The sequence below is a fragment of the Paenibacillus donghaensis genome (genome assembly GCF_002192415.1).
Lineage (GTDB): Bacteria > Bacillota > Bacilli > Paenibacillales > Paenibacillaceae > Paenibacillus_AQ > Paenibacillus_AQ donghaensis.
In genome coordinates this window covers 8,069,587-8,127,257 of the sequence record NZ_CP021780.1, presented here as the reverse complement: position 1 = coordinate 8,127,257, position 57,671 = coordinate 8,069,587, and the positions used below count along the sequence as shown (strand labels likewise).

Genomic DNA, 57,671 nt, shown 5'->3' with positions numbered 1-57,671 from the left:
TCAATCCGCTGCCGCTTCCCGATTCCGAAGGCGAAATAACCGGCAATAACAATGGCGATAAACGTCATGCCCACCAGCAGCGACGTATGCGTATCCGGGTTAAACCACATGCCCACCAGCACCAGCGATAAGAAAATAATTACGATATAATTGCTGGCTGGGAAGAACAACGATTTGAACGGGTGGTCCTTCATCTCATCCTTCCACCGGTCCCTGAATCTGAACTGGCTGAATGCCAGCGCGAACCATGGCACCATACCCGGCAGAATACTGGCACTGTAAATATACAGGAACAGCTTGGAGTCCGGCATCAGGTAATTAAACAGCACTCCGATTAACAGCAGCGAGATGGTAGTAAGAATACTGTTTCTGGGAACGCCGCTCTTCGAGATTTTGCCAAAAAACTTCGGGGCTTGTCCATTCTTCGCCAGTGTATACAGCATCCGTCCCGCACTATAGATTCCGCTGTTGCAGCCGGACATAGCCGCCGTAAGCACAACGAAATTAATAATCCCTGCTGCCGCAACGATACCAACCTTGGCAAAGGTCATGACGAATGGACTGCCGCTCTCGCCAACTTCATTCCAAGGGTAAATCGTAACAATCACAAAGATCGCGCCTACGTAGAAGACCAGGATACGCCAGATGATGTTTTTGATCGCCTTGCGCAGCGTATGTCTGGGATTCTCGGCTTCCCCGGCTGTAATACCCACCAGCTCAATCCCTTGATAGGCCGCCGTTACAATACAGAGTGCGAACAGGAAGCCCTTCAGTCCCCCGGCAAAAAAACCGCCATGGCTGTACAGGTTCGACAGACCAATCGGCTCACCGCCATTGCCCAGTCCGAAGAAAATCATCCCCGTGCCGACCACCAGCATCACACCGATGGCAACCACCTTAATCATGGCGAACCAGAATTCGAACTCTCCATAGAACTTCACCGCCGCCAGATTCGCCGCCGCAATAATACCTACCCCTATAAGGGCGGGCAGCCACTGCGGAATGTCGGGGAACCAATACCCCATATAGATGCCAATGGCCGTAACTTCCGCCATCCCTACGGTTACCCACAGAAACCAATAACTCCAGGCAGTCAGGAATCCCGCCAAGGGATGAATGTACTTATGGGCAAAAGTAGCAAAAGAGCCGGTTACCGGCTCCAGAATCAGCATCTCCCCCATCATCCGCATCACAAAAAACATAATGATTCCTGCCAGCAAATACGCCAGCAGCACGGAGGGTCCTGCCCATTTGATCGTGCTTGCCGAACCCATAAACAGCCCGACGCCAATGGTGCCACCGAGTGCAATCAGTTCGATATGCCGTGTCTTAAGTCCTCTAGTCAATTGCTTCGTTTCCAAAAGAACGCTCCCCTTTGTTTATGTATCTCTTTCTTTGTTGCATAGCTATCATAATATGTGAGTATCCCGCCCTGCTGTGACATTCATTAACGCATTGCAGAATTACTCCACAAAATTGTAAGCGAATGATTTAGGAAACACAATAGCCGGGGATTAGACAATTTTAGACATAGCGGGCACGTAAAAGCCGCCTCATGAGGCGGCTTTCGTTGATCATGATTGAATTATTGTTACACTTAGATCCCAGCGACGATTTAGAAGGTTGCCCTGGCACGTTCGGAGCAAATAGATGCGAAAGTGCAACTAATTTCAGCTGAAACCACTGTCAGGAGGCGATTAAGTGCGATATTGCAACTAATTTCAAGTAAATCAAGTCTTCTACGCTCAAACGCCGGAATTAAGTGCCTTTTTGCAACTATTTGCTCCAAAACGGAAAAAATCGGCTAATTAGATGCACTTTTGCAACTAATATCATACGGAGGCCTAAACAGTAACAGTTAATATTTCTATACAAGCGGGTTGATCCGCCTAAATCTGCACTGGTTACTTCCCACCATACTAGCGTAGTTTCGCTTCAAGTTTAGCTCTAGATATCTCATTATCAGCAAATACGCTGCAAATCGCAAGCAATTCATCCCGGTAATCCTTCCAGTCAAAGAACACCGGACTGTCGCTTTGCTCCAATAATTTGTCGAGCATTTGTGCTTGCTGCGATTCATCCAGCTCAGATTTCCTTGTCAATCCCTTCTCACCTCGTCTTTATTCTCTTCGGTTCCATTAAGGCGGTGTATGGGCGTTATTCCACTGATTGCAGCATTGTCTTCATCCCATCCGAGCGATTCAGGTAGAAGAAAGCAATAAATCTATCTGCTGAAGGATCGCCACTTCCCGCTTTCTTGATTAGTTTCTTGCTGCGCTGGAGGAGATATTCTCTATGGTTCTCCCTAAAAACAAAAGCGATACCGGAGGTCATACTGAAGTTCTCCAAGTGCGTGAGCCGCGCGAATATTAATTTGCCTGGCTCCAGCATCTGGCTTAAAGAAAGATCCATCAGCTGAATGCTTTTGTCAGAGTCAGAGATTGCCTTCAGTTTAATGATATAGTTCTCCTTGTCGGTATCGACTACTTCGTATAGACCGCTCTCTGAATCAGCCATAGCCCGCAGCAATCTTTCGGTTTCCGCCTCATCACTATAACCATGTTTACGGATATATTTAGACAACCCACTTTCGCCTTCATCCCATTTCTCATACACGTTAAAATCATAAAGGGAATCTTGTTCCGGCTCTTCCTCTAATACCACTCTATTATTCTTGAGGATCCCCATAACCTTGCAGGATTTAAACAGCTTGTCCTCATCAAGAAATTCATCCAGAATCTCCATGTGTATCCCCACTTGCTTTTTTCTCATTGCTTTATATTCTTCTACTAAACTCATATCTTCAATCCTTTCCAATGAATAATATAATTATAAGAATACTATATAAGTTGAACTTTAGATTCTCATATTGGGTCAGGTCGTAATTGCGGGGAATGTTTGGACTTCCGGCCGCTGTTGTCTGCAGATTTCTTGATGCCTCCGCACTTCTACCCTTTTATTTGATCTAATCCCATACTGCGCTGCAGCGCGAACCAGCGCACAATACTGTCCGGCAGCTCGGGAATCGGCATCTTGCTAATCTCCTCTTCCGCTTGCTGCCTGTAGAACGTAAGATCCACCAGCTTGATGGTCTCGATATCATCCATCACCTGCTCCAGCTGGATTCTCTCAGGGCCGGCATAAATGTCGTAACCTGTAAGCACTTGAACCTCATCCCAGACCTTTGGCTCCAACCGGTATAGCTTGGTGTAGTTCAGGGTCAGATTGCTCTCAAGCTTCGTTTCCGGATGAAGGTGATACAATCTCAGCTCCTCTACGGTATTATCACTGTCCGTGATGGAGAACTTCGCGTCACAGTAATCACAAGTATGATTTCCCACGAACCCGTAGCGGGAGCCTCCGTGCAGATACAAGCCCTCCAGCGGGCGTCTGCAGGCCGGACAGACCAGCGGCATAATTTTGATATCAGGATAAACGGTTTTGTTTCTGGCATATACAAACAACTCAGCCACACTTCGCCCGTCTTGGGAAGGAAATCTGCCAACTCTAATCATCTTATCACCTCATCTGGGATTTGGAATATCCTTGATGTTCATTACCCTTATTCTGGCTACTATACACGTTCCGTGGTACGGGTATTCGACTTGCCTGCCAGTCTCCATCCAGCATTGCTCCTATCTGAACTTGTGGTAAAATTACCCTATCCTACTATTTGAAAGGTGATCTGATGAACCGCAATGTAGAGACAACGGAGAACGAATGAAGATTGGGGGATTGAACGCTGTGGATACTGGTAAAATAGAGCCAATCTTGTTAACCATTCCTGAGCAATTTGAAAGTAAACGGCTGCTGATCCGCGCGCCACTGTGGGGAGATGGAGCTGCTGTAAATGAGGCGGTACAAGAAAGTATCGAGCAATTGCGTCCATGGATGCCGTGGGCAAGCAGCGTTCCTACACAGGAAGCCTCCGAAATCAGCATCCGCCGCTCCCGGCTGCAGTTCCTGGAACGCTCCGACCTTAGACTGCTGCTGATTCGCAAAGAAACTGGCAAGCTAGTGGGCAGCAGCGGGTTGCACCGGATCGATTGGCCTACCCGCAAGTTTGAGATTGGCTATTGGGTCCGCAGCTCTTGCGCTGGACAAGGCTACATCACAGAGGCGGTTGAGGCGATTACGAAGTATGCCATCCGTGAGCTGCAGGCCAACCGGATTGAAATCCGCTGTGATTCCCGCAACCACCCAAGCGCCCGGGTCGCGTTAGCGTCGGGGTTCTCGCTGGAAGGTGTGCACCGGGGTGATAAGCTGGATGTGGACGACTGCTTAAGATCAACGATGATTTACTCTAAGGTTCGGGGCGTGGAGTTCTAAGGAGCATTTATGCTCCTTACTCTCCATTGCTAATCCCATATTTTCCCTCCTCATTAATGAAGGTTTCTTTAGGTACTAATTCATATTGATCAAACAGAAGCAGACTCTTCCTCCCTGATTTCTCAAGCGCATAGGGGAAGTCGCCGCTCTCCCGCCGTTCTTTCACAGCATCAGATACATTGGAATCCTCACTATTCAGCAACTCTTCTTCTCATTAACCAATCCTTTGAGTTCTTACCCTAATTTCCCAGTTTGCCGTTCAGAGCTTAGCTATTTCTTGACACAGCAGGTTTACCGTAGTAAACTCAACATCAATTAGAGGTTTATTGCGATAAACTTTCATTAGGAGGCGAGTTCATGGAATCTTATAAACTATTTGATGCGGAACATAAATTTGTGTCTTTGATCTGGGATCACGAACCTGTCAATTCAACCGAGCTGGTTAAGCTGTCTCTGGAGAAATTGGGCTGGAAGAAATCAACGACTTACACTGTACTGAGGAAACTCTGTGCCCGTGGTATTCTGCAGAATCAGAATGCGGTGGTGACTGCTCTTATTAAACGTGAGGAAGCACAGAAGTATGAGAGCGCAGCATTGATCGATAAGGCTTTTGACGGATCATTGCCGCAATTTCTAACCGCTTTCCTGGGCACAAACAAAATTTCCGCCAAAGAAGCCGAACAGCTGAAACGCATCATTGAGGAGGCAACCCAATGACGGCGGGATTCACCGCCATCCTGAACATGACCATCACCGCCAGTTATGTAGCTGCTGCCGTGATGGTTATCCGGCTGTTTCTGAACAAAGCACCCAAGATATTCTCCTATGTCTTGTGGCTGGCGGTGCTGATCCGGCTTGTGCTGCCCTTCAGCTTCCCCTCTGCGTTCAGCTTCTTGAGCTTTCTCACGCCCACCAGCCGTACCGGCACCGGAGCGCTGGAGTTTGTTCCCTCTACCCTTGGCCTGATGCTGCAGCCTGCGGTTGATACTGGCGTTGGCTTAGTGAATCAAGCTGTGAACACCTCCCTGCCAGCGGGAACACCTACTGCCAGCGTCAATCCGATGACGATCATTATGGAGATTGCGGGCATGGTGTGGGTGATTGGCATGGTTGTTCTGCTTCTATACTTCGTGGTCTCTTATTTCAAAATAACAAGCAATCTGAAAACAGCCACTCTAGTCAGCGGCAATATATATGAAACCGACCGGATCACCACACCGCTGGTCTGCGGCTTCATCAAGCCCAAGATTTATGTTCCGCTAGGCTTAAGCGATCATGAGCTTTCTTATATTGTGGCGCATGAGCAGGTTCACATCCGTCGTCTGGATTATTTGGTTAAACCGTTCGCTTGGCTGCTGCTCAGTGTATACTGGTTCAATCCGCTGATGTGGGTGTCCTTCAACTTGATGAGCAAGGATATGGAAATGTCTTGCGATGAGAAGGTGATTGCCTCTATGGGACAGGAGGTTAAGCTCAGCTACTCGAAGTCGCTTCTGTCTCTTTCCGTCCGCAGCAGCGGGTTCAGCTTAGGCCGTCCGCTCGCCTTCGGTGAGAGCCATATTCAGGCCAGAATCCGAAATGTGCTGAGCTATAGGAAGCCACGTGCTCCAGTAACCGCAGCTGCCTGTGTATTTTCGTTAATTTGCATTCTGGGTTTCACAGCCAATCCGCAAGGGACTCCGGGAATCCCGCTGAAGACGATGGAGAATCATGCCGCAGTCTGGGCCAATGCGCTAATCATCCGTGACGGAGAACCCCGCTACGAGATGATGTCGGAGACGATGAGGGAGAAATTCAAGCAAGAACAAATCGCCCGCAGCGGTGAGGACTGGAACTACAATATCGGCGTGTCCAGCCCGTGGGTGGTTACATTCGAAGTTAAGATCGAGGATCACACGGCGCACATTACTTATTTCACACAAACCAGTGAACCCGCCTCCTATCTGAGCGAAGAGGCTGTGACCTTTGGGCGGGTAGAGGGTGAGGTAGTAGTGGTGGGGTATGAGAGTGTTTATGAGGACGTAAAAGTAGAGGACGGAATGTGAGAGAGTTACTGTGGGCGCAGCCTTGCTTCTGTTTTGTCAGAATGGGCTGTGCCCTTTATTTCATTAAATGCTGATATGAATCGACAGTTGCTGCGTATGGTTCGACTGAAATTTTAACTGTATTTCGTACATCTATATTAGCCAATTTGGCTGCTGGAAGGCATATAACTGCATTCCGTAATCTATATTTTCCAATACAGGCCTTTAACGGTGATTTCACAGAAAATAACTGTACGCAATACAGCTAAAGTCGGTTTAATGCGATTTTCAGCCGATATAAATGTACAGAATACAGTTAGTTTGATGATCCATATGAGGATACTCACAAGCATATTGATCTCATCTCTTTCAAACGCGTGTCTGGCTTACTATGCCATTCCCAAGTTCCCATTCTTACTAATTCATTCCACAAAAAACCCGCACAATGGAGCAATCCATCATACGGGTTCTCTTTACTTCACTCAGCAAATTCCTGTTCAGATGCTTAAGGCTTCTTCACTACGGTAACGTAATCGAAGTCAGGCAGCAAGGAGCCTCCGCCATCCGAGATTTGTGAATTATGGTCTCCATTTACCTTCGTATATTTAATCTGCACATCAGTTCCCTTGTCGACAGCCTGCTTGAATTTCCAGGAATACTGATCATTCAATCTAATATCCAGTGTATTAGCAGTGGTCTGGCCATTCTGCGTATAGGTATGTCTGGAAAGAATATACCCTCTGAGCGCATATTCCACTCCATCTACCTTCAGCACAAGCCCCGCAGCTAAGCTGGCATAATCCAAGCTGAAGTCTGGGGCAAAGCTCAGGTTAAGCACACCGGTCTTCTCATTGTACTTAGCCGAAGGTGTACCCGGAGCCTCAATCTGTGTGATCGACTCTGATATCAGCTTAGCAGGATACAAATCCTTGGCCCAGTTCACGATACCCGTGGTGTCAAAGGTAAGTGTCGTATTGCCCTCCGGGAGCGGCGTATCAAATTTAAGCGTAAATTCAAGATAGTTGCCTGCATAGCTGTATGTGGAAAAAGATGGAGAATAGCTTCCTTGACCAGTGATTGCCACAGCAAAACGCGATTTAACCTCTTCACTATTGTAGAGTTCCAACTGCTCGTTAACATAGGGTTCCCAGCCCGGTACAATCTCGGCAATCAGTGATTTACGGTCTGAACTGACCACCACTTTGCTGAAATGTTCGCTGATCGTCCACACGGGTTGTTTGGTATAAGGCAATGCCTGGTTACCTGCATCGGAGAGATCCCGAATCGCACTGCCATTGTAGCTTAGCATAAGTCCGGCAGCATCCGCCTCGGTGATTCCGCTCACGCTCAATTTGGCGTAACCAGGCGCAATTCCCCATTTACCATCCTCATTAAATAAGGTTACCGCATCTACTTGGCCTGCACTTAATGTATAATCACTCTTACTTGGAGCACTACTTAAATCAAGTTTCTCGTGATAATACACGTAAATGGTATCCAAAGCACGGTTAATATACTTCATGTCCGATCTTGGAGGATACGTGTCCAGCGCACTGACTACCTTAGAATCAAACAAGATCGTAGTGACTGCAGATGAGAAGTAATTCTTCCCCGGATCGACAATTACAAATTCAACCCGTGCTTCTTGTCCGTTGGTGTCGGAAAGCTTAATCCCGGTGTCGAATTCCTGCACCTGGTTAATCGCATTCTCTTTCACTTCAAAGTATGGCCATTGATTGGCATAGACCGGTCTGTTGTCTATTCCAGCATGGCCTTCCAGCACAGCCTTCACATCGGACTTATGCATGCCATTGATCGTGTTCACAACCATATAGACCTCGGCAGGCGCCTTCAGCGCATATCTCACATGAACCGTTCCATCCTTGATAAAGGCCTGAGGGTAATTCGCAGTGAAATAAGGATCAATGAATCCTTCGATACCGACATTTTCAGTTCCTGCGGCTCTAACGGTTAATTCATAAGTTCTCGATCCGGCGGCTTGTCCGCCCAGAGTGACTGTCAGGTTTACGAACTGATCATCCCGTTCACCTCTGGTAACTTTACCAGCAGCATCGATCACTTGCAGATTGCTGGATGACCAAACCATGGTCACACCAGGATAAGCAGGCAAGGATGTCGGCAGAGTTAAACTTGTGGTAACGTTGCTCTTATCCTTATTGCTTCCTAGGTAAGCAGCTTCAATGGCCGCAAAAACCTCCTCCGCATTCACAGCCGGCTGTACCGGCCCAAAGGCCTCACTTACTACCGCACCACTGACCTTAATCTCATCGGCCGAAGCCCATACTCGGAGGTAGTGATTACCATCTTCTGGTGTCAGTACATAAGTTGATGTATTGGCTCCCGAAATCGCAGTATACTTGCCTTGCTCTGAATCTGCCCGGTACCATTGGTATGCAAGCTCTTGATTAGCCGGAGTTCCCTCATAGCTTACCACCCCTGCCTTCAATTCGCTGCCAATGTCCGTGCTTCCACTAATAGCACCTATAGCCTTCACAATAGGGGTTCCAGCCGGACGATAAGTAACTGTCAAGGAAGTCTGAACATACCCAGCCTGTGTAAACTCCAGCTTATATTGACGGATGCTCTCCGGCTGCCCGGCATTCAGCGGCAATACGAAGCTGCCGGCCTTGAAGCCTTCAGCCAGTGCTCTACCAAAATAATCAGCACCATATGTAGCACCATTAACCGTAATTCCAACTCCAGTGGTATCTGTAAGTGGCTTACCGTTCAAGTCTTGCAGCGTAATGACCGCATACACTGCATGACCTACCGTAGTTTGCTTCATTGGGGCCAACGCTGTAACCGAAGTATCATAATGATGGGCTTGGATCAGAGATCTGCCTGCCTCTACAATGGTCACATTAGCGCTATTTGCTATAACAGTTTCTTCGATTACTGCTGCTCTGTCTACTGCAACGCCTTCGTATTTGGACACCTTCACACCCAGTGCAGGCTGTTCAACCTTCACAACTGTCTCAGCTGTGAATCCTCCATCCTCAGAGGTCGCGATCACCTTCGCTGTTCCCGGACTCTTGGCCGAAATGACTCCATCTCCGTTCACTTCAAGTACAGTCATGCCGCCGCCAGCTATTGTCCACAGCACTTTCTGGTTTGTTGCATTGACAGGTGCGATCGTCGCTTTCAGCGTTTTGCTCTCACCGACAACCATGGAAAGCGCAGATACATCCAGAGAGATACCCTTGACCGATACGGTCTGGCTTCCTCCATCCGTTGAACCGCCGCCACCGGCCGAACCGCCACCTGAACCACCACTGTTATTAACAGGTGTGGCCGTGCTGCTTGGTTGAGGAGTGTTATTCTCTAGAGTAACCTCTGCATTGCCGGTTTTAGTGATTTTGTCTATAGTGACAGTGCCCGCAATATGTGTAGTCACATCGGCCACCAGCTCCTTAATCGTACCGGTACCAGTGATCTTAACCTGAGCCGACTTATTCACAACCTTGTTGAAATTGCCGTCCAGTTTCACCTCTTGTCCGGCCAGCACGTCGGCCGAGATTTCAACCGTTTCGAATCCGCCGCCCGTAAGTTCCTTAGTCACCAGCATGGCGCCGCTCTCCAATAGGGTTATGGATACGGAAGTGCTGCCGGTAGCCAGAACACGAACCTTGCCATTATATTTATTAACAATGAGTGCGCCTTTCACGTCCACATTATTAAAGAGGATGGAGTTCTCCCCGCCCCCCTGGACGTGCACATTGCCAGTAATCTTCACGTTATCCAGGGTTACTTCCCCTTCGCCAACCCCTTGCGCGACATATAGATCACCTGTGATCTTCATATTCTTGAGGGTTGCCCCTGAAGTGTTGACGACCACATTCCCTACCACATCCTGAGAGTATTCCCCCGGCGCCGTGATTAACGTTTGAATCAGCTTATCAAACATCGTAACCGCTTCAGCCCGTGTAAGCGGAGCCGCTGGTCTGAACGTGCCGTCAGGCATGCCACTGATTACGGACTTAGATACCAGACTCTGCACAGCTTCATCGGCCCAGTCTGCAATTTGTGCATGATCACTGAAAGCTGTCCCAGAGGAAGAGGCACTGGCTGCATTCCCCGTTTCAAAAGCCCCAGCAATCAGCACAGCTGCTTCCTGTCGGGTGATTTTGTTATTCGGCAGCGCTTTACCATCTGTTCCTTTCAGAACGCCCGCCGTATTAAGCTTAAGCATCGCATTGTAATACCATTTCTCTTGACCAAGATCACTGAATCTGTTATCTCCTAGTTCTATGTATTTCATAATGTTGTCGATCATACTTGAGTATTCAGCCCGGGTTACCGGCGCATCGGGCCTGAAGCTCCCATTGTACCCTTGAACCACACTATACCCGCTCCATTTCTCAATGGCATTCTGTCCCCAGTGATGGCTGGTATCGCTAAAGGCCGACGATGCTAAGGGTGTGGTGGAAGCTACTGGTGTAACTGGAACGGATGCAGGAGCCGCAAACGCCGGCACTACTCCTCCGAAGATCGTGATTGCCGCTGTGGCAAACGCGATCACTTTGTGGGCAAACTTGGATTTCATGTTTATCTGATCTCCTCAAACCATATTTGGTTATGCTCTATCAAGTTACTAAAATATGCCTCCTCTCAACCTACTATTCGCAAGAAAATAAGGTGATTATTCCTACCAATAACAGTATATTCGACATTTTCTCTATAAAAATATAGGTCTTTAGCTCCTGAATTTAAGAACATTTGTAGATATTAACTGATTTGTCACAGTTGGGCGCTTGGGCATATCCATTCGTCAAATGCAATTCAGAATTAGCGATTAATACAATTTAACTAATTCACACCTGATTTTCCCACAAATTATGAGGGTATTCCGAAAAGTACAACTATGATAACCTACTTAAGAAAGCGGTTACAAATAACAACGCAAAGGAGATTTCAATGACTACACGAATCCACAAGTCTGTCCTGTCTCTAACGCTCGTCACCGCATTATTGCTCTCCCTCTTCTCATCGATGGCGGGAGCAGCTTCCGCCGGTGCACAGGCAGCTCCCGCACCAGCCAAGACTAAGATGCAAACCTACGTAGAGGCCATGCAGCCAGGCTGGAACCTGGGCAATACACTGGATGCCACCGGTGCAGATGAGACCTCCTGGGGCAATCCGCGGGTCACCGAGCAACTGATCAAGAACATTGCCGCCCAAGGCTTCAAAAGCATCCGCATCCCCGTAACCTGGGATCAGCATATCGGCGCAGCTCCCGGCTATGCCATCGACAAGGCCTACATGGACCGCGTGGAAGAAGTGGTCGGCTGGGCGCTCGAGGCCAAGCTGTACGTCATGATTAACGTACATCATGACTCCTGGCTGTGGGTCAGCCATATGGAGCCGAAGCATGATGAGGTGCTGGCGCGGTATAATGCCGCCTGGACGCAGATTGCCGAGCGCTTCAAGGATCATCCCAACAAGCTGATGTTCGAAAGTATCAACGAACCCCGCTTCTCCGAAGGCGGCACTACGGATGAGGTGAAGATGACACAGATGGTGGAGGAGCTTAATCTTTCTTTTCACCAGATTGTCCGCAGCTCCGGTGGCAACAATGCCGTACGACCGCTGGTTCTGCCTACCGTACTTACTTCACCCAGCAAAGAAAACACTGCTAACCTATACAAAACCATTACACAGCTGAATGATCCGAATCTGATCGCAACCGTTCATTACTACGGATTCTGGCCGTTCAGTGTCAATATCGCCGGCTACACCACGTTTGAGAAGGATACGAAGAACGACATTATCCAGACTTTTGACAGCGTATACGACACCTTGGTAGCCCGGGGCATTCCGGTTATCGTCGGGGAATTCGGGCTGCTGGGCTTCGACAAGCACACTGGCGTGATTGAACAAGGCGAGAAGCTGAAATTCTTCGAGTTCCTGACCTATTACCTGAAGCAGAAAAAAATCACTACCATGCTCTGGGACAACGGCCAGCATTTCAACCGCAAGACCTACAAGTGGTCCGACCCTGAGTTATTTAATGTCCTGAAGGCCGGGCTGAAGACCCGCTCCTCCACGGCGGAGAGCGATCTGGTCTACCTGAAGAAAGGGACTTCCGTCAAGGATACCCAAGTGACGTTGAACCTGAACGGCAACAAGCTGAATTCGCTCAGTGTTCAGGGCAAACAGTTGAAGCAGGGCAAGGACTACAAGCTGAACGGTGGAGTGCTGACGCTCAAAGCGAACCTGCTCACCAAGCTGACCTCCTCCAAAAAATACGGCACCAACGCCGTAATCACCGCTAAGTTCAATCAAGGTGCGGACTGGAGCTTCAAGGTCATTGTGTATGATAAGCCCCAGCTAAAGGATGCTGCAGGAACGACGGCAGCCTTTACGATTCCAACCGTCTTCAATGGCAACCAGTTGGCTACGATGGAAGCCGTCTATACCACCGGCGGTAATGCCGGTCCACAGGACTGGACACCGTTCAAGGAATTCGGCAACACCTTCGCACCGGCCTATGATACAGGCGGCATTAAGCTCTTGCCTGACTTCTTCAAGGATGTGAAGGACGGCGAAGTCGCCCTGAAGTTCCACTTCTGGAACGGAGACGTGCTTACGTATACGATTACTAAGAAAGGAACCAGCGTCACAGGCAAGACTTCTTAACTTAACAGGCAGCAGCTTTCATTCCAAGGCTTTATCCATTGTGCGGGGCACAGGATAAAGCCTTTTTCACTTATTGACAATACGTAACTAGTTGATTACAATATGAATGTAACTGGTTGATTACATTTAGGAAGGAGTTCGTTACATTGATTAATAATCGTATTAAAGTTTTGAGAGCCGAACGAGACTGGACACAAGCTGATTTGGCAGAACATGTTGGGATTTCACGACAAGCAGTTATATCCATTGAAAAATATAAATATACACCTTCGCTGGAGTTAGCTTTCAAAATTGCAAAAGCATTTGATGTATCAATTAATGAAGTCTTTGCACATAAGGAGGATGAAGGATAATGTTTTATCAATTTGCAATGTTAGTGGTGTTGGTCGCATTAGGAATATGCACTATTGCCCTCCCATGCTTCCAAGCTGTAAAAGTGAAAGAATATAGAAATGATGAACGCTGGCAATTGGTTCAGAATAAGGCCAACCATGTGGCGATGTACTACTATAGCGCACTTGGTTTTACAATTTGCATAGGCTTTTCTATAACAGTAATCTTCGATATTCAATTTAGTATTGGTCTTGATAGAGTGTTGCAATATTCATTATGTGCAATTTTGTTGCGAAATGGAATTGAATTATTTGCCTTACGCCACTTCGATAGAGCTTTATAAGATTGTCCACCTTCAAAAGTTCAACCGATTGTAACAAGAAAATATCACCGCAACCTATACATACCGAAGGTTAATGTTATAATCACTGTGATTTATTCATTCTTTACAACGAGAGTGAAAGAACACTCAGAAACAGGTGATCCGATGTTCGAACTAAAATGGCTGTGGCAGAACCTGGAGGGAAACAAGGCGCGTTATATTGTGGCGCTCTGCCTCTCGGTATTGGGTTCAAGTCTTACCATTGTGAACCCTTACATCAGTCAGCGCATTGTCGACACATTCATAGCCGGTGACAATGCGCTGCAGAATCTCACACAAGAACGGGGGCTGCTAATCACACTCTGCCTGGGGATGATCGGTTTCTCCCTGCTGCGTACGGGTCTTGCTTATTTGACGACGATGCAGTATGAGATATCCTCCCAGAACATGCTCTACCAGATTCGTATTTATCTGTACAACAAGATTCAGGGACAAGACCGGGCCTATTACGATCATAACCGCACCGGTGATCTGATGACCAAGATGACAGGCGACCTGGACATGGTCCGGCATTCGATGGCATGGATATTCAAAACGATTATCGAATCCGTGACGATTTTCCTTGCCGCTGTGATCTACTTCTTCACCATCGATGCTGCGCTGACGCTGTGGATGCTGATCCTGTCACCGCTGATTTTTGTCGTGGCCTACATATTCGCCAAGCACGTCCGCCCGATGTATGTGGACCTGCGGGAACGGCTGTCCCAGCTTAATACGACTACACAGGAGAATATTTCAGGCAACCGTGTAGTTAAGGCTTTCGCCCGCGAGGAGTTCGAGATTAAGAAATTCACCGAGAAGAACGTCAACTATTCTACGGCCAACAAAAAAGCGGCCCTCGTCTGGCTCGATTACTTCCCTTATCTGGAGACCTTCGCCCAAGCCTTCAACGTCATCCTGCTGCTGGCCGGCGGGCTATTTCTTATGAACGACCGGATCACCTTCGGTGAATTCGCGGCCATCTCATCGCTGATCTGGGCTGTATCCAACCCTATGCGCAACATCGGAATTATCATCAATGATATTCAGCGGTTTTTTGCCAGCTTAAGCAAAATCATTGATATTCATTACGCCCGTCCCAGAATTGTGAATGAGCATAACCCTGTAGACAAACGCCGTTACGAAGGCCGCATTGAATTCGAACATATCAGCTTCAAATATGACAGCGCTACCGTGCTGGACGATGTCAGCTTCACGGTGGAGCCTGGGGAAACCGTTGCCATCATGGGTTCAACGGGTTCAGGCAAAACCACACTTATCAATCTGATTCCCCGCTTCTATGATGTGTCCGAGGGGCGTGTACTGGTAGATGGCATCGACGTCCGGGAACTGGAGCTGGATCAGCTTCGCGGAAATATCGGCATTGCCACCCAGGACGTTCTCTTGTTCTCCGATACGATTGACGGCAATATCGCCTATGGCGAACCCGAACTCTCGGAGGAAGCAACGATCCACAATGCCCAGCTCGCAGCCGCACATGAATTCATTATCCGAATGCCGGAAGGCTATGACACGGTGGTTGGGGAACGCGGGGTGGGGCTGTCCGGAGGACAGAAGCAGCGTATTGCACTGGCGCGTGCCATCGCCGTCCGCCGCCCGATCCTGATTCTGGATGATACAACCTCTGCCGTCGATCTGGAGACCGAGGAGCATATCCAGAAGAGTCTGCGCGAGCTGGATTATCCCTGCACTAAGATCATCATCGCGCAGCGGGTATCCACTACAGCGCAGGCTGACCGCATTCTTATTCTGGACGGCGGCAGGGTGATTGAGCAAGGCACCCATGCCGAACTGCTGGCCCGGCGAGGCTACTACTACGACGTGTTTATGCTCCAGAACGAGGGCATTGGAAGGCAGGTGATTGCGCATGGCAAGGAATAGATTTGATGTCGACGAGAACCTGGAGTCCCCTTTTGACATCAAGCACTTCCGGCGGGCGATGATCTACATTAGACGTAAGAAAAAACCGATGATTATCGCGTTTCTGCTCAGTGCTCTGTCTGCGGCCATTGCGTTGTCAGCCCCGCTGATCATGCAGCATGTCGTCGATGTGACCATTCCCGCGAAGGCAAAGCTTCCGCTGCTTGGCTGGTCCGCCCTGATGCTGCTGACCATCGTATCCAGCGTATATCTGGCTACGATCCGTTCACGTATTATGACCCGTGTCGGGCAGGACATTATTTTTGACATCCGTACGGATTTGTTTACGCATTTGCAGGAGTTGCCCTTCAAATACTATGACGACCGTCCGCAAGGCAAAATCCTGATCCGGGTCGTGAATTACGTCAACTCGGTTTCGGATGTATTGTCCAACGGTATTATCAACTTTATTCTGGAAATCGTGAATCTAATCTTTATCGCCGTGTTCATGTTCGCCGTCGATGTACGGCTCTCCTTCGTCATTCTTGCCGGACTGCCTGTGTTCCTAGGCATCATGCTGCTGATCAAAACCCGGCAGCGGCGGGCGTGGCAGGCGGTGTCGAACAAAAGCTCCAATCTGAACGCCTATCTGCAGGAGAGCATCACTGGCATCGGCGTAACGCAGATTTTCTCACGCGAGCAGCATAATGAGGGAATCTTCACACGTCTTGCCGACAATTTCCGCAAGGAATGGATGCGGGCGCTGAAGTTAAATACGCTGATCCCGTTTACGGTCGACAACCTGTCTACGATGGTTACAGCCATGATCTTCCTGGTAGGTCTGTTGACCCTGAGTCCCCAGGACATGACCTTCGGCGTCATTCTGGCCATGAGCAGCTACGCCGCCCGTTTCTGGCAGCCGATTCTAAATCTCTCGAACCTGTACAATAACTTCATTAACGCCGTTGCCTACCTGGAGCGGATCTTCGAAACGCTGGATGAGCCGGTTACGGTCAGTGATATTGCGGGTGCGAAGGAGCTGCCGTCCATTCAGGGCCGTGTCACCTTCGACAATGTCACCTTTGCTTATGATCCCGGGGTCAACATTCTGGAGAATATCTCCTTCGATGTGTCCGCAGGGGAGAGCATTGCTCTGGTAGGACCAACAGGCGCAGGCAAAACAACGGTCGTCAATCTAATCTCGCGCTTCTATAACCTCACTGGTGGCAGAATTCTGATGGATGGTCAGGATATCTCGCAGGTCACTCTGAAGTCGCTGCGCAGCCAGATGGGGATTATGCTGCAGGACAGCTTTATTTTCTCCGGCACCATTCTGGACAATATCCGTTACGGCAGACTGGATGCCACCGAGGAGGAAGTAGTCGCTGCTGCGAAAGCAGTTTGCGCCGATGAGTTCATTCGAGAATTCGAACTGGGTTACCTGACCGAAGTCAATGAACGCGGCTCCAAGCTGTCCCAGGGACAGCGGCAGCTGATTTCGTTCGCCAGAACGCTGCTGGCCGATCCGCGCATTCTTATTCTGGACGAAGCGACCTCTTCAATCGACGCCAAGACCGAACGGCTGCTCCAGAAGGGCCTGAATGAGCTGCTGAAGGGACGGACTTCTTTTATCATCGCGCACCGTCTTTCCACTGTCAAAAACTGTGACCGCATCATGTACGTGTCCAACAAAGGCATTGCCGAAAGCGGCTCCCATGAGCAGCTCATCGCACAGCGGGGCCACTATTACCGGCTCTACACCGCACAGAAGATGGAAGCTTAATAGGTTTATAAATCAGTTATTATCCCTTTCAAGTGTTTACTTGGAGGGGATATTTATTATGGTTAATAATTAATGACGTGTACGGAGCATTCGTCCGACGATAAAAAGCATTTGTTTGGCAGACAAGAAGCGGGGCAGTTGCGCAGAAATATAGTTTCTAAACCCTGGAATAGCATATACTTTCTTCGCTTGAAGCGAACGAAGAGCCACCTGAACCACATTCTGCGGAGTATCACGTTTCCCGACAGAAGCCTCGTTGGCCCCTACAATGTCGAAGAATTCGGTTTCCGTTGACCCGGGACATAACGCAAGAAATTGTACGCCGCGTTTGCGATTCTCCTCCCACAGAGCTTGTGTAAAGGATAATACGAAGGCTTTGGTCGCACCGTATACAGCCATATTAGGCAGCGGTTGAAATCCTGCTGTTGAAGCTACATTAATGACAACACCACTATTCCTGCTCAACATATCTGGTAAAAACAAATGGGTAAGGTCTACAACCGCCAGTACATTGAGCATCACCTCTTCATGCTGCCTTGCGCCAGACAGTTGTTCGAATAACCCATAAGTAGCGAAGCCTGCATTATTAATCAGAATATCCAAGCTCAGCCCACGTTCCACACATTGTTGATAGAGCCGGGCCGGGGAACCTTCCTGAGATAAGTCAGAAACGATCACCTCCACTTGAATATGATGTTCTCTCTGTAATTTCTCTGATAAAGCAATCAGTTTAGCTTCCGAGCGGGCGACTACAATCAAGTGGCTCCCTTGGGCTGCCAATTCATGCGCGAACGCTTCACCGATACCTGAAGAAGCTCCAGTAATCAGGGTCCATTTGTTACGTAGTGATATCATCCTATCCATCTCTCCTCTTAAATGCTCATCAGAAACACTGTTTCAATATGAATCATTGTATACACTTTAGGCAATGATGTCAAATAGTCAAGAGAATTGATCTATAGATTGGCATTTCGCCCTCCAAAACAGTAAAATAAGGTTTAGAAATGAAGCTTGTTTCAAGAAAAATGAGTTCTATATAAGATGAACTTAAGAATGGAGTAGTGAAGTTGCCAGGGAAGCCTGATGCATAGGGCTTCCCTGGCAACTTCGTATGGAACATTCTTAAGTTCACGTTTAAGGGTGTGAAATTGCGTGCAAGATTTGTCCAAACTACCTTCAACAGCTGCTCGTACAGTTACAACCTACCCTAAAGCCAAGCTTCAGCATGCCGAAATGCTGAGACTGAATATTATTGAAGCGGCTGCAGCCATTATGCAGGAACATGGTCCCGAAGCGGTAACCATTCGCAGGGTCGCTGACACCATGGAGTGTCCCACCAAAATCATCTATAACTTATTTGGAAGCAAGGAAGGGCTGGCTAAAGAGCTGTTCCTGGAAGGCTGCAAATTGTTAGCTGCGGAATTCCAAGCGGTTCCGAAACAAGCCGATCTTGAGGAATATCTCCTCACGCTTGGACAAGCTTACTGGGATTTCTCGCGGGATTATACCAGTTACTACATGGTTATGTTTGGCGGGGCTTTTAGCGAATTCAAACCGGAAGAGGAAAGTCTACAGGCTATCGTAACCGCTCTACAGCAAGTGATTCTCATCATTACACAAGCCATTGAGCAAGGGTTCATTGCCGAGAAAGATCCTAGCCTTGTGGTTAACCTGGTCTGGGCAACGCTGCATGGCACCATTCATCTTCATTTGGGGGGGCATATTCAGAACGAGGAAGCGGCTAAAGCCTTGTATGATAGATCCGTATCCAACTTAATGCAAACGTTCTTTAGACGTGATGGTGGAGTTAAATAAACTTTAGCAGGATTCTATATATTCACGCAAATATAAGCCGCTATCTTGGAAGACTCCAATGATGGCGGCTTATGCTAATTTACGATATCTTGCTTGTTCTGTGACCCGAGATTAGTATATTCACCTTCCCGTGACCGGTTTTTGAATTCATACTCATTCATGTGATCTGCTCCGGGGCATTGTCCTCAACTAAATAAATTCGGATGATCGTATCGATATATTGCATGACCTCGGTCGTCATACCGTATACACGTGCAGACTGATTGTCCTGAGGCGTAATGTACTCCCAATATTTCTGGATTAGCTGCTCATCTCCGTTAAACATCTTATCGGCGTACTCGATAATACAGGCGGCGAGTTCCTGCGCTGCTACAGAATCAGGCGGTTCCACCAGCAGTCCTGAAACCCGCCTAAGGATGCCGGACCATTCCATAATCAACGGATTGCTTAAATCATTTAACGGCAGCACCTCCAGTTCCTCCGGCGAGAAGAACTGCTGCCGCAACTGCACCCCCTCCGACGGCTGTTCAAGCTCACGGATAAATCTGAGCATCTCTTCAATATTCACTTGTGCAGTGGCCCGCATGGCGTACAGTGTGGAATACAGCAAATGCTCTACCGCATGCAATTTTTCTTGCTGCTGCCTCACGAAGGCCATTTGCTGCTCCAATGCGCGACTCCAAACGGCGACATCGTTGTGTGCAACCTCACCTTTTTCGAGAATAACTCCAATGTCACTCAGCTTAAAATGCATCTGCTTCAGCACAGCAATCTTCTGCAGTCTTAAAATATCATTCTCACTATAAGAGCGATACTGGTTACCGGTATTCCTGTCCGGCTTCAGCAGGCCGAGTTTCTCATAATAATGCAGGGTGCGGACAGAAACGCCGGTTAGCTTGGACAGTTGCCCTACGGTATACATCGGCTTCCCTCCAATAGGTGCAGTATTTGTCATCATTCCTGGAACAGTTATTTATCCGATATTAGGCATGGGCGAACGCCAATTCACTCCCGCGATACTGCCCGCAGGCGGTGCCGGCGCCACAGATTGAGCACTGCCAGTACCACTGCACTGCCGACGACAATTATACCAAACTGGATTACAATTTCGGCAGTACCCGCATCCAGTTCGCTGTACGTCAGCAACCGCTGGTCTCGCTGCAGGATAACAAACCGCGCAATTTCCAGGAAAGCCAAATGAAAGCCGATGGAAGCCCACAGCGTTCCGGTCAAACTGCGCCACAGCTGCAGTGTAGTGCCAAAACACAACAACATAATCACATATTCGGGATTAATGATATTTCCGCGGTCGAGTCCAACCAAGGCTTGCAGCAAGTTCACAGTGATAGGCACCAGTACAAACAGCAGCACCTGACCGGCATAGGCTGCATAGGCGGGCAGCCGCAGCCGCAAGCCACTGTAGACAACTCCTCTCATCGACAATTCCTCCGGCAGTGCCTCATACAGGAAAGCAATACATGTATTGAGTGCTATAGCCGGCAGCAGATCCGCCGAGACATGCCAGGCTTCAATGGTGGTCCAGCCAAGTGCACCCGTAATAAGGAATCCCAGCCCGCCCATCAGCGTTGCCAACGCCGCGCCGCCCAGCAAATGCAGGAACGCGACCGGTGTCAGCGGCAGCAGTTTGGCAGTCAGGTGGAAACGGCGCTGGATGAGACGGACGGCGGGCACAATGAGCAACGCTGCGACCAATGCCTGAACAACGGCAATTGCGTTGTCCGTTGCACCGGAAGCCCGAACTGCGTTCCCGGAGACCGTGGCCACAAACAGTCCCATCGTCATGGCCAACCAGCCAAGTGCTGCAATGGCTAGCCAGCTGCGGGCAGGTGCCCGTTTGGATAAGTGCCCTGTGTGCGATGTTGTTGTTTCCATTCTAAATCCCTCCCGCTTCCAGTGTAAACCCTCCAGTATACGTCAGGGTCAACCCTACCCTTGGATTCAGCACTCCATAATATAACTTCCAACTGTCCTATTATGGTTCTATAATGAACACGGGTGATCACATGCAAATAAACCGGTTATTTGAAATTATATATCTTCTGCTGAATAAAAAAAGCATCACGGCGGGGGAGCTGGCGGAACACTTTGAGGTATCCAGGCGTACGATTTATCGGGATGTGGAAACGCTCTCCTCGGCAGCCATCCCTGTGTATATGCGCAAGGGCAAAGGTGGGGGAATCTCACTTCTTCCTGACTTTATCCTGAACAAAACCGTACTGACCGAAGCGGAACAGGCGGATATCCTCTCCAGCATCCGAGCCGTAAACGCCGTATCCTTAGCGGAAACGGATACTGCCCTCCACAAGCTGTCCTCCCTGTTCGGAGAACCCGGCGCGGATTGGATTGAAGTGGACTTCTCGCCATGGGCAAACGTAGAGGAGGAAACGGCAGTTTTTAATGCTTTAAAATCTGCCATCCTCGGCAAATGCCTAGTGCAGTTCACCTATGCAAGCGGCAGAGGAGAAACGGCAAGCCGCACGGTGGAACCGCTGAAGCTGTACTTTAAGGGACAGGGATGGTACGTATATGGCTTTTGCACAGCGAAAGAGGATTTTCGTTTGTTTAAGCTGAGACGCATTAAACATCTGACTGTTTTGAAAGAAACCTTCACCCGATCCGCACCTCGAAAAATATTCAAAGAAGAAAATAGGTTACAGGATGATGCTGTCACGATCACACTGAAGCTGTCCAAAGAGATGGCCTTTCGGGTATACGATGAGTTTGAACAGTTCGAGCCGCTTGCAGATGGAAGCTTCATCGTCAAACTGACCCTGCCGCGGGGCGAAGGGGTCTTTCATTACCTTGCTACTTTCGGGGATACCTGCGAAGTGCTTGAGCCACTCGACATCCGGCTTGAAGTGAAGGACAAACTGCAAAAAAACCTCAACCGGTATTTATAATATGACATACAGTTGTTCATTTAAGGCTGATAGAATGACAGGGTAACCAACCCAATAGAAGAGGTGTCATGATGGATAAGATGGATTATAAAAAAGCCCATAAGGATCTCTATCAGCCAAAGTCTGAGCCGGGCGTGATTGAAGTACCGACTATGAAGTTTATTCAGCTGGATGGGCGCGGCAACCCCAATGAGCCGGAGGGCGAATATCACAAGGCCTTGGAAGTGCTGTATGCCCTGTCCTACACGATCAAAATGTCTCCCAAGAACGGACAAGTCCCCGACGGGTATTTCGAGTATGTAGTGCCTCCACTAGAGGGGCTGTGGTGGCAGGAGGATGCCGAGAACGCTGATTACACTAACAAATCCAAGTTCTACTGGACGGCTATGATCCGCCAGCCGGACTTTGTGAATGATCAAGTATTCGCCGCCGCCGCCGAAACGGTCACAAGAAAAAAGCCGCAGCTTGATCTGTCCAAGACCAGGTTTACCTCTCTCACAGAGGGCTTGTGCGTACAGTGTATGCATATCGGCAGCTATGACGACGAGCCCGCAACGGTTAATAAAATGAATAGCTTCATGGCAGACAACCATCTGCTCTGCGATTTGTCCGAGGTTAGACGGCATCACCAGATCTACCTCTCCGACCCACGCAAAAGTGATGTATCAAAGCGGAAGACTATTGTGCGGCATCCTGTGCGGAAGGGCTGACCAGATTTATTTTAGAGGCTCCCCCCAGCTCCCATCTAGCCGCTTCAAGAATTGTTCGATTTGCTCCATATATCCACCGACCGTTATATTTCTTGGCGCGAACAGACTGATGAATAATGCCCGCAAGTCAGAATTGGCGGTTTTCGTACTCAGCATGGAATGTTCTGTTCCCGGGAAAATAGCAACAGTAAGCAATGAGGGGTCGACTATTTCACGGTACACCTGCTCGGTTTCCTCCACATCAACGTGAATATCTTCCTCTCCCAACAACAGGAGTACAGGAGAATGGAAATGAGACAGATCATTTGTTGCATCGGATAGGAAGTTTTTGCTGACAAAGGTCCAACGTTCTTTTGACATTACATCGCCCTTATGCGCTGCCTTTACATATTCATCATAAGAGGTTTTCTGTTTCAAAAGCTGCTTTATTTGCTGTTCATACACAACCTGCTCATTGATTTCCTCTCGGGAGTAGCCATCACTTGCCATCTGTTTACGTGTATTGTACTCCCCTTGTGAGAGCCAGTTGATGGCCGGAGACACCAGAATGCTAAACGCTAGTGGCTCTTTCTCCGCAAGCTTCGGAATCACCCAACCCGCTTGGCTCGCTCCCCATACGCCGATTCGTTTAGGGTCAATCATCGGTTGTGTTCTGGCCCAGGCCAGTGCTTGGCGCGCTTCTTCTACACGGTCATCGATACTTTGGTCCAGCCAATGGCCTTCGGAGCCGTTAATCCCTCTCTTGTTAAGGGACAAAGAGGCGTACCCTTGCGAGGCAAGCCGCTCCCACAATGGCTTGTAGCCGTCTTCATGAGAAGCATCGATGGGTCCGTCCCCATGGATAAACAAGACTAATCCCAGTTTGCCAGGATCGTTCTTAGGCAGCACCAAAGTCCCTGTCAATTCTCCTTGAGGGGAAGCGATTACGATGGCTTGCTCTTGGATGTCATAACTGTTCTGTTTCAAGATGGTTCCTCCAGCGACTGCCAATAGAAGAACTATAACGATCATGGAAATCTTAATTTTATTCCACATAACAATTCTCCTTAAATGTTGTGCCGTGATCTAAAGATCATGTAATCCCATTCATACTCGTTAAACAAGAGAGAACGCATGATGCTATTTTTCTTCGAACATGAACGAAAAGATAATTGCTCATATAATTGCTTGGCACGCTGGTTATTTGCTGAAACGTGCAGACTAAGGTGATCCACTAGCGGCAGTGTCTGCATATTATGCTGCGCCCACTCCAGCAGCTGTTTGCCAACACCCTTGCCTCGATGATGAGGCTGGACCGATATATCTGCAATATAACATTCCCGCTCTTTTGGCTGATGAGCCAGATAATGTAGTCCGAGAAGCAATTTGAGCAGGTTCCACTTTCCAAACTTATTGAAGTCCTGCCAAGAAGCACGATGTTGTGCTTGTGAATCTACGGATGATTCCGGCTTCCACTTGAGCGCCATGGTTCCAACGGCTTCTCCATTCTGCATCGCCACCACTCTTTGTCCTCCCGCTTCATCAGGAAAGTGAATCAGCAGCTTCTCGAAGAACAGCGCCAGCTTGTCATCGTTCAGCTTCGTCAGGGTTTGAAATTTCCCGCGAAACCCATCTACAAGCAGTCGGCTAACCGCTTGATTGTACTGGGAATGCATCGTTTCAATTATAATCGGCGTGGTAATCATCTTGTGCCCCCTCCCTCGCTTCATCTTTCGATTCGATTCGTTTCAATATCTCATAATGCAATGTGCCCTGGCTAAACAGGGATAAATAAGATTTCTCGATCAGAATTAAAGGCTCCGCCAAGACGTAAGAATGCGCGGCCGCGTGCTCATGAAACCGTTCAATCCACTGATCAAGCTCATTCTCATGTTCAAGCAAAAAATGAGAGGACAGGTAATCGCCTGCAGACAGGACAAAATCGTTGGGCTGCTCAGCTTCCAGGCATATTGTAATTGCATTAGAGCTGTCATATAGATAATGGATGTCTGTTTCAAATAAGTTAGGTGGATGAGCAGCTTGTTCGGCCAGTAGTCTGGCATGAAGGGTAGTGTGAGGTTCCATCTCTATCCAACGCGTCAAAAAGACAACCTTCCGCTGCTTCACTTGATACTGTTCGGTCTGACCGGTAGAATTCTGCTGTTCCTGCAAAACCTTGCTGATGAACTGCTGATGCTTTTGAAGCTTCTCCATCTGGGCTGTTGTTTCCAGCAAAGAATGATGAAGCAATTCCTCATATTGCCCCTCGGTAAAAGAAGCCAAAGATTGTTTAATCGAAGGCACCGAGACACCCAGCCTTCGCAGCAACAGAATTTGCGCCAATTCGTAAACTTGATCCATACAGTACATTCTGTAGCTATTATCATCGGTGTACGCGGGGTGGAGAATTTCTTTCTCTTCAAAATAACGAATCTGATGTACAGATACATTCATGATACGAGCCAGTTCACTAATCGTTATCTCTTCTTTCATTAACATCGCTCCCGGCTTGGAATACCTTTACGATACACCTTAGGTCAGACCTAAGGTCAATCTTTTTTTCAGGTTATACGCAAAAAAGCAACCGCATATGACTACGCGATTGCTGGGAGTGGGGCTATTCAACTGACTTCAACGCCTCAATCATATGAATCCGCTTGAGCTTGATATGCATAAACACCATGACAATACCCGAGAACAACAGTGTTAAGAGCGCGGCATAGATATAGCTGGGCCACTTGATGATCGGGGCGAACATCGTCACATCCAGCTCGGCCGTCCTCAGAACGAAGCTGTGCAGCAATATGCCGAAACCGGAACCGAACACAATGCCAAGTACGCTCAGCATAATATTCTCCCGGTAAATATACATCGTTACTTCCTTGTCATAGAAGCCCAATACTTTGATGGTTGACAGCTCGCGAATCCGCTCGGACACATTGATATTGGTCAAATTGTAGAGTACGACAAAAGCCAATGCCGCCGCTGACACAATAAGCACCAAGGTTACAACGTCCATACTTTTCATGATATCGCCGAAGACAGAGCCAACGCTGCTGGAGAAGCTGACCGCAGCAACACGCTCACTGGCCGTCAGTTTCTCACCGAACGGGTCTTCCCAGGAATTATCCTGCATACCATAATTCAGCAACTCTGTGTTGAACACCGGTTCTTCCCCGAATACAGAAGAATAATACGCCGGTGTCATATATACATAGTGCATCACATAGTTCTCCGTGATTCCCGCGACCTGAATCTGGAAGGGTTCATTCTTGTTGTCCACCACGTTCAACTTGTCGCCCGGCTCAAGCCCGTACAGCTTAGCCAACTTCTCCGAGACGATTGCCCCCTCGTCCGTAAGCTTCAGCCCTTCTTCACTCGTCCGGTTCTGCAGTTCCACATAGTCGGACACAGAATCAACGGATGCGGGAATGAACAGATTAACCTCCTGATCATTTACACCACTGGCGTGTGCAGTCATCGTTTCCTGCGCCACATTCAGCGCCCCGGTTATCGCGGACTCGCCGCTAATCAACTGCTCATAGGCAACCCGCGCATCGTCAGACACATCATCATGCAGCGCTACAAGCACATCATATTTCATGATCGTGCCGTATTGCTGTCCGGCGATGCTGCCAATCGAGTCCTTGAGGCCAAACCCGGTCAGAATCAGCGCCGTACAGCCTGCTACACCAAACACCGTCATGAACATCCGCTGCTTGTAGCGGAACAGATTGCGTGCGGTGACCTTCTGGACGAAATTCAGTCGTTTCCAGACAAAGGATACCCGCTCAAGTATAATCCGCTGCCCGCTCTTCGGCGCCTTCGGACGCATCAACACAGAAGCGTTGCCGCGCAGCTCAACCCGGGAAGCAATCCAGGCCGTCAACGTAGTGCAAATTAGCGCTACAATAACGGAAATGATGGAATACGAAGGATAGAAGCTCTTGACGATATCCGGCAGGTTATAGAGTGAACTGTACGCATTATAGATAATCGTAGGTAACAGAGTGAAGCCGATGGCAAGGCCAACCACCGAAGCCGCCAGACTGGCAAGCGTACCATAGACCAGGAATTTGGCCATAATATCACGGTTGCCATAACCAAGCGCTTTCAGTGTCCCGATCTGCAGGCGGTTCTCCTCAACCATCCGCGTCATAGTCGTCAGGCTGATCAGTGCCGCAATCAGGAAAAAGAACACCGGAAACACGCTCGCAATCGCCGACAACCGGTCAGCGTTGTTCTTATATTCGGTATACCCCGGACTTGCGTTGCGGTCTGTGACATAAATCTTAGGCAGCTCCAGCTCTGCCAGCTTCTGTTCGCCTTCGGCCAGTTTCTCTCTGGCGGAGGCCAGCCCGTCAGCAACCGTATTGCCGTTTGGCGCGGATTCCTGCTGCCCATCCTCCAGCTGGCGCGCTGCCTTCGCGAGCTGCTGCTCAGCAGCGGCCAGCTCCATGCGTGCGCTGGACAGCTCTTCCTCCCCTTCCGCCCGCAGCTCCGCAAGCCGCGCTTCCGGCACCCCGGACAGGGCCTCTTCTACCGCCTGGGTATGCTGTTCGATCAGAGTCTCATACTTCGGCGTATAAGCTTTCACCCCGGCGGTATCCTTGAAGGACAGGTAAACTTCGGTATACACCGGAAGCTTGAAATCCGACTCCAGGATGGCGGCGAACGCGTCCGCCGTACCTTTGCCAATCGAACTGGTTCCCCGGTTGTTCTTCTCAATAAACTGGGGGCTCCGCACAAAGCCTACTACGGTATAATCCAGCGTCGCGAAGTCGTCCGACAGTTCTGCATTCGTACCGTTTCCGCTGAACGCAACCTTGTCGCCCAGGGCATACTCTCCGGCCAGCAAGTCATCCAGCACGATTTCTCCGGAATGCTCCGGTAGACGTCCTTCCATCATGCGGTACTGGTTAAGCGATGTATCTGTATTGTAGGAATAGACCTTAAGTATCGCAGCATTGTCGCCGGTGAACACATCCGCGCTATAACCCGGCTGAATCTCATCGATCCCCGGCACACCGCGCAGCAGCTCTATATTGTCTTCTGTCAAACCATAGGTGCTCTGCACCTTCAGATCCATCAGCCCCGTCTCCCGGTATAAGGTTCCGGCGGTATCCAGCATATCCGGACCGGCTGCCTTGATTCCAGAGAAAAAGCTGACGCCCAGCATAATGATTGCAAAAATCGAAATAAAGCGGGCCTTGGACTGCCCGATTTCACGAAAGATATCTTTCCATAGCGCTCGTTTTTTCATCAATGTCTTCTCCTTACCATTCGATATCATCAACGGATACCGGTGAAGGATTGATTACCATCTTCCGTACCTTAGCGTTGTTGATCTCAATGACCCGGTCTGCCATCGGGGCAATGGCCAGATTATGTGTGATTACGATGACCGTAGTTCCAGTATTACGGCAGGTATCCTGCAGCAGCTTCAGCACCTGCTTGCCGGTGTTGTAGTCAAGCGCTCCTGTCGGCTCGTCGCAGAGCAGCAGCTTCGGCTGTTTGGCCAGTGCTCTGGCAATAGCGACACGCTGCTGCTCGCCGCCGGACAGCTGAGCCGGGAAATTATCCAGCCGCGCTCCCAGTCCCACATCCTCCAGCACCTTCCGCGCATCGAGTGCACGCGGGGAAATCTGGGAAGCAAGCTCGACATTCTCCAGCGTTGTCAGATTGGGAACCAGGTTGTAGAACTGAAACACAAACCCCACGTCATTGCGGCGGTAGCCTGTCAGCTCCTTGGCACTAAACCTGGCAATATCTGTACCGTCCACAATAACCTGGCCTTCGTCAGCGGAATCCATCCCGCCCAGAATATTAAGCACCGTCGATTTGCCCGCACCGCTGGGACCCACAATGACGGCAAATTCACCTTTATTAATCTCAAAATCAATCCCGTCGTTGGCAACAATCACATTCTCGCCCATCTTGTAACGCTTGTACTCACCTTTTACGGCAACAAAGCTCATTCCTTATCCTCCTGTCTCTATCCAGCCCCTGCTACTCTTCTATATTCCACTTCAATACAACGTCCGGTGTGGTTGTATATGGTTTTTAGTTTATCATAAATCCAAAGTCCGAGCCCGCTGGAGCTTGGCTGGACCGCAGTTCCCGGCGTCTTTCATGCGAAACCTCATGAAATAAGGCATTGTCCCGGTCATCATACCGGATCAACGCCTTCATCGATACTGGATTCTAACTTTTCATTTGCCATTGCTTTGAACGCTCCTATCATGATGTTTAGTAGTACTTTAGACTTATTCCAAATTTCAACTTCAAATCCCTTTATTCGATAGCATTTTCTTCATGGTTTGTTAACGCATATGTCCTTACAAAAAAACCTCCTTACCAAATCCAAAGGAGGTCTTAGTTCTACTTTATTAAAATATCTTCCCAATTCCCAGGAAAACCAATTCGCTCCAGCTCTACAACTTCCTCGTAAGCGGAAACCAAAGCTTCCAAGCGAATGACAAAATCACTCCATTTATCTCTGTCAGGAATTAATTGTTTGAGCACATAAATGTCAGCAAAAATCTTGTTTTGTTGAATACCCATCTTTTTAGATTGATCGTTTAGCCTAGGCTTACTTGTAAGTGGCCGGTTATATATTCGACCATAGTGAGCACATATATTGCGTATGTAGGATAAACATTTAAGCCAGCTTTCAAGGTAAACAGCCGGTGCTCGATAGTTTGTTTTAGCAATGTGATTCTTATCTATACTCTTCATATTGGAGAACAACTTTGAAAGTGCGCCAAATGAAAGTACTTCGACAGCCACCCATACAGGAATCAATCCTCCATACTTATCGAAATGATATTTGATAAATATCTCTTGAGATCGTCTAACTTCCTTGTCTAATTCATTAACAAATAGCGAATGATATCCTTCATTCTCAAAATGTACTGATTGTAAATGTCCCAACACGCCGTATGTATGAGCAATATGGTATGAAATCTGGGTGCGAAATGCGATTTCCACCTGTTCGGTCATGTCCATAATTAAATAGCGAAACCGATGATCGAATTCGTATAGTGCATGGATTTGTGAGAAGGTAACTCCTTCAAAAAACTGATCATTCCTCTTAAGACTTAATCCATATGCACTCAGACGGTAATAGTTGATCCGTTGTAATGCACGAATTGCAAGATCTTCATCTTCTATAATGAGACCCCGGCTTTTCAAAATTTGAAGTTGGCTTTCGAATGTTGCAGGTGGCTTTAATGCTACTGAGTCCTGCGGATCCATTGAATTCCTCCTGAATAATAAAAGGCCCACCTTGGTACGCATTGTGAAGAGGCGTGGTGGGATCTGTTACCATAATAATACATGAATCTTACAATATGTTCAACTTACCGTTGTTAAAAATAACGTCTTCCATTCAAAATAACCAGCAAGCCGATATTCACAACTTTCCTGGGTCCATTCATAAAGCAACTGGCGGTCCTTCTCCCGGATGTTAAACAAACTGGGTAGATACCAGTGGAAATACACAACCGTGTTAATAAAAATGAATAGCTATGTACAATATTTCACAGTTGCACACAACCGACATTTCTCGTGATAAACTAACGTAAATATACACTAACATACACTGCTTCGCTAAAGCATGGTGGCTGGGCTTAGTTATATTTCCATATTGATACCGGAGGGAAATAATGAAAACCGCAAGACTCAAGTGGAATCAAGTAAGCCTGGTACACCGAACTCCTAGTGAGCCATATCCAAACATCAAAAAGGCCACCAAACGAATATGAAACGAATTCTGGGCCTGTATGGGTTAAGTACTTTTTTGGCGGGGCTGATATCCGTTATTGCAAGTTTTATGTTTCCGGTTCGCTGTCCCTTGTAAAGGGTGCCAACGATCTCACTCCACCTGATGGAATTGTAGAAGTACTTGCTAATTTGTCAGATGCCGTCTCACAAATCGTCAAATGGGTAATCAACTTGGCACCTTTGAGGATCATGGGGCTGGTTTTTGATTCTATTACAGCAAATGGACTGTCATCCTTACTCGATTATGGTAAATTACTGCTTGTTCTTATTGGATGTATGTTATTTATGGCGCTGATTATTAATCCATTGATTGTATATCTCAATATTCGCAGAAATCCTTACCCCCTTGTATTTCATTGCCTGAAGGAAAGTGGAATTACCGCATTCTTTACTCGCAGCTCGGCTGCCAACATTCCAATTAACATGAGATTATGTGAAAAAATGGAGCTGGATGAGGATACGTATTCCGTCTCCATTCCCTTAGGTGCAACGATTAATATGGCGGGTGCCGCTGTTACGATTTCTGCCTTGACTCTCGCTGCTGTTCATACGGTTGGAGTTGAAGTAGATTTTGGCATGGCGCTTATTCTTAGCGTCTTATCTGCTGTATCTGCTGCAGGTGCCTCCGGCGTTGCCGGCGGGTCGCTCTTACTGATTCCGCTAGCGTGCAGTGTATTCGGCATTCCAAATGATGTTCTTAATTCATCCTCCGACTTATTATTCACAGCAACCGCTGAATATGCCAAAAAACGTAAAGAAGGCAAGGAATTTGTGATTCTTACCTAGAAAATAACATAATGAATAAGCAGGAGACCTTGGGTCCCTGCTTGTTTGTTTTTCCTCAAATGATCCATCGCGTAGTGGCCTCCGAAGATAAACTCCACAGGTGTGGAGTTTCGATTGCCTCATTACAAATAAAGGGAAAATTCTGAGTTCTAAAGAATATAGATATAACAAATTTCCATGAGAGGGGTATGGCTATGATTAGTGAAGAAACCAAAGAAATGATTGAGAATTATATTAAAGCCTACAATTCATTTGATGTAGAGGGTATTGTTAAACTCCTGCACAAGGATATCGTTTTCAGGAATTTTTCCAATGGCGAACTTAATACAGAGACCAGAGGAACGGAAGAGTTCAGGGAATTAGCAGAAAAGTCTGCAAAGATTTTTGCTAGCCGCCATCAATCAATTAACGATTATAGTGCTATAGATGGCAAAGTAGAGATTCAAATTGATTATGAAGCAAGTCTGGCTGTTGATTTGCCGAACGGATTAAAGATTGGAGATAAGTTACAACTTCAAGGGAAGTCGATATTTGAGATTAGAGATGGAAAAATATCATTAATTGAAGACTACGGTTGAGTAACCGGCTACACACCTAAAAAAACAAACTGAGGGGAACGTACGAACCCGATACAAACGATCACAGATAGAAATCAGGATGTATGGTATCGTCTACTGTACATTTGGGAAACAGCCGTGTTAATTCCGACTTTTACATGCTTCAACACGGTTATCCTGGAAAAGCCAGTGCATTTTCATTGTCAGGATTAAAGAGTTGGATTGTCATCACAAGGCCATTATAGTAGGTGTACACATCACCGGTATATTTATCTACCCAGAAATCATACACAACAGGAAGCACATAATATCGGTCGTTTTCCGATTGGACAGCCAAATTGGTTATTACCTTTCGAAGCATACTCTTATCATCGTTGGTTTCAGCCTGCTCATTGTCTGCAAGAGGAGTATAGGTGCCAAATTTCTTCTCAAAAGCTGTAATCAGTTGCTCTCTTACTTGTTCAACCGCCTCTTCTTTAGAGATTTCTGTGGCACTGTCCGGATAGCGGCTAATCATCACATGCGGCATTCTGGTCACGATATGCGGTTTCGTTGTGTCGTTTCCATCAAAATAATGGGCCTCGCCCTGCAATACATCCGTCACAAAGTTAAGGGGAACGTAGAGGTCTTCATCTATATGTACAGGGGCCACATCCAACTGCACCTCCTTACCGTTTAATCGAACTATGGCCTTACCCGCAACGATTTCGGCTGTCTTGTCTGAATCAACAACCGTAGCGCTCTCCTTCTCAGCATCCCATTTCACTTGAACGTCCAAATGCTCAGCTATAGGGGTCAGAGGAACCAATATATAAGTACCCATAATGGCAAGATTAGCATTTTTTATAACTGAACCATTGATAAAAAGCCCTATATAACTTTCACCAATGATTTCCTTGCTGGAGTCATTGTACGTAATATAATGCTCTGAGTCAGATCCTTCTTCATAAGGATATATTTCTACTTGATCCATATTCGTTTTTGTAAGGATTGTCTCCTTCTCTTTCTGATCAGTTGCAGTACACGCGGATAGAACTAACAGAAGGAATACGCAGGCTGCTCTGCCCATGATTCTTCTCATGTTTATATCGGCTCCTTTATATATAACTTCTACCCCTATACTACCATTAAAAGGCAATGATGCAGCGGACAAGATGGAACCGCTTATGGTTTTATTTTTTGTATAAACACATACGTACTCTCATCCGACAACTTATCAGCATATTCGAAATCAAACCCGAGGCCAGATTCAGAATGCAGTCGCTCTCCGCAAATAGCTGCTCCGCAAGTCTCTGTTCCAGAACTTGTAGAGAGAGCCGAAACCCGGTCCTGATATTGTTAAGGAAATGTCGAATCTAACCAGATCGAACATACTAGCTCAAGCTGCTCAAGCGATGTTGGCCCAAGCGAATCAGAATCCTCAATCGGTGCTGCAGCTGCTCAAATAAAATCACAGTAGTCAGTCGATACGCAATATTAAAAGCTCAAGCCCGCGGCACAGCCGCAGGCTTGAGCTTGTTGTAATATTCCTATTCCCCAATAGTTCTGATGGTCGTATCAAACGGCTCCAATTCCATGGTTTGTTTTCCATATTCCGTATCAATCGTAGTGCTTTGAAGCTGATCGCTGTTGTTAATAACAACCAAGATCTTACTCTCTGGATAATAAGCACATTCGGTATATAAGTTATCCGTAATGTACTTCGTTTCATGGAACTCATTGCCGGCATAGCGGATCAGATTCAGCAGCAATCGTGTATTTTCCCAGCTGAATCCGAAAGAAGGAAGGTAGATCCCTTTGCCTTTTCCGAAAGCATAAGTAGACAGGGTGATCGACCCACTAGTTTCATCCACTACCGCAGCTGACCCATCGGTAAGATAAATTCGATTCTTCGGTGTGATGCTGGCCCCTTCAGGCACCAGACCCTGCTCATCCTTAACCTCATAGGTCCATCTTCCATGAGCTACCCTGGCGCCTGTATCCTCATCCAGACCGAGAACATGGGCCATTCTGAAGAAGCTGTCGTACCCTTCGACCGCTGAAGGCTGGTTGATGCCAATAAAGGTACCGCCCTCATGCACCCACTCTGTCAGAAGGTCGACGCATTTGCTGTCTTTCCAGTAATCCCCACCGCTCCATGCTGAACCGGCAGAACCGGCATTGATCACTACATCACAATCTTGCAGGATGCCCTGACGGATATCTTCGAAATCAATGAACTGCACTTCAACCGGCAACCCGGATAAAGCCTCATTGACATGAATCAGATCATGCATGTACGTTTCATGGAAATGGCCGGATAATGTCCACGATTTCAATTTGCCCCAGCTGTGCAGAATGGCTACCTTCGTCTTAATGTGATACGGTTTGCCTATATCATGCAGCTCTTTAATCTCTCTGAATTCATTGGCAATCTTCTCGATGTAATCGCAGAAGTCCGGGTAAGGTTCTACGAGATGCAAATATCCGCCCAGTCCAATCCGGTCAATCGGCTCCCTGAGCAAGGCGCGCCGGATGTTAATCCAATACTTCTTGGCATCCAGCGTAGGGTTCCCGCCCTCCATGAAGGTAGGAAGTCCGCCTAACCCAACCGGGAATAAGTAGGGATGCAACCGAATCTCATGTGTATCCACTTTGACACCTGAACACATCCTGGCCTCATACCCTGAGAACACACATTTAATCATCCCGTCGAATCCAAACTCCCCGAAGCGGTCATTGTAAGGCTCCATGCCAACCCAACTGTCATCGTAGAAGACATAGGCCAGCTTATCGTGCCTATGCACAATATCAATTAATTTCTTGCCGAATTCAATGACAAAATCATTGATAAATTCCATATAGTCCAGCTTGCGCTGCTGCGCCGGGATATGACTGACGCGATATTTCCCGCCGTTCACGAAATCTTCAGCAGTCAGCGAATAGCCGTATTTCTTGGCAAACAGATCAAGCGCTCTTGAGCTTACCGTGAAATCGTATGAACCCCAGTCCGAGAACAGATGGCGGTTGCGGTCACTACTGCCCCATATCCAGGCGAAATTATAGAATAAGGAGGTAAACCGGACAACCGTTGTTTCCTTATGCTGAAGGCACCAGTCTTCTATCCACTCCAGCAGATACTTCTGCGTTTCGGGATACATAGGATCGATCTGCATCAGATGCTCTTTGTCCCAATGATTCGTAGTGTGGTTATACATGGAAATCTCTTCCCATATCCGGTAGACCATGAAGCTTACTGTGTATTTATGCCAAGGCGAAATTCCGGTAAGGACCACATTTCCCGATTCCCGTTCATAATTCCACTGTTCTCTTGGAACTTCCTCGCCGGTCGTCCGGTCGTAAACCTGCCAGTACTTAAACGCCTCTTTGGAATCATTCACTCTGAATTGTTCAGCGAAGAAATCCTCCATCAGATAGATGGATAAATAGTCTTGTACAGCTACCTTGGGATTTGTGATTAAAAAACTCTGCTGCAGCTTATCCGGATTAAGGGCCGCCCACTCATTATGATCTCTGATGATACAGATGGTAGAATAAATACCGTATCCTGCATTGATAATCTCATCGGACAACTTCGTGCCGTCACTGTCACGAATAACATCGGCACCCCACCGTTCAGCTAATTTCAGGGTCAGTGCCTCATAACCGGATTCTCCCGGAAGTGTAAAGGCCCCCGTTGTTTGTTTGGACAACTTGTTTCCCTCCTATTTAAGCAGATCGGACAGAAAAGCCAATGCTAAGCCTTGACCCCAACCCTGAACCCAGTCTTTTGGAATATTGCGATACCCTTCCCGATCTTTCATAACCGCTGTGCCGCCCGATACGCTCAGTACCCGTCCGTCTTCGCTGATATTGTCAAGGATGCCCTTCAGGGCTTTTTGCACATATTTGGTATGCAGCGGATTGCCGTTATTGATCATAGCTGCTGCAATTCCACAAGAGGCAGATACTTCTTCATAAGACTCCTCGTCATCAAGCACCGTCCGCCACAAGCCGTTCTCCGTTTGAACAAGCTTGAGTGCTGCCAACTGATCCCGAAGTGAACATTCTACATCCATACACTGAGGATACAAATACCATTCCTTCAAAAGCGGTTTGACCTGCGACATGGTATAAGCACCCCAGGCATTCGCTCTACCCCAGTATAATCCGGACATATGATCCTGCTTGACATTATTGTAGCCGTGGTACCAGAAGCCGGTACTAGGGTCCTGCAGGTATTTGATATGCCAGTAATATTGATTCAAGGCGTCCTGGATCATGTCCTGATCTTTCAGCTTACTTCCTACACGGAGCAGGAAAAATGCCGCCATAAACAACGTATCTGCCCAAGCCTGTTCCGGGAAATCATTAGAGACGGATACGGTATGCTGCAGCACATGGTCTCCGAATCGCAGCGCATTGCTGCGGATATACTCCACCTTACTCATCGCAATATCCCAATATTTCTGGTTCCCTGTCTCTTCATACAAGGTGATCAGCATATGGCCCATGGCACATGTGTTTACCGTCCAGTCCGGCAGACCCAGCTCGATATATTCATCTGCCCACTGGACAAGCATATTCAAATATTCTTTATTCCCTGTGGTTTGATAGGCTCTGGATACACCATAATAAGCCACACCACAGGGCCAGTCCCACGTTAGATCCATTGCCATTGTTTTTCTGACCACTTTGTCGATGACGCTTACTATCTCTTCCTTGTCATAAGTTAATTGAAGCATCTTCATTCTCCTCTCTTTCACACACGCCCTCAAAGGCACTTGATAACTGATCTTTCTATTGTAAACGCTTACTCTATTGTAAGCACTAAAATGTTCTGATTCTAAGCATATACACAGCAAAACTGCGCAATTCCAATCATTTAACCATAATCATTAGTTGAACTTGACCTATCTTTCGCCTATAATCAACTCAAATCAAAATATCGGGAGTATCCTATATGCCCAGAAAAAAGAAGCCCGTCATAGAATACCGTCACTACAGCTTGCCCATAAACTTCCCTGTTCTGCTGTTAAGCGGTGAACGTTGGAAGATTTCCGATATCAAAAGTGAACATCTCCATTTCCATAACCATCTTGAGATTGGCATTTGTTATTCGGATAACGGCATTATGGAGATCAAAGGGGAATCTGTCCCCTTTAAAGCCGGTGATGTAACCTTTATCCCCAGGTATCTCCCTCATACGACATATAGTTCACCCAATACAGCCAGTCTTTGGTCTTATATCTTTTTTTCGCCCGAGGACATCTTTCAACATTCATTTAAAAGTGCTTACAGCAACTTTGAGCCAAACTTGTGGGCGGTGAAGGGAATGAACTGTGTGCTGAACAAGGAGCAACATCCCAAGGTGTATACACTTGCAACGTCGATCGTAGAGGAATTACAGCAACAGAATCCTTACTATCAGGAAAGTGCCTACGGCTTATTGCTGTCCCTTTATATAGAACTCCTTAGAATTCATTCCAGGAATGAGCTGTTGGCAGATCAAGAAATCGAGCATAGCCTGAAAGGCGATTTTGTTATTTCCCCTGTTCTGGAGTATATCACTACAAACTATATGACACCCATGACCATCGATTTCCTGGCGGATCTATGCCACTTAAGCACCACTCATTTCCGAAGAAAATTCCATGAAATTATGGGGACGGCGCCTCTCGATTTCCTAAACAGCACCCGAATAGAAGAGGCCTGCAAGCTGTTAAAAAGCACGGAAGATTCGATTCTTTCGATCTCCGAACAAGTCGGTTTTCAGTCCATTTCCAGCTTCAACCGCTGCTTCTCCAAACTTATGGGGCAGTCACCCAAAGAATGGCGTAAAGGGGCTCAATCCGAAGCGCAATCCGCGAAAGCGTCTATATTGGAGTTCACGGGGTGGGTTTAGTATAACAGCGCCAATAAGGTCAACATGCATAAATACAGACGCTTCGGGAGCTGAGTCCCGAGCGTCTTCTATAACATTGTTCTTAATTTATACAACGTTTCAGAATTTCTTATCCGAAGGAGACCACCGGAGCAGCGCAGGACCGCCAGCTTCAAGCTCAGCGGGCCCTATCAGTCACTTACTGCCGAACATTCCTGCAATAATACAGTTTTTTTCATGAAATAACGGTCTTTGAGACCCAAAACCTGCAAAAGTGCAGGAATTCACACCCCCATCACTGGTTTGCAGACTCAACCGCCGGAAAAACCTGCACTTTTGCAGGAATTCAGCGAACCAGGGGAAGAGGAGAGAAAATTCCTGTACTTATGCAGGAATTTCTCTCCGGCTGAGCATGTATAATTGATGATATATTCATAGAAAAGAGAGCGTCCGGTTAAAGACGTTCTTCTGGACTTTCCATTTTCGATTAGAAGCCGCTTGACTTCTCTATCCATCGGTGCCCTTTTATTCACCAAGAGGCCGTTTTTTAATGTTTCGTCCTGCTCGGCAACTTGGGCGATAATACGAATTAACTCTTCTTTGGACAAGCTGTTCAATACTTCGTTTATTTCCGGCTGTCGTACCAATTGTATTCACACTCCAAATCATCAATTATCTATCTTCACCGTCAAGTTCATCCTCATCGATGAAGACATAAACTTTCTCCATATTCCTCATACAAAACAGCGCCTTTTAATTATTACACCATGGGTAATTTTTTTAATCGCCCGGAATGCTTCGCTTCAAAGCGGGCATGGAAATACTGTATACCTCTATATCGACAATTCATTTACCAGCCTATGATGATCAAACATATATTTGGGGGGTCATGATTATTTCCTTGCCAACGCCACTCTTCTTACGCTTTCTTTAGTCCAAGGAGGAGCTTGGGGACGCTAACAGTAACATTCTTCAGGCTGAGCAGACACAAAAACGCCGCCCTTAGTCCGTGTGGGCGGCGTTTTGCAGTTTGCTTAATACATGTGGTATTTATTCGTGCCTGATGTCCAAGCTTCACTCCAGTTGCTGTTGCCTCTGCTTCTGCCGTTCAATCATCCCCAGATAGCGGTCAAATTGCTGCTCCTCCAGCGAGGCAATCATATCGGCAAAGGGCGCCAAGTCTCCCTGCACGGCGTAGGCTTCCAGCGCATTGAAGTAATCCAGCCGGGCTTCCTTGGCAATGGAAATTGGAAGAAAACCGTGGGCCAGCAGCTGATAGTTCATAATTAGCCGCGAGGTTCTGCCGTTCCCGTCAGCAAACGGATGGATGCGGACAAACTCCGCATGTGTCCATGCCGCAAGCTCGATGACGTTTGCAGCATCTTTTTCAGCCAAATCGGCATAGAAGTTCTTGACCTGGCGGTACATTTCATTGGGTACTGGCGGTGTATGCGCCGCTCCTGAAATATAGACCTCTATATTCCGGTAGATGCCGCCCACCATTATATTCTCAGTTAGTATAGCGTGGATATCTTTGATAATACCTTCATCTAAGGGTTGGTCCTGGGCAATGCTGGCTTTTACATGCTGGTAAGCTTTGTTATGATTAATGACTTCGTAAATTTCCCGCAGCTTCTTGCCGCCCACGGACAGCCCTTCCTCCAGGACCACCTTGGTTTCCAGCAGGGTTAACGTATTGCCTTCAATAGCAGTCGAGTTATGCGTATATTCCAATTCGAATGCCTGCACATAGCTTTTGACGGTAATTTCCGGGAGTGTGTTTTTGGCTCGCTCGTATAAGGCTTTTTTGCGCAATAATTCAGGGTAGTTCATCCTGCTCACTCCTTTCTTTTTCCACGCATAGGTAGTTGGTATCGCCGGATAATCCATAGGCGACTTCATCGCCGCCGCACAGTTCGATCGGAATACCCGGAGTGACGCTGATTGCCGCTGACCATCCTTCATTCCAGGGTATGGCAATCATTTTAACAATTATTTTCGCCTTGTCAGTTTCGTTCAGTTTTGCTGGTTTAACAGTGTTTGAACGTTTGCTTCCAAAATACATCCTCCCCCCCCTTTTTTATCACTTCCCGCCGCATTTTTTATGCTTCAGACCGCTGCTGCAAGGACATGGATACCAATTCAAACCCGAAGCAAGCCACGGAAACCCCTGGCGCCATAATACGATTCTGCACCATTATGATAAACGAAGACCTGGCCATAACGGAAATCAGCAAAAATTGCACCGCCGAGCCTTCTAATATCGGAAGGTGTTCTCACCCAACTTGATGTTTTTGTATCGAAATCCCCAAGTTTCTGCAACTCCCGATATTGTTCTTCCGTTAGCAGCTCAATACCCAGTTCAGCCGCCATTTCCATGGCGCTGTTTTCCGGTTTATTTTGTTTCCTTGCGTTCAAGGCCTCGACGTCGTAACATACACTTCTGCGCCCTTTGGGACTTTCAGCTGAGCAGTCATAGACAATGTATTCTCCCGACTCTTCATCATAACCAACTACATCCGGTTCACCGCCGGTTCTTTCCATCTCATGAACGGACCATAATTTCCCTTTATTGGCTTCCAGCCTTAGTTTCACTTTGGCCCATTCCAATCCCTCGTGGCGATTCATGTTTTTCTCAAAACGGGCTTTTAACACGCCAAGCAGCGCTTCTTGTTGTTCCAGGAATAATTCCTTTTTTTCATTTACCACAGTACAACCTCCTCAGAATTCGACTATTCTTTATTTTCGCCACTTTGGAATAAATCATACTTTTTCCGCTGGCGCACTCCTTCTATCTATCTTATGATTTGAATTCTATTTTACCAGAAAAAAGACATCGTATTCTTAGCATTGCAGCCGTTTAATTCAGCAAGTCAAGCATTCCGAAATACTCAACTCCTTACATATTCTATTATAAAAAGAAAACGCCCCGCTAAGGACGCTTTCTTCAATCTTCTGCCTCATGAATTTATTCATCTGACTCACTAAGGCCGAAACCTCGATTTACATTTTTAACAAAACAGATGACTCGCTCTTTTTCTTCAAACCCACAGCTCTTATGAAACAATTCGCTATTCGTATTCTGGAGCAAACAATCAGATGCAAGCTGCGCTACTCCGCTTTCTTTTGCAAATTGTTCTGCCTGTGAAAGTAATTCTCGCGCAATACCTTGCTGGCGGTACTGGGGAAGTACATAAAGAGCTTCAATAAATACCACTGGTGAAGTGTCGGTTCCATTCACATAGTCATGGCGTATGGATACATTAATGAAAGCAACACTCCTATTGTTTCGCCGATACAAAAATCCTATTTCCTTTTGCGTGATTAGAAAATCAGCATACGCTTTATACAATTCATCGAATGATTCATCAGTGAATAGCTTTGCAGACAATTGGACCCATTCCTTCAAGTTGGATGCATCTGCTTTGACTATACTCATCGTTCACACCCTCTTTCTGTACATCTGCTCCTCTGATTGTGTATATCCATTCTTCTCATAAAAAGCTTGGGCAATTTCATTCTGCTTCCCCGTAAACAACTGATACCCCTTCACATTTTTATCCTTGAAATAATCCTCTGCAGATGCCATCAACGCGGTTGCGACCCCTTGCTTACGGTATTCTTCTACTACAAAAAGCTCCGTAATCTCCGCATAATAAGAACGGTAACACATGGACTTAAAAAGCGTTCGTTCATTTCAAACAAGGAAGCCGCATCGTTTTTGTTAGCAAGTCTGATCTCCATCTCATTGCTCCTTGTACACAGAGTGCCTTACTTCAGAACTATAATGCTTCAACAGGTCCTTTGCGTTCACCGGGTACAATTCAAGCTCTGCAATCCGATTTGATGGCAGGGCTTGCTTCCCCAAGGAAAAAAGATCTCACCAACCAGTGCTGTCAAACAGGACTGTCTTCTATAACGTCTCTGTACTGAGCGTAAATCCTTCGATCACCACATCTTCATCTATCTCAATCATAATGCAACGTTTCCCTTGATAATTGACCTGTCTCACATACTTCAGATCCTGCGGACTGATCGAGATCGTCGCAACCTTTGTATCGATCTTAATCGATTTGGAAGTGAATTTGGGCATCACGCTGCTCGCCTTCAGTTCATAGTTCTTATTATCGATGATCGTTTCAAATGCCCGTTCCACTTGTTCCGTTGTCACGTGCTCTACACCGCTTGCCATCAGTACACGTTCCACATCTTTATAATCCAGCTTCGGCGGTTCTTCCTCATCCTCGTTCGTTTCCATTACCTGGTGGATTTCCTCATACACCTGTGCAAGGGTGGTTATGTCGAGCTGCTCCCCCACCACTTCCTTGACAATATCTTCGAAGATCGTTCTCTCTTCGTATGCCGTCACAGACCTTTCTGCATTCAAAACCTGTTCGATGAAATGCGGATTTGGATTATTCGCGCTCCCCGTGCAATACAGCACACGGTTCACATCAGAGTAGTTGTCCGTCACACTCGGGTAGAAGAACCCCTGCTCCGGCGTGCTTAACTTGATGATCGGATCCACCATGACATTGTACTTAAATTCCCTCTCCACATAATCAAACAAGAGCGTTTTCCGCTGCTGTTCCGTGGAATTCACGCTGCAAAGAATGAACGGATGCGCGAAAACTTCGTCCTTCCCGGTCTCTTCAGCTTCATCATTTCTGCCCTTGGTCGGGCGTGAATACTGTCCGCGAACGAACGTGATCACTGTATCCTTTTCATACTTGGTATCCACCAGCATTTTGTCCACGAGCATCAGCATCAGGTCCTGCCATTCTTCCGGATCACCGGTCACCAGACCCTGGTGAAGCATTACCTGCGACGGCTCCTCTGCTTCCTCCAGAAACTTCAATTCGAACAGCTTCTGATCCAATTCGCCGGTCAGCAGTTTCCGGAAATTGCCCATGTACAACTCCTGCTTCTCTCTGTCCAGCATGGCAAACGGCTGGCGCTCACAATGGTAGATCTCGTTGGTTTCCTTCATAATATACACGTTGAGAATGTCGTACAGATTCAACAAATCGTGATCCATCTTAAATTGCTTGCGTATATGTGCGGCTTCTTTCTTTATCATGTTCGCGAAACAGCTCCTAAGAAGTAAATTGGTAAATTGGCCTTATCAGTATAAACGATATAAAAACCCTTCGCTAGAAGGGCTATCGGATCCACTGAGATAAGAAGAAACGGCTTCGTCGTCCTCTGCAAAGCGTATGCTTCCGAAGCAGCGATACTACGTATCGCTTTTAGGCATCCGTTTCTGCGAGAAATAGAAGGATAAATTATAGCGTGGAACCTATAAATTCTTATATTTAAATTAAAAAGCAACCACATTGAAATGTGATTGCTTGATCTGTTTCTTTTTTCGTGTCCCTACACTTCAAGTTCCGCTCTATATTTGGATCTGCCCGGCGAGAATGCGCATATAGACGTTGCCGTTGACCAGCAGGTTATTGAGAGGACGATTCCAGCCATACAGAACGGGACAATCTGCAAGCTGCTCGAACTGGGCCGACTGAGCCGTCTGACCGTCGTTAGCGAGAAAAAACCGGCCGTTAATAACGCCTGAAAGAACTCCCTTAATCGATAGATGATGCCGGAGATCATCAAACAGTCCCGATGCCTTAACAAATTCCCCGCTAACCAGTTCCGACCCATACTTTGGATTCAAAAAATACGTCATTTCATTGGCCTCCCATGAGCACATGAGAGGCATCTGCTATACGAATAAACCTCTCACCTGCTGATTGATTTGTTGGTTCGTAATCAAACATCATCACTCCTTTAAACGTATTCGCTCTTCATACTCAAAGGGTTCTTCACACGAGTAGATCTCATGGAAAAATCCCATATACGGGATATCGTCTTCCAGGCATTTTATGCGATACGACAGCTCCTCATCACACTCTGGCTCTTCACCCTTGTTACGCATTATCTCGAATTCATCTATAATATTTTCCATGAGAGTTGCTATAATAAACAAAGGTAATTTATCTAACATGGAATTCTCAATCCCGGTTTCGGATTTGTATCCCGAGAGGACTGCTTCAAAATAATCCTCCATAAACTTTTTGCGTTTACCAACGTCTGGTTCAAATTGGATCCAGCCCACTCCGTGTGTCCAGAGATTTGCCAGGTCATACATATACCAACAGAAACATGAATTGTCGAAATCAAAAACAGTTATTTGTCCTGTATCAAAATCTATCATATAATTCCCGTCGCTGTAATCAAAATGGACCATACCGAAAGACTCCCGATTCCTGTCCATTCCTTCTAAGGTTTCAAGAAGCTCTACCAGCTTCTCCTTCAGCAGAGATAACGAGTCGGGTATCAGTTTATCTATATATTCGGCATTGTATTTATCAAAAAAACTATACCGAGAATGGACAGGAGTATATCCCTTCGATACTTGATGCAGTTTCCCCAGGACTTTACCGCAGTTATAATAGTATTCAGTAATAGGAACTCCTTCCCGATACCGATAATTATTTTCCACGAGCATTTTCCCTCTGGCCTTTTCAAACAGGCAGACAAACAAGGTGTGATTCTGATGAGTGATCTCTTCCAGCAGTTTTCCCTTTCTGGAGCTGACCACATCCGAGACACTTCCTCCATGCTCGAATAAATACCGGATATACTCAACTTCCCCCAGGAAATCTTCCCGGCTCCTGTCATTTAAGAAGGCGATTCTGATTATTTTTGCATCAACGCCCTCTTTCTCACAGTTAAAAACAACATTCCGCCCTCCCACATGTGCCTTAACCGGGCTAATTTCATAGCCCTCCAACCCGTATAACTCTGATATTAACGGAAGCAAATATACATCACTGATTTTAATAACCTCGTTGTAATTCAAAACAATCTCCTTTCAATACTAAGTATATAAATTCAGTATTTCAGGGCATTTACGATAACGCCGCGTGCATCGCTCCTTTTGTGTGATACCCTGAGTATAGGTTCGTCTTTCCAATTTCTTCAAGGGGTGAATTTCGTTATAACGATTTTTTACCAAATTACGAAGATTTGGGTCTCGACTTAGAATTTTAAAAAGGCTCTTTATAATCGAGTAGGCCCATGCGCAATTGCATGGGCCTCTCACAGATCCGTACGTGCGGATCATCGCATACGGCTCCTCGATTTCAGCACAAGCACAGCCTTCTTGGCTTCATTCACAACTGACGGATCGTGTAGCTGTGGCCGGCCTCGGCCGTGAACGCAATCACGCCTTCTTCTACCTGCTCCCAATCTGCGCCTAGAGCCGCAATTGGAACTGAGGCCCGCACTTGGCAGCGTCCAGACTGTGAAGCCCGGATAACTGCGCTCTGCAGCTTCCCGTCCGCCCAGTCCAGATCGAGCTCGTAGCCGCCGCGGGCGCGGATGCCGCTTATCCGGCCGGAAGGCCATGCCTTCGGCAGCGCAGGCAGCAGATGCAGTTCGCCGGCATGGCTCTGCATGAGCAGTTCGGCAATGCCTGCCGAAGCCGCGAAGTTGGCTTCGATCGTGAGCGGATAGAATGTGATTTTCGGATGGCGGTGCGCATTGAACAGGTTCGGGAATGGATTGCCCAGCAGCTTCGTCAAATACGAATGCGCCATTTCACCCTCCTCCAGACGCGCGTACATGCTGATATTCCACGCATAACACCAGCCAATCGTATCCTCGCCTTCGTACATGCGGCGGCGATCAAGACTGGCACGGGCGGCCTTGGCCAGCTCCGGCGTACCGCGAAGTGTAATCTGATGTCCCGGATGCAACGGATACAGATGGGCAGTATGACGATGGCCCGGCTCCGCTTCATCGAAGTCGCGATACCATTCCTGCAATTGGCCGTGCCGGCCGATACGCAGCGGAAGGAGCCGCTTCAGCGCATCCTGCAGTGATTGCCTGAACTCAGCATCCGTTCCCAGAATACGCGCAGCCTCGATACAGTTCGTGAACAGCTCGCGCATAAGAGATATATCCATCGTCGAGCTCATACTTACTGCTGCCCGCTGCCCATCAGGTGCAATGAAGGTATTCTCCGGAGACGTCGACGGCACCGAGACGAGATGGCCTGCACCATCCTCAACCAAATAATCGAGGCAGAACAGCGCCGCTTCCTTCATAATCGGATACGCCTTGCCCTCAAGGAAGTCTTGATTGCAGCCGTAAGCGTAATGCTCCCACAGATGCTGGCACAGCCATACCCCGCCCATCGGCCAATACGCCCAGCTGGCCGAGCCTTGGGAAGGACTCGTATTACGCCACAGATCGACGTTGTGATGCGAAGCCCAGCCCCGGCAGTTATAATAAGCCTCTGCCATACGCGCTCCGGCGATTCGCAGATCCTCCAGCAAATCGAATAGCGGCTCATGGAACTCCGCGAGATTGCAGACCTCAGCCGGCCAATAGTTCATCTGCGTATTGATATTCACCGTATAATTGCATGACCATGGCGGCTTCGTCATGTTATTCCAAATGCCCTGCAGCGTCGCCGCCTGCGTGCCGGGACGCGAAGCGCTTATCATCAGGTAGCGTCCCAACTGGAAGAACAGCTCAGCAAGCCGCTCGTCTGCTTGACCGGACAGCACTGCCGCGATCCGTTCGTCGGTCGGGATCTCATCGCGGCTTGGCGCGTCAAGCTCCAGTGCCACACGATCGAAGTAAGGCGTGATGTCCGCCATATGACGCTCCCGCAGCTCGGCGTAGCGCAGCTTCGACGCTCCGTTCAGCCATGCGTCGCAACGCGGCCGCGGGTCCACCCCTTCCAGAGCGGGATCGCGGTCGAAGCCGTTATAGCTGGTCGCGGCGGTCAGCAGCAGTGTTACCGCATCCGCCCCGATTACGACCAGCCTTCCGCCATGCGTCTCGACCTTTCCGCCCTCAGGAATGGCTTGAAGGTGTATTTGAAAGCGGATACCTTTATTATCCTCGTAGACGACCGTATCTTCCGATTGCTCTTCCCCGTGATCCAGCAGGCTTGGCGCAACGCCACTCAGGATGATGCGGTCGATTCCGAATTTCTCGACGCGGTAATTAAGCCGGCTGGTGAGCGCCGCCTCCAGCCCGATTGCCCCCGGACAGTCGGCTTCGAGCCGCACCACCATCACCTGATCGACTGCCGAGGCGAACACCTCCCGCTTGATGCGCACGCCGCCTGACACATATTCAGTCCGGGACAGCCCGGTACGCAGGTCCAGCTCGCGCCGGTAATCTTCCACGGAGGAAGAATGGCTCATGACCAGCTCCAGATCGCCCATGGCCTGGTACGCATGGCCCGCCGGCCCCAGCATATGCTCTTCAATAACCGCTTGAGCATCGCTGTAGCGGCCTGCGAAGATGAGCCTGCGGCTCTCTTCCAAATACCGCAGCGGCTCCTCGCGCTCTTCGTCCCGCTTCGTGCCGGACCACAGCGTATCCTCATTGAGTGCAATCTGCTCGCGCTTGAACCCGCCATAGACCATGGCGCCCAAGCGGCCGTTGCCGACCGGCAGCGCCTGGGTCCATTCATCAGCCGGCTGGCGGTACCACAGTTTCATGTAATTGCCGTCTCTATTGTCTTTCATTGGTCCAGCTCCCCTGTAGTTGTATATGATTCGCCATTCACGCCTTACGCATTAACGGCTGCCAGAATCTTGACATCGAGTGCGGCAAGCGGCAGCCTGCCTGCGTGCGACGTACCGCTTAACAGGTCAACATAGGTGCCCGCCCGTAACTGAACTTCTGCCGCAGCCTCGTTATGATTCAGCAAGAACAGGAATGATTCTCCATCTTTTACGCGGACGGACACCTCTACGCCGGAAGGCGTATCCAAGAGTGGCTGTATGCCGCATGTCTCACACAAATGCCCGATCAGTCCGCTCAGCATAGACGGCTCCGGCGAGGTCGCTACGTACCATGCCTCGCCTGATCCCCGCCGGTTGCGCGTAAGCGCAGGGAAGCCCTGATAGAAGTCGCGCTCGAATACGGCGAATGGCTCGGCTCCTTCGGCATGAACGACATCGCACAGCACGCCGCAATCGTACGAGCCTTCCAGCTCTCCAAGCTGCGATGTCATGACGACGCGATTGCTCTGATGCGCCATCGGCGCGTCGATCTCCTCCACCCATACACCGAGCAGTTCGCGAAGTTCACCCGGATAGCCGCCAGGTGTAACCAGATCCGTCTCGTTGACGATGCCGCTGAACGTCGTGGAAACCAGCGTTCCGCCCTGATCCACGAAATGCTCCAACCGTGCGGCATAACCCGGATGGAGCAAATACAGCACCGGAGCAACCACAATGTCATAACCGGCCAGATCCGTCTCCACGCCGATCAGATCAACCGGTATATTCCGGCTGTAGAAGGCGTCATAATACTTCTCCACTTCCTTGACATAGCGCAGCTCCACGGTAAGCCCGCTGGAATGCTCTATCGCCCACCAGTTATCCCAGTCGAACACGATCGCCGCCCGCGCCTCAGAGCGCGCGCCAAGCAAGGTATCGCCAAGCCGCTGAAGCTCGCTGCCGATCCCGGCGCATTCCCGGAATACACGGGTATTCTCATGGCCGGCATGATCGATCAAGGCTCCGTGGAATTTCTCGAATGCGCCGAGCGAACGCCGCAGCTGGAAGTACATGACCGCATCCGCGCCGCGGGCGATGGCATGATAACTCCATAGACGGTTCACGCCGGGGCGCTTCAGTGCATTACGGGGACGCCAGTTCAGCTGGGCCGGGCACGATTCCATCAGCAGGAACGGCTCTCCCCCTTTCAATCCCCGCATCAAATCGTAGCGCATCGCCATCTGGCTCGGGGTCATGTCGTCTGCGGGATACATGTCGAGCGCAATGACATCCAGTTCCTTCGCCCACTTGAAATAATCAAGCGGCTTGTACGTGCCGTTGCTTTGAAAGTTCGTCGTCACAACCGCATCCGCCATGACGTCCTTGATGGCGTCCCGCTCCAGCTGGTAGCAGGCCAGAATGGAATCTGAATTAAAGCGGTCATAGTCGAGCGAAATGCCTTGGAAGGCGGTATCATCCGGATTGCTCAAGCTTATATGCTCGCTGAGCGCACTCGGCAGCACAATTTCGTTCCAGTCGTAGAACGTATGGCCCCAGAATCGGGTATACCAGGCGCGGTTCAGCTCCTCAAGCGTGCCGTACCGTTCGCGCAGCCATAGCCGAAACGCCTGCTCGCAGTTGTCGCAATAACATCTCAAACCATATTCATTATTGACGTGCCACAGCAGCAAGGCAGGATGATCCTTATAGCGCTCCGCCAGCTTGCGCGCCATCCGCTCCGAATAGAGACGGAAGGTGGGACTGTTCGGGCAAGAATTATGCCGCCGTCCGAACTTGCGCTTACGCCCGTCATACTCGACCAGCGTGACATCGGGATACCGCGTCGCCATCCAGGCAGGATGAGCCGCTGTCGATGTGCCAAGGCAGACCTTGATCCCCTCTGCATGAAGCCTATCCATCATCTCGTCCAGCCACTCGAAGCGATACGTATTCTCGTCCGGCTGATTAAGCGCCCACGAGAACACATTGAGCGTGGCAATATCAACACTGGCAATCCGGAACAGCCGCATGTCCTCATCCCAGATTTCCCGCGGCCATTGCTCCGGGTTATAGTCTCCTCCGTACAATATTTTCGGTAAGCTCTCTGTAAACATCAGCTGCCTTCCCCTTTGGCTTCAAGCAACCTCTTGATTTCCATCACACTGCGGCGCGGGCTCGACAGCACAGGCTTGCGGGTCCGCTCCGCAATCTGAGCTTCCATGCGCGCCATCGAACCTTGTGCAAGCACCAGCACCTCAGCTTGTTCCGCAACGCGGATAGCGGTCTCCATAAGGATACGATCATGCTCATCGGGCCGGCCGCTGACGAGAGCGTCGTAGGCTCCGGCAGCAAGACCCTCGATCAACCGCACCGGCTTGCCGCGCAGCTCCGCTTGCTGCAGCAGCAGCCGCATCGTCGGCCGTAGCGTCGTTGGCAGCGTCGCCAACACGCCGATTGAGCTATATGACTCTACCGCCTCCACGGCCATGCTCTCATCGATTTTGACGAGTGGAATGCTGAGGAACGGCCGCGCATCGCTGGCTACTTCGCCAACAGAAGAGCAAGTATTGAGAATAATCGACGCACCCAGGTCGACGCCGTTCTGATAATATTGCATAAGGCGGCGTTTCACGCCCGGAGTGACTGCTCCCTCGCGCACAACCTCGGCGATCAGGCTGTCATCCATAATGTTGACAAGCCGTACGCCCGGCAGCAGCTCATCGAATTGCTTCTTCAGCGGTTCAGCCAGCCCTTGGCCCGTATATACTGCAACAACTGTATCCATTTCCCGGTTCCCCCTTATTGAAAAATACAGGCGGCTTATGATAAGCCGCCCTACTAGCTTCCTTCACTATGCGCTTATAAATAGAAGTAAGCGCTATCTTTTCTATTCATTGTAGTCGCAGAGCTGCCGCAATACAGCGTTCAATATTAATGAATTAGCTGTAAATCCCAGACTGTTCCCCACAGCGAAGCAACGCAATCCTCCTGCGGAGTGTACCGGCTGGCATGGATTAGCGCGAAAGCGGGAGACCCGGCGCCGCAAATCCTTGATCGGCATCGTCAAGCACCAGCACCCAGTCGGTGACGGGCGCGCTTACCGCCGGAGGAACGAACTCATGCGTTCCCGCGTTGTCCACCTCACCGGCGGATTCACTTTCACCTGTCCGCGGATTGAACCACCAAACCGCGGCCCGCTTACCGGAGAATAGACCCAGCCGCAGGGTGATCGTCCGGCCCGTATAGGTGTACGCCATCAGATAGCTTGTGCCCAAGTTCACGAATAAACGGTCGTACCGGTAACCCGGGTCACCGCAAATCGCCGCCGTGTCGGGCATCCGCTCTACATAAGGCCTTGATAGAATCAAATGCTTCAAATGGACCATCTGCTTCGCGCCATCATCATCCAGCGCACCGGTCCAGCTCCGCGTGCAGCCGTAGGCCCCGACGCCCCTGCCCTCTGTATGAAACTGCATGACCGCATTGTGTCCGTAAGTATGTCCGAATGCGCCGGCGAACACCGCCCAATAGGCATAACGCCGCACATCGTCCGCTGTCCAGCTTGGAGCGTCCAGGAAATGCAAGCCATGCGGAATATCCTCGTAAGACGGCTCGCCATCTATCGTCGGCTTCGCCGGCACTTTGGCCCAATCCGTCTGCACGAAACGCCAGTTGTCTTCGCCGACTAACGTGTCGGGTTTGTCCTTCTCCATCTGGTCATAGCTGCGATGCCCCGACTGAAACATGTTGAAATCAAGCCAAGCCTCGTTATGGAACCATGCCGAGGACCCTGTCCGGCCGAACGGATGGAAGGTCATCAGGTGCTCCGGAGCGGCCTTCCGTATGGCGCGGCCCAGATGGAGCCATACCTCCGTATGGTCACTGCCATGGATATCCCCCCCGTTCAGCCAGATTACGTTCGGACAATCCTTGTAGCGGTTGCCGAGCCATTCGCCGTAACGCTCCGCCGCCTTGGCCTCAACCCCGTAGTGCTGCACGACGCTGCCCCATACAGGGACAAGCGCGACATACAGCCCTTCACGCTCCGCCATGCCAATCACCTCGTCGGCATAGGACCAATAGCTTGTGTACTCAGCCGTTCGTCCCGCATCGGGCTGATCCAGATCGTGATCCCGGAACGGCACTCTACCGTAAGCGTTCTCAGTTTCCAGATCGTGTACAAGCATGATCTGGATGACGTTGTAGCCCTTGTTGCTCCGGTCACGCAGATAGGTTAGCGCCTGCTCCCTTGTCGTCCGCTTTAACAGCAGCCAGGCCGTATCTCCCAGCCAAAAGAACGGAGTGCCGTCAGCGTGCTGCAAATATCGCCCGTTCTCCGTAACCTTAAGTTTCCCGTTATTCCAACACATTTCATTATTCATTCGTCCTTACCTCCTTGTAACAGACAACGAAAGCTGGATGCGCCAGTTACGCCCACGCTCTCATTGTTAAAGTGAACTGATTAGTTCTCTACCTGGTTTCTGAGCCACCGCAAGTATCCCGCCAACGCTTCGGCATAGATGTCCAGCAGCCTCAGACCGTTGGCAGAGAGCTCCTTCATGCGGGCGGAGCGCCCTTGAACCCCGGTTTTGTATAGCAGCAATAAATACATCTTCCATTCCTTATACACCCTCTCCAGCAGGGACATCGCCTCGCGGTAGCCGGCACGAAGCACAAGGCCCGCTTCGTCCGCATACATCTGTATATATTCGATCTGATGCAGAATCCCGCCAACGCGCAAGCCGTAGTATACTTCCTGGCAGCACCGCTGCAGTTCTTTTCCGCTCATGCTGACCCACTCCGCCAAATCGGAGATCAACTGGCGCACAGCGTTCAGCCCCCTGCATCCGGTACCTTGTCAGGATCCAAATACATGGCAATCTGGTCAGCATAAGTGCGCATCACCACCGCTGTGGGCGTCTGCCGATGCTCTGAAAGGGGGCGGTACGAGGTGACGCTAACACAGCCCTCTTCCAGCTCATCCAGCGGGACAGTTCCCTGGAAGGTGTGGATACGGCCAGAATTGTCGAGCAAATAAGCGTCGGCTACGTATGCCTTATTGTGTTCAACATCCAATCCATACAGCAGAACCACATGACCGCGGGTCTGATTCTCTGTATAAGCCCTGTGGTAACTCAAACACCGGCTTCGTAAGCGCTCTCCACATTGATGCTGTAGATATTTGCAGCCACCGCTGCCTCTAGTTCTTCATTCGTTTTACCTGAGCCGGTAAATACAATATCAGCAGCATCGAAGCCGGCGCGAAGAGCTAGAGCCAGCTCTCCGGCAGAAGCCACCTCACAGCGGCAGCCGCCTCCGCGCAGCAGCCCGCAAAGAGCAGCGAGCGGATTGGCTTTGACAGAATAGAACAGCTCCCAGCCTTCAGGCAGAGCTGCTGTCAATGCTGTATACTGCCGGGAGATTATGCCGGCATCGTATAGGTAGTACGGCGTCCCATGCCGTTTTGCCAAATTGCGCAAAATCCCTTCGTCAGGCATCCATTCCTTAACTTCCATATCGACTCAATCCCTTCTGGACATTTTGTCTTAAGGTGATCTACGAGTTCTAAGCGGGAAGATTTCCTAGCCCTTGTAAGGCTAATGCATCTTGTAGTGCTGCCGGTATTCGCTTGGTGTGACGCCGCAATATTTCTTAAACACACTGAGGAAGTGCCGGACGCTCTCGTACCCGACTTGCTCGGATATGCGGTGCAGAGCATCCTCCGAATCGCCAAGCATCAGCACCTTCGCCTTCTTAATGCGGTACAGATGCAGATAATGGATCAGCGTCAGCCCTGTCTCCTTGCGAAAGAGCGAGCTGATATAATTCGGATGCAAATATACATGCTCGGCAATTTGATCAAGGGAAATATTTTCCCTGTAATGCGTCTCAATATGCCGGATAATTTTTTTGACGTTTTTGGACATCTGGTCGTAGTCGACGCCCGGGACCGTGTCTTCCCAATCTGATGAGGCTTGGGAGGACACGTTATCATCGCCGCCCAGCAGCTCAAGCGACAGATTCGTCATCACATCATAAAGCTCTGTCTTGTTAATCGGCTTGAGCAGATAGTCAATCACTTGACAGCGTATCGCTTGGTGCAGATAGGTGGGGTCATCGTATCCGGTCAGAATGATGAAGCGGTTGCACAGGCCCCGCTCGCGCACTTTTCGAATTAGTTCCAGCCCATTCATCTCCGGCATCTGTATATCTGTAATAAGCAAATCGGGACGGTAGTTCTCCAGCTTCTCAAGCGCATCAAATCCATCATACGCACTGACGATCTCCGAGCATGGGGTCTGCCCTTTCTCAATGATATTGATCAGCCCCTTCAGCATGAAGGGCTCGTCATCTACAATCATCAGGTTAAGCATCCTATATCCCTCCTTGTACTTTGAGCTTTAGTGTGAACTTCGTGCCTTCTCCCACCTGGCTGTCTATGATAAGAGTTGAGTGACCGCCATAAAAGATACGGATGCGTTCGCTGACATTGTATAGCCCTTGGCCTGAATTCTCCTTCTGCAGCTCTTGCCGGTCCAGCTCGTTATTCAACACGCCGCGAATGACGTCAAGGCGTTCTGGCGGTATGCCCGGACCATTGTCGGCAATTACGATGATCAGTACATCGTCCTCCCGTTTGACAACAACATCGATTCTGCCAATGCTGCGGCTGCGTCCAACGCCATGATGAATGCAATTCTCTACGAGCGGCTGCAAAATAAACCGTGGACAGCTTATATTGTCGACAGGAGTTAATACTTCGATCGAGTAGTGGAGTCTATCCAGCAGGCGCAGCTTATGCATATCCAGGTAATGCTGGACATTCGTGAGTTCATTCCGCAGCACCGTCTCGTTATCTCTGGAAGTCAGCGTATAACGAAGCAGCTTGCCAAACGTGAACGTCGCGTCAACGACCTCCTGATCGTCATTGATTTCCGCCAGCATACGAATCGATTCCAGCGTATTGTACAGAAAGTGCGGCTTGATCTGTGCTTGAAGCACGAGATAATCGGCCTCCTTCTTCATCAGCTCGGCCTTATGGACATTTGTCAGCAGCTCATCGATGCGGTGAATGAGAGAATTGTAGGATCGGGTTAGGAAATCAATCTCGTCGCGGGAGCTGCCCCCCTCGTAATAAGTCAGCTTGTTCTCGTCCACCTTGCGCATATGCTTCGCCAAACCGAGAATACGCCTGACAATCGAGGAGGCTGTCGCATAATAGATGCCTGTAAGCAGAAGAAGCGACAAGAGCAGCGACACCCCGAGGAAGATGGCTTTCTTGCGAATATCGACAAACACCTCGTCCAGTTCGCTGAAGAAGTAGAAGCTTGTTGACAGCTCCGGCACGGACAGTGAATTCACGAGCAGCCTCTGACTGCGTGAATAGGCGAAGCCTCTTTCGCTCTCTTCTGCCAGCGCCTGCATTCCGGCTGTTTGCTCCGGGCTAAGGTCATGCCCGCTGCGGTAAATAACCTCGCCGTTATTCATGATTAGCACCTGTATATTCTGATTGACATCGATCGCGTTCAAGAAATTCCGGATCAGGGAATCGTCTGAAGTTATTTCCATGGCGGCCAATGACTGCGTATAACTGTTATTGTAAATTCGCTGGTAATAACTCAAATACGGAGGCCTGGTGCTTTCATGGCCTGTAGGGTTCGAAGAGAGCAGCCATATGCCTTTATCCACATTCACAGCGTTCAGCAGCGCGATCGGCTTCGCATCCATGCGGCTCAAATCCTCCAGCTCACCGGCAACAGATTGCACGGATTGCTGGGTTTTGTACAATTTAATGGACGCAATTCCCTTGTTACCCGTCAACGCATAGATATAAATCGGCCGGATATCCTTGAGGTAGCTGTACACCTGATTAAGCTCCGACGGATACAATCCGCTAAGGTAGTCGATTAGCTGCTGATTATACTGAAACTGCGAATGTATCGACTCGATTTGCTTCAGTCTCGCCCGGAATCCTTCTCCCGCTTGCACAACCAGCTCCTGCTTGCCTTCCGAGTATTCGGAAATGACATCCATATAGAATTGATTGTACAGGTAGACGCCAAACACAAGAATCGGCAGGAGCACGAGCATAAGATAGCCTAATGCCATTTTCTGAACAATCCGCATATTCTTCATCGCATCGGCCTCTCTTCTCATCAGGCATCCGGCATCAAGCCTATCGCTTCAATAATATCATGTTAGTTAAGGGCGTACAGGCGAACGGGGCCATACAGGCCGCCAGCCGCAAACGCCGTCTCCCAATGCTCCGGCATGGTATCCGGCTGCCAGTAAGACACCTTTGGATTCGCGGAGCCACCGACATTGCTTGACGGACGGCCGATCTCATAATGGGTTCCGAGCGTGTTCGTCACCCGAATACGCAGATGGTGCGTTCCCGGGCCGGCATCAAGCTTGAAGCGGTACGGGCCCCATGCGCGTACACCGAGCGGTCTACCGTTCAGCCAGACTTCGGCCGTGCCGCGAACATGCCCCAGCTCAAGTACCGCGGCACTCTGTTCTTTCCATTCGACCCTTGTTTCATACTCGACAACGCCACTATGATGCGGCAGGCACAGCGCCGACCGCCAATCGCCGAGCCTTCCTTCTACCTGCGCTACCTCGAACCGGACCGGTGCGAGCAGCACGTCTGTCTCTGTACTCATATCGCTTGGCACGATGCGAAGTGCAGCCATTGTTCCTGCCGCCTGCGGCTCGAAGCTGGCTTGGCCGTCACAGATCAGCTTCTGCTGACCTCCTATCCAGCATTCAGACTCGCCTGTGCAGATGACCTGCAGCGCCGTGGCGCCCGCAGGGAGCGGGAAGCGCAGCCAGATCGGCTTGCCCGGCTGAGACGCGTCGCGCACGAACGGCAGCGGCTGAGACGTCGGCTTGGCATCCGGCATCAGCCAGCCAACATCCGGCAGCGGATGTTTACGGCCGGGAAGCCACATCGTCTCCGTCTCGGCGAACTGCAGCACCGCTTCATGCAGAACCTCTGAATGCTGTCCCTGTTCATTGAGCCACGATGGGCCGGTGCAGAACATTTGGCTGCTTCCATCCACATACTCGATCACACCGTCTACCATGACCACTCCTTCACCCTCCTGCATGACAAGCTCGATGATATTGTCGCCGCCAAGCCAATACGGCGTCAGATCAATCTCTTCTTGGCCCTGCCGGATATACGGATTGAAATCGCCGTGCTCGGTCATATGCTTGCCGTTCACAGAGAGGGCCACGCGCTCCTTGGCGCAGAAGATGACCCGTACGCGACTGACAACCCCCTTCTCCTGCTCGAAAACCGTATACGACAACCGGGTTCCCGGATTGGGGCTAGGGGAATAAATCCATTTCGGCAGCGGCTCCTGCTCATCCGCGCATAAGGTAATCCCTGTGCGGATCAGCCCTTCGGCCAGCGCCTCCGCACACAGCAGCAGCGAATGGACTCCGGCCTTCAGATTCACCGCAGCTGTCTGCTCCTCCGGACCGCCGCTGCATGGGACCGGTTCTCCGTTCACCCAGAGAGCTATTGATGCGTTGCTCTCCGTGCGCAGCCAGTATGTCCCGTCCTCCGGCGCTGCCACATTCGTCCTCGCCCATATCTTATCGCCTAGATCCGCCATTCCCAGATTCAAGAATCTGCGGGGAACCCGGCCCATCCGGCCCGCCCATGTCCGGAACGACAGATCCCCCAGTGTATTACTGTAGACGACCGGCCATACGCTGCCTTCTTCGAAGTTCTGATCCCGGGATGCTTCCCAGTACGCGGCCTCGCTCCACAGCCGCTTCATCCAGCCCGAATCGTCAAGGTCACCCGCATGCCAGTTGGCGGCTACACCGTCCGCTGCACTCTCCTCACGCGCTACAAGCAGCTCGCGGCGCTCGATCGGCGCAAAAGCCGTTTGAGCGCCATGCAGATCAAAATCACCATAGCGGTTATCGAGCGTCGGGACAGCCAGTACCTTCCAGTCCTTAAGCTCGGCTGCCGGGTCCTGCTCCGCATCAAGCACGGGTACTTCTGCCGGCTGCGCCAGTCTGTCCGATGCGACCGGAGCATAGCTGAGCACTCCAGCCTCAGCTTGATCCCATGGGCATACGACGAAGGCCGCAGGCCAGCTGTCGAACGGCACCTCCAGTTCCACCCATTCCCCGTCCCTGCTGTAGGCAAGCGGGGACCCCTGCCCGCTCACCGGGTCCCACAGCTGCGGATGTCCTGCGGTGCGCAGACGATAGCGAGCGCTCTGCGGCGGCCGCGTGGACTCGCCCGACGGTTCGTGCATCGGCAGCAGCTCTCCCGCTTCCGGCAGGAGCAGAAAGATATCTGCGTCCTCTGTCCTGCGAAGAAGCGGCATATTCG

The 57,671-nt window shown here is 49.2% G+C and carries 50 protein-coding genes and 2 pseudogenes (2 of these 52 only partly in view); 15 read left to right on the top strand and 37 right to left on the bottom strand.

Features of this window, described 5'->3' with window-relative positions:
• From B9T62_RS36825 to B9T62_RS36810, 4 genes are all read right to left on the bottom strand, one after another.
• On the bottom strand, positions 1–1,361 hold the 5' portion of the coding sequence (locus tag B9T62_RS36825; protein ID WP_087919790.1) for an amino acid permease. The gene continues 22 nt to the left of window position 1, outside the view; only the first 1,361 of its 1,383 coding nucleotides appear in the window; its start codon is at positions 1,359–1,361; its stop codon lies beyond the left edge, outside the window.
• Positions 1,362–1,919: 558 nt separating this feature from the next.
• Positions 1,920–2,102: a hypothetical protein gene (locus B9T62_RS36820; RefSeq protein WP_087919789.1), complete on the bottom strand. Its 183-nt coding sequence runs from the start codon at positions 2,100–2,102 to the stop codon at positions 1,920–1,922.
• Between the two features lie 55 nt (positions 2,103–2,157).
• Entirely contained in the window at positions 2,158–2,799 is a 642-nt protein-coding gene (locus B9T62_RS36815) for a DUF7986 domain-containing protein (protein WP_483869959.1), read from the bottom strand.
• A gap of 149 nt (positions 2,800–2,948) precedes the next feature.
• Complete coding sequence (locus B9T62_RS36810; protein ID WP_087919787.1) at positions 2,949–3,515, bottom strand: hypothetical protein; 567 nt, start codon at positions 3,513–3,515, stop codon at positions 2,949–2,951.
• A gap of 205 nt (positions 3,516–3,720) precedes the next feature.
• On the opposite strand from B9T62_RS36810, the gene B9T62_RS36805 reads away from it, so the two are divergent.
• Positions 3,721–4,329, top strand: a complete 609-nt coding sequence (locus B9T62_RS36805; RefSeq protein WP_087919786.1) for a GNAT family N-acetyltransferase — start codon at positions 3,721–3,723, stop codon at positions 4,327–4,329.
• Positions 4,330–4,345: 16 nt separating this feature from the next.
• Here B9T62_RS36805 and B9T62_RS36800 read toward each other — a convergent pair whose 3' ends face one another.
• Positions 4,346–4,531 (bottom strand): hypothetical protein, encoded by a 186-nt coding sequence (locus B9T62_RS36800; protein WP_087919785.1) that lies wholly within the window; start codon positions 4,529–4,531, stop codon positions 4,346–4,348.
• A 155-nt stretch (positions 4,532–4,686) separates the two neighbouring features.
• Here B9T62_RS36800 and B9T62_RS36795 point away from each other — a divergent pair, with 155 nt between their 5' ends.
• Complete coding sequence (locus B9T62_RS36795) at positions 4,687–5,046, top strand: BlaI/MecI/CopY family transcriptional regulator (protein WP_087919784.1); 360 nt, start codon at positions 4,687–4,689, stop codon at positions 5,044–5,046.
• Positions 5,043–6,374, top strand: a complete 1,332-nt coding sequence (locus B9T62_RS36790) for a M56 family metallopeptidase (RefSeq protein WP_087919783.1) — start codon at positions 5,043–5,045, stop codon at positions 6,372–6,374. The genes B9T62_RS36795 and B9T62_RS36790 overlap by 4 nt, the downstream gene beginning before the upstream one ends.
• 484 nt (positions 6,375–6,858) lie before the next feature.
• Here the strand turns inward: B9T62_RS36790 and B9T62_RS36785 are convergent, their stop codons facing one another.
• Positions 6,859–10,917, bottom strand: a complete 4,059-nt coding sequence (locus B9T62_RS36785) for an S-layer homology domain-containing protein (protein ID WP_087919782.1) — start codon at positions 10,915–10,917, stop codon at positions 6,859–6,861.
• 371 nt (positions 10,918–11,288) lie between these two features.
• Between B9T62_RS36785 and B9T62_RS36780 the strand changes: the two genes are divergently transcribed.
• From B9T62_RS36780 to B9T62_RS36760, 5 genes are all read left to right on the top strand, one after another.
• Positions 11,289–13,010 carry a cellulase family glycosylhydrolase gene (locus tag B9T62_RS36780; RefSeq protein ID WP_087919781.1) on the top strand — a complete coding sequence of 574 codons (1,722 nt, stop codon included), beginning with the start codon at positions 11,289–11,291 and terminating at the stop codon, positions 13,008–13,010.
• A 146-nt stretch (positions 13,011–13,156) separates the two neighbouring features.
• On the top strand, positions 13,157–13,363 hold the full coding sequence (locus tag B9T62_RS36775; RefSeq protein ID WP_087919780.1) for a helix-turn-helix transcriptional regulator: 207 nt from the start codon (positions 13,157–13,159) through the stop codon (positions 13,361–13,363).
• On the top strand, positions 13,363–13,686 hold the full coding sequence (locus tag B9T62_RS36770) for a DUF2178 domain-containing protein (RefSeq protein ID WP_087919779.1): 324 nt from the start codon (positions 13,363–13,365) through the stop codon (positions 13,684–13,686). Before B9T62_RS36775 ends, B9T62_RS36770 begins: the two co-directional genes overlap by 1 nt.
• A 144-nt stretch (positions 13,687–13,830) precedes the next feature.
• Complete coding sequence (locus tag B9T62_RS36765) at positions 13,831–15,606, top strand: ABC transporter ATP-binding protein (protein ID WP_087919778.1); 1,776 nt, start codon at positions 13,831–13,833, stop codon at positions 15,604–15,606.
• Positions 15,593–17,368, top strand: a complete 1,776-nt coding sequence (locus B9T62_RS36760; RefSeq protein ID WP_087919777.1) for an ABC transporter ATP-binding protein — start codon at positions 15,593–15,595, stop codon at positions 17,366–17,368. Before B9T62_RS36765 ends, B9T62_RS36760 begins: the two co-directional genes overlap by 14 nt.
• 69 nt (positions 17,369–17,437) lie before the next feature.
• On the opposite strand, the gene B9T62_RS36755 is transcribed toward B9T62_RS36760, so the two are convergent.
• The gene (locus B9T62_RS36755; protein WP_087919776.1) at positions 17,438–18,223 is read right to left on the bottom strand and encodes an SDR family NAD(P)-dependent oxidoreductase; all 786 of its coding nucleotides are present in this window, start codon (positions 18,221–18,223) and stop codon (positions 17,438–17,440) included.
• A 297-nt stretch (positions 18,224–18,520) separates the two neighbouring features.
• Between B9T62_RS36755 and B9T62_RS36750 the strand changes: the two genes are divergently transcribed.
• Positions 18,521–19,183 (top strand): TetR/AcrR family transcriptional regulator, encoded by a 663-nt coding sequence (locus B9T62_RS36750; RefSeq protein ID WP_087919775.1) that lies wholly within the window; start codon positions 18,521–18,523, stop codon positions 19,181–19,183.
• Positions 19,184–19,340: 157 nt separating this feature from the next.
• Here the strand turns inward: B9T62_RS36750 and B9T62_RS36745 are convergent, their stop codons facing one another.
• Together B9T62_RS36745 and B9T62_RS36740 are read right to left on the bottom strand one after the other, a co-directional pair.
• A complete protein-coding gene (locus B9T62_RS36745) occupies positions 19,341–20,105 on the bottom strand; it encodes a MerR family transcriptional regulator (protein WP_087919774.1) in 765 nt (254 codons plus the stop codon).
• Between the two features lie 83 nt (positions 20,106–20,188).
• Positions 20,189–21,076 (bottom strand): CPBP family glutamic-type intramembrane protease, encoded by an 888-nt coding sequence (locus B9T62_RS36740; RefSeq protein ID WP_087919773.1) that lies wholly within the window; start codon positions 21,074–21,076, stop codon positions 20,189–20,191.
• A 131-nt stretch (positions 21,077–21,207) separates the two neighbouring features.
• Here B9T62_RS36740 and B9T62_RS36735 point away from each other — a divergent pair, with 131 nt between their 5' ends.
• Together B9T62_RS36735 and B9T62_RS36730 are read left to right on the top strand one after the other, a co-directional pair.
• Complete coding sequence (locus B9T62_RS36735) at positions 21,208–22,104, top strand: helix-turn-helix transcriptional regulator (RefSeq protein WP_087919772.1); 897 nt, start codon at positions 21,208–21,210, stop codon at positions 22,102–22,104.
• 68 nt (positions 22,105–22,172) lie between these two features.
• The gene (locus B9T62_RS36730; RefSeq protein ID WP_245864248.1) at positions 22,173–22,814 is read left to right on the top strand and encodes a GyrI-like domain-containing protein; all 642 of its coding nucleotides are present in this window, start codon (positions 22,173–22,175) and stop codon (positions 22,812–22,814) included.
• Positions 22,815–22,820: 6 nt separating this feature from the next.
• Here the strand turns inward: B9T62_RS36730 and B9T62_RS36725 are convergent, their stop codons facing one another.
• The 6 genes from B9T62_RS36725 to B9T62_RS36700 all read right to left on the bottom strand — a co-directional run bounded on the left by B9T62_RS36725 (position 22,821) and on the right by B9T62_RS36700 (position 30,050).
• Positions 22,821–23,849, bottom strand: coding sequence for an alpha/beta hydrolase family protein (locus tag B9T62_RS36725; protein ID WP_087919770.1), 1,029 nt, complete (start codon positions 23,847–23,849; stop codon positions 22,821–22,823).
• 11 nt (positions 23,850–23,860) lie between these two features.
• Positions 23,861–24,499: a GNAT family N-acetyltransferase gene (locus B9T62_RS36720; protein WP_087919769.1), complete on the bottom strand. Its 639-nt coding sequence runs from the start codon at positions 24,497–24,499 to the stop codon at positions 23,861–23,863.
• Positions 24,474–25,286: a MerR family transcriptional regulator gene (locus tag B9T62_RS36715; RefSeq protein ID WP_087919768.1), complete on the bottom strand. Its 813-nt coding sequence runs from the start codon at positions 25,284–25,286 to the stop codon at positions 24,474–24,476. The genes B9T62_RS36720 and B9T62_RS36715 overlap by 26 nt, the downstream gene beginning before the upstream one ends.
• A 124-nt stretch (positions 25,287–25,410) precedes the next feature.
• Complete coding sequence (locus B9T62_RS36710) at positions 25,411–28,056, bottom strand: ABC transporter permease (RefSeq protein ID WP_211296392.1); 2,646 nt, start codon at positions 28,054–28,056, stop codon at positions 25,411–25,413.
• A gap of 13 nt (positions 28,057–28,069) precedes the next feature.
• On the bottom strand, positions 28,070–28,771 hold the full coding sequence (locus B9T62_RS36705) for an ABC transporter ATP-binding protein (protein WP_087919766.1): 702 nt from the start codon (positions 28,769–28,771) through the stop codon (positions 28,070–28,072).
• A gap of 403 nt (positions 28,772–29,174) precedes the next feature.
• Positions 29,175–30,050: an Abi family protein gene (locus B9T62_RS36700; protein ID WP_157794156.1), complete on the bottom strand. Its 876-nt coding sequence runs from the start codon at positions 30,048–30,050 to the stop codon at positions 29,175–29,177.
• Between the two features lie 469 nt (positions 30,051–30,519).
• Between B9T62_RS36700 and sstT the strand changes: the two are divergent.
• Both sstT and B9T62_RS36690 read left to right on the top strand, forming a co-directional pair.
• Positions 30,520–31,364 (top strand): annotated as a pseudogene (gene sstT, locus B9T62_RS36695) (serine/threonine transporter SstT); the annotation flags it as partial.
• A 194-nt stretch (positions 31,365–31,558) separates the two neighbouring features.
• Positions 31,559–31,942: a nuclear transport factor 2 family protein gene (locus B9T62_RS36690; protein ID WP_087919764.1), complete on the top strand. Its 384-nt coding sequence runs from the start codon at positions 31,559–31,561 to the stop codon at positions 31,940–31,942.
• A 151-nt stretch (positions 31,943–32,093) separates the two neighbouring features.
• Here the strand turns inward: B9T62_RS36690 and B9T62_RS36685 are convergent, their stop codons facing one another.
• Positions 32,094–33,002 (bottom strand): copper amine oxidase N-terminal domain-containing protein, encoded by a 909-nt coding sequence (locus B9T62_RS36685; RefSeq protein ID WP_087919763.1) that lies wholly within the window; start codon positions 33,000–33,002, stop codon positions 32,094–32,096.
• A gap of 250 nt (positions 33,003–33,252) precedes the next feature.
• Here B9T62_RS36685 and B9T62_RS36680 point away from each other — a divergent pair.
• Positions 33,253–33,369, top strand: a pseudogene (locus B9T62_RS36680) (flagellin); the annotation flags it as partial.
• Positions 33,370–33,450: 81 nt separating this feature from the next.
• On the opposite strand, the gene gnpA reads toward B9T62_RS36680, so the two are convergent.
• Entirely contained in the window at positions 33,451–35,613 is a 2,163-nt protein-coding gene (gene gnpA, locus B9T62_RS36675; RefSeq protein ID WP_087919761.1) for a 1,3-beta-galactosyl-N-acetylhexosamine phosphorylase, read from the bottom strand.
• Between the two features lie 12 nt (positions 35,614–35,625).
• Positions 35,626–36,645: a glycoside hydrolase family 88/105 protein gene (locus tag B9T62_RS36670; RefSeq protein ID WP_087919760.1), complete on the bottom strand. Its 1,020-nt coding sequence runs from the start codon at positions 36,643–36,645 to the stop codon at positions 35,626–35,628.
• Positions 36,646–36,863: 218 nt separating this feature from the next.
• Between B9T62_RS36670 and B9T62_RS36665 the strand changes: the two genes are divergently transcribed.
• Positions 36,864–37,805, top strand: coding sequence for a helix-turn-helix domain-containing protein (locus B9T62_RS36665; RefSeq protein WP_087919759.1), 942 nt, complete (start codon positions 36,864–36,866; stop codon positions 37,803–37,805).
• A gap of 290 nt (positions 37,806–38,095) precedes the next feature.
• Here B9T62_RS36665 and B9T62_RS36660 read toward each other — a convergent pair whose 3' ends face one another.
• From B9T62_RS36660 to B9T62_RS36570, 19 genes are all read right to left on the bottom strand, one after another.
• Positions 38,096–38,431 carry a hypothetical protein gene (locus tag B9T62_RS36660; protein ID WP_087919758.1) on the bottom strand — a complete coding sequence of 112 codons (336 nt, stop codon included), beginning with the start codon at positions 38,429–38,431 and terminating at the stop codon, positions 38,096–38,098.
• Positions 38,432–38,858: 427 nt separating this feature from the next.
• Positions 38,859–39,617 carry a Fic family protein gene (locus B9T62_RS36655; protein ID WP_087919757.1) on the bottom strand — a complete coding sequence of 253 codons (759 nt, stop codon included), beginning with the start codon at positions 39,615–39,617 and terminating at the stop codon, positions 38,859–38,861.
• A complete protein-coding gene (locus B9T62_RS36650; RefSeq protein ID WP_087919756.1) occupies positions 39,604–39,849 on the bottom strand; it encodes a hypothetical protein in 246 nt (81 codons plus the stop codon). The genes B9T62_RS36655 and B9T62_RS36650 overlap by 14 nt, the downstream gene beginning before the upstream one ends.
• 77 nt (positions 39,850–39,926) lie before the next feature.
• Positions 39,927–40,493, bottom strand: a complete 567-nt coding sequence (locus tag B9T62_RS36645) for a DUF4256 domain-containing protein (RefSeq protein WP_087919755.1) — start codon at positions 40,491–40,493, stop codon at positions 39,927–39,929.
• Positions 40,494–40,752: 259 nt separating this feature from the next.
• Complete coding sequence (aac(6'), locus tag B9T62_RS36640; protein WP_087919721.1) at positions 40,753–41,223, bottom strand: aminoglycoside 6'-N-acetyltransferase; 471 nt, start codon at positions 41,221–41,223, stop codon at positions 40,753–40,755.
• A 3-nt stretch (positions 41,224–41,226) separates the two neighbouring features.
• Positions 41,227–41,457 (bottom strand): GNAT family N-acetyltransferase, encoded by a 231-nt coding sequence (locus B9T62_RS36635; RefSeq protein ID WP_087919754.1) that lies wholly within the window; start codon positions 41,455–41,457, stop codon positions 41,227–41,229.
• 240 nt (positions 41,458–41,697) lie between these two features.
• Positions 41,698–42,864 (bottom strand): DUF4317 domain-containing protein, encoded by a 1,167-nt coding sequence (locus B9T62_RS36630; protein WP_087919753.1) that lies wholly within the window; start codon positions 42,862–42,864, stop codon positions 41,698–41,700.
• 315 nt (positions 42,865–43,179) lie between these two features.
• Positions 43,180–43,470: a hypothetical protein gene (locus B9T62_RS36625; RefSeq protein ID WP_087919752.1), complete on the bottom strand. Its 291-nt coding sequence runs from the start codon at positions 43,468–43,470 to the stop codon at positions 43,180–43,182.
• A gap of 93 nt (positions 43,471–43,563) precedes the next feature.
• On the bottom strand, positions 43,564–44,646 hold the full coding sequence (locus tag B9T62_RS36620) for a phosphotransferase enzyme family protein (protein ID WP_211296391.1): 1,083 nt from the start codon (positions 44,644–44,646) through the stop codon (positions 43,564–43,566).
• Positions 44,647–44,959: 313 nt separating this feature from the next.
• On the bottom strand, positions 44,960–47,335 hold the full coding sequence (locus B9T62_RS36615; RefSeq protein ID WP_087919751.1) for a glycoside hydrolase family 95 protein: 2,376 nt from the start codon (positions 47,333–47,335) through the stop codon (positions 44,960–44,962).
• A 44-nt stretch (positions 47,336–47,379) separates the two neighbouring features.
• The gene (locus B9T62_RS36610) at positions 47,380–49,428 is read right to left on the bottom strand and encodes a beta-galactosidase (RefSeq protein WP_087919750.1); all 2,049 of its coding nucleotides are present in this window, start codon (positions 49,426–49,428) and stop codon (positions 47,380–47,382) included.
• Complete coding sequence (locus B9T62_RS36605) at positions 49,428–50,099, bottom strand: aspartate/glutamate racemase family protein (protein ID WP_087919749.1); 672 nt, start codon at positions 50,097–50,099, stop codon at positions 49,428–49,430. The genes B9T62_RS36610 and B9T62_RS36605 overlap by 1 nt, the downstream gene beginning before the upstream one ends.
• Positions 50,100–50,328: 229 nt before the next feature.
• Positions 50,329–51,696, bottom strand: a complete 1,368-nt coding sequence (locus B9T62_RS36600; protein WP_211296390.1) for a glycoside hydrolase family 140 protein — start codon at positions 51,694–51,696, stop codon at positions 50,329–50,331.
• An 80-nt stretch (positions 51,697–51,776) separates the two neighbouring features.
• Positions 51,777–52,142: a hypothetical protein gene (locus B9T62_RS36595; RefSeq protein ID WP_087919748.1), complete on the bottom strand. Its 366-nt coding sequence runs from the start codon at positions 52,140–52,142 to the stop codon at positions 51,777–51,779.
• 5 nt (positions 52,143–52,147) lie between these two features.
• Complete coding sequence (locus B9T62_RS36590) at positions 52,148–52,453, bottom strand: hypothetical protein (protein ID WP_087919747.1); 306 nt, start codon at positions 52,451–52,453, stop codon at positions 52,148–52,150.
• A complete protein-coding gene (locus tag B9T62_RS36585; protein ID WP_087919746.1) occupies positions 52,450–52,830 on the bottom strand; it encodes a type III PLP-dependent enzyme domain-containing protein in 381 nt (126 codons plus the stop codon). Before B9T62_RS36585 ends, B9T62_RS36590 begins: the two co-directional genes overlap by 4 nt.
• Positions 52,831–52,911: 81 nt before the next feature.
• Positions 52,912–53,688, bottom strand: coding sequence for a response regulator transcription factor (locus B9T62_RS36580; protein WP_087919745.1), 777 nt, complete (start codon positions 53,686–53,688; stop codon positions 52,912–52,914).
• A gap of 1 nt (position 53,689) precedes the next feature.
• Positions 53,690–55,450 carry a sensor histidine kinase gene (locus B9T62_RS36575; protein WP_169834495.1) on the bottom strand — a complete coding sequence of 587 codons (1,761 nt, stop codon included), beginning with the start codon at positions 55,448–55,450 and terminating at the stop codon, positions 53,690–53,692.
• Positions 55,451–55,512: 62 nt separating this feature from the next.
• Positions 55,513–57,671: the 3' portion of a hypothetical protein gene (locus B9T62_RS36570; RefSeq protein ID WP_087919743.1), read on the bottom strand. Its footprint extends 1,696 nt past the window's final position; only the last 2,159 of its 3,855 coding nucleotides appear in the window; its start codon lies off the right edge, out of view — the gene reads right to left on this strand; it ends in the stop codon at positions 55,513–55,515.

Excerpts from the sequence above, each read along its gene's own strand:
- B9T62_RS36815 (WP_483869959.1), bottom strand. The coding sequence starts at position 2,799 with ATGAGTTTAGTAGAAGAATATAAAGCAATGAGAAAAAAGCAAGTGGGG.
- B9T62_RS36810 (WP_087919787.1), bottom strand. The coding sequence starts at position 3,515 with ATGATTAGAGTTGGCAGATTTCCTTCCCAAGACGGGCGAAGTGTGGCT.
- B9T62_RS36805 (WP_087919786.1), top strand. The coding sequence starts at position 3,721 with ATGAAGATTGGGGGATTGAACGCTGTGGATACTGGTAAAATAGAGCCA.
- B9T62_RS36795 (WP_087919784.1), top strand. The coding sequence starts at position 4,687 with ATGGAATCTTATAAACTATTTGATGCGGAACATAAATTTGTGTCTTTG.
- B9T62_RS36790 (WP_087919783.1), top strand. The coding sequence starts at position 5,043 with ATGACGGCGGGATTCACCGCCATCCTGAACATGACCATCACCGCCAGT.
- B9T62_RS36785 (WP_087919782.1), bottom strand. The coding sequence starts at position 10,917 with ATGAAATCCAAGTTTGCCCACAAAGTGATCGCGTTTGCCACAGCGGCA.
- B9T62_RS36780 (WP_087919781.1), top strand. The coding sequence starts at position 11,289 with ATGACTACACGAATCCACAAGTCTGTCCTGTCTCTAACGCTCGTCACC.
- B9T62_RS36770 (WP_087919779.1), top strand. The coding sequence starts at position 13,363 with ATGTTTTATCAATTTGCAATGTTAGTGGTGTTGGTCGCATTAGGAATA.
- B9T62_RS36765 (WP_087919778.1), top strand. The coding sequence starts at position 13,831 with ATGTTCGAACTAAAATGGCTGTGGCAGAACCTGGAGGGAAACAAGGCG.
- B9T62_RS36760 (WP_087919777.1), top strand. The coding sequence starts at position 15,593 with ATGGCAAGGAATAGATTTGATGTCGACGAGAACCTGGAGTCCCCTTTT.
- B9T62_RS36755 (WP_087919776.1), bottom strand. The coding sequence starts at position 18,223 with ATGATATCACTACGTAACAAATGGACCCTGATTACTGGAGCTTCTTCA.
- B9T62_RS36745 (WP_087919774.1), bottom strand. The coding sequence starts at position 20,105 with ATGTATACCGTAGGGCAACTGTCCAAGCTAACCGGCGTTTCTGTCCGC.
- B9T62_RS36740 (WP_087919773.1), bottom strand. The coding sequence starts at position 21,076 with ATGGAAACAACAACATCGCACACAGGGCACTTATCCAAACGGGCACCT.
- B9T62_RS36735 (WP_087919772.1), top strand. The coding sequence starts at position 21,208 with ATGCAAATAAACCGGTTATTTGAAATTATATATCTTCTGCTGAATAAA.
- B9T62_RS36730 (WP_245864248.1), top strand. The coding sequence starts at position 22,173 with ATGATGGATAAGATGGATTATAAAAAAGCCCATAAGGATCTCTATCAG.
- B9T62_RS36725 (WP_087919770.1), bottom strand. The coding sequence starts at position 23,849 with ATGTGGAATAAAATTAAGATTTCCATGATCGTTATAGTTCTTCTATTG.
- B9T62_RS36720 (WP_087919769.1), bottom strand. The coding sequence starts at position 24,499 with ATGATTACCACGCCGATTATAATTGAAACGATGCATTCCCAGTACAAT.
- B9T62_RS36715 (WP_087919768.1), bottom strand. The coding sequence starts at position 25,286 with ATGAAAGAAGAGATAACGATTAGTGAACTGGCTCGTATCATGAATGTA.
- B9T62_RS36710 (WP_211296392.1), bottom strand. The coding sequence starts at position 28,056 with ATGAAAAAACGAGCGCTATGGAAAGATATCTTTCGTGAAATCGGGCAG.
- B9T62_RS36705 (WP_087919766.1), bottom strand. The coding sequence starts at position 28,771 with ATGAGCTTTGTTGCCGTAAAAGGTGAGTACAAGCGTTACAAGATGGGC.
- B9T62_RS36700 (WP_157794156.1), bottom strand. The coding sequence starts at position 30,050 with ATGGATCCGCAGGACTCAGTAGCATTAAAGCCACCTGCAACATTCGAA.
- B9T62_RS36690 (WP_087919764.1), top strand. The coding sequence starts at position 31,559 with ATGATTAGTGAAGAAACCAAAGAAATGATTGAGAATTATATTAAAGCC.
- B9T62_RS36685 (WP_087919763.1), bottom strand. The coding sequence starts at position 33,002 with ATGAGAAGAATCATGGGCAGAGCAGCCTGCGTATTCCTTCTGTTAGTT.
- B9T62_RS36670 (WP_087919760.1), bottom strand. The coding sequence starts at position 36,645 with ATGCTTCAATTAACTTATGACAAGGAAGAGATAGTAAGCGTCATCGAC.
- B9T62_RS36665 (WP_087919759.1), top strand. The coding sequence starts at position 36,864 with ATGCCCAGAAAAAAGAAGCCCGTCATAGAATACCGTCACTACAGCTTG.
- B9T62_RS36655 (WP_087919757.1), bottom strand. The coding sequence starts at position 39,617 with ATGAACTACCCTGAATTATTGCGCAAAAAAGCCTTATACGAGCGAGCC.
- B9T62_RS36650 (WP_087919756.1), bottom strand. The coding sequence starts at position 39,849 with ATGTATTTTGGAAGCAAACGTTCAAACACTGTTAAACCAGCAAAACTG.
- B9T62_RS36635 (WP_087919754.1), bottom strand. The coding sequence starts at position 41,457 with ATGTGTTACCGTTCTTATTATGCGGAGATTACGGAGCTTTTTGTAGTA.
- B9T62_RS36630 (WP_087919753.1), bottom strand. The coding sequence starts at position 42,864 with ATGATAAAGAAAGAAGCCGCACATATACGCAAGCAATTTAAGATGGAT.
- B9T62_RS36625 (WP_087919752.1), bottom strand. The coding sequence starts at position 43,470 with ATGACGTATTTTTTGAATCCAAAGTATGGGTCGGAACTGGTTAGCGGG.
- B9T62_RS36615 (WP_087919751.1), bottom strand. The coding sequence starts at position 47,335 with ATGAAAGACAATAGAGACGGCAATTACATGAAACTGTGGTACCGCCAG.
- B9T62_RS36610 (WP_087919750.1), bottom strand. The coding sequence starts at position 49,428 with ATGTTTACAGAGAGCTTACCGAAAATATTGTACGGAGGAGACTATAAC.
- B9T62_RS36605 (WP_087919749.1), bottom strand. The coding sequence starts at position 50,099 with ATGGATACAGTTGTTGCAGTATATACGGGCCAAGGGCTGGCTGAACCG.
- B9T62_RS36600 (WP_211296390.1), bottom strand. The coding sequence starts at position 51,696 with ATGAATAATGAAATGTGTTGGAATAACGGGAAACTTAAGGTTACGGAG.
- B9T62_RS36585 (WP_087919746.1), bottom strand. The coding sequence starts at position 52,830 with ATGGAAGTTAAGGAATGGATGCCTGACGAAGGGATTTTGCGCAATTTG.
- B9T62_RS36580 (WP_087919745.1), bottom strand. The coding sequence starts at position 53,688 with ATGCTTAACCTGATGATTGTAGATGACGAGCCCTTCATGCTGAAGGGG.
- B9T62_RS36575 (WP_169834495.1), bottom strand. The coding sequence starts at position 55,450 with ATGAAGAATATGCGGATTGTTCAGAAAATGGCATTAGGCTATCTTATG.